This window comes from Neobacillus sp. 19 (assembly GCF_049463095.1).
Taxonomy (GTDB): Bacteria; Bacillota; Bacilli; order Bacillales; family Cytobacillaceae; genus Neobacillus.
In genome coordinates, this window is record NZ_JBMPZU010000064.1 from 1 (window position 1) to 40,382 (window position 40,382).

Genomic DNA, 40,382 nt, shown 5'->3' on the forward strand with positions numbered 1-40,382 from the left:
CTCAAACTTGAATGGTGCCTGGCACTTTTGTTATTTTGTCGTAATGAGATGCTCAACAAAATCATCTTCATTTGTTCCCAAAAGCAATGGAATGAATAATCGGCTAAACCTTTCTTTTAGAAAATATGTAGTGGATTTCACACGAAGGGCACACCAGCTCGCGGATCCGGCCAACCAGAATAGCAGCGGCATAAACCATAAATTTGCTACGATAATAAACCAGCTTAACCCCCAGTTCAAAACTTCACTTTTAACATAAAAAGGATCCCAATAGTCAAAAACCCTTGCAGAGTGGAACGGAAATAATAGAAAGATTCCAATATTTCTAAGCCAATCAATATCATATCTTCTTATCTGCCTATTTTGAGCCATTCAATTTCCCCCTTGACATTTGCTTCTTCATCAAATTTTACAGGTGAAAAGGCATATAGAATAGTGGGTTTTGGTGATTTTATTGAAAATAATGACATTAATGTCAGGGTGATACAGGACTTTCCCGAAACATACACTCTTCTAAGGAACGTATTTCAATTTAGACATTAGGGAGAGGGAAATATGAACTTCGAGATGCAAAAAGCCAATATGCTGGCAGAAGAGATAAATGGTTTTATTCAATATGTCCAAAGATGTTATAAAGTGGAGAACAGCCTTAATCCAAACAAAGATAAAATATATCAAATTAAACTTTGGATGGATGATTTTAAGTTTCACATATTAGCCGATGAACTCCACAGAATAAATCAGTATTCCTGGGACGAAAAGTACACTTTCTATCTAGTTGACCAATTTCAACAAGGGATTAACATTATTGATGAATACGTAACCAATAACTACAATGACTTATTTCTCTTTACCGCTAGACTATACACGCTTAAGAACCTCATTCAACTATTACAAAAGTAAGGAACAGATTATTGAATCCGCATGCTACATAGCAATTAATCAATAGACGAATCAACCAAGGATGGAAATTAGTGTTTTGATTGGTTAACTCCTACCACTATATTAGTTTATATAGTAAAATAAGATGAATGTATAGCAATAGCAATGATAAATTTAGATAATGTGGAGGATCTAAGGTGACCTATCAATTAAATAACAGATTTAAAATGTTTACATTGAATTCAAATCAAACACTTGCAGCTGAGATGGCTGAGCTTTTAGGCTGTGAGCTGGGCAAATGCTCTGTTACGAAATTTAGTGATGGTGAAATTCAAATTCATATTGAAGAAAGCGTTCGCGGAAGTGAGGTATTTATTGTTCAATCTACTTCCTCTCCAGTTAATGAAAATGTGATGGAGCTTCTTATCATGATTGACTCCTTGAAACGGGCATCTGCTAAAGCGATTAATGTTGTTATTCCATACTATGGGTATGGACGCCAAGACCGAAAAGCTCGTTCACGAGAACCAATTACGGCTAAACTTGTCGCAAACCTTTTGGAAGCTGCCGGAGCAACAAGAGTGCTGACAATGGACCTTCATACACCTCAGCTTCAAGGTTTTTTTGATATACCGGTTGAACATCTGTTTGGTGTTCCAATCCTTACACAGTATTATGAAAATAAAGGATTAGACAATATTGTCGTTGTTGCTCCGCATAATGGCAGTATCGGAAGAGCAAGAAAAATGGCTAAGCTATTACATTCTCCACTTGCCCTGATTGATAAAAGAAAACTAGAAGAAAATGAGATTGAAACCTTTTTTGTCATTGGTAATGTTGAAGGGAAAAATGCCATTATTATTGATGATCTAATTGATACTGCTGAAACCATCACCTCAGCGGCTCAGGCGCTGGCAGAAAATGGTGCAACATCCATCTATGCCGGATGTACACATCCTGTATTCACAGCACAGGCGATTGAAAAAATAGAGCAATCACCAATTAAAGAATTAGTGGTAACAAACACGATTGTGTTACCAGAAGAGAAAAAAATTGAAAAAATAAAAACAATATCTGTCGCTCCATTGCTTGTAGAGGCAATTGACCGGATTCATAACGAGAAAGCGGTAAGTCCTTTATTTGAATAAGATTTTTCTATGCATCCAGTAGCCAACGCTAAGTAAAGAAGATAAAAAATACAATGCCGATCTCCTAGCAAGTGTAAGGAGGTTGGCATTTTCTTATACCGCTGTTTGTTGTATATAAATGATTTTGGAGTTGAAAAGATGAGCAGTATTTTTGCAAAATGGTATGACATTTTTATGAAGCCTTTGGAAAAGAAGAAATTTAAACAAATTCGAAAGAAACTTTTGGCCAACGCTACGGGAAGCGTCCTTGAATTGGGTTCAGGCACTGGAGTGAATTTTCCCTATTATACTTCTGCTGAAAAAGTTACAGCGGTAGAACCAAGCTTACATATGATTGAGCAATCCATTTCCAAACAAAAACAATCGGTTATTCCAATTGAAGTGGTTCAGGCAGTTGCAGAGGATTTACCATTTAAGGCAGATATGTTTGATACAGTTGTAGCCACGCTCGTATTTTGTACGATTCCAAATCCGGAAAAAGCAATCTTGGAAATGAAACGAGTATGTAAACCTAATGGAAAAATCCTCCTATTTGAACATGTGAAAATGGAAAATCGCATACTTGGGACCATTCAGGAGCTGTTAACACCTGTTTGGAAAAAAATTTGTGATGGATGCTGTTTAAATAGAAATACCATTAAGCTATTAAACGGACATGATATTATGATGACGAGGGTGCAAAAATACTCCAAGGATTTATTTGTTTTGGTAGAGTCTGTAAATAAGAAGTAAAGAATAAGATGAGGAAGATGGTTTTCATTAGAAAGGCGGACCGAGTGATGTCTTATCATGCTGACGATGCAAAGGCTATAGAAATTCGACCAGATTGGCTCCAAAGTTATATAGATTCCCCTGAAAAACAAAGACAGTTATATAAACGGACATTGATTATTGTTGTTCTCTCACAAATCTTTGGTGGTGCTGGGCTTGCTGCGGGCATTACTGTTGGTGCCCTGATTGCTCAAGATATGCTCGGCACTGATCAATTTGCGGGTGTTCCAACTGCTTTGTTCACGTTGGGCTCCGCTGCTGCTGCGTATATTGTGGGGCGGCTATCTCAACGGTTTGGACGCCGCTCAGGGCTAGCCGCCGGATTTTTGACAGGCGGAATTGGCGCTATCGGTGTTGTGATTGCTGCAATAACCAATAATTTTCTATTACTATTTGCCTCTCTATTAATCTGTGGCGCCGGATCAGCAACCAATCTGCAAGCACGCTATGCGGGTACCGACATGGCTAGTTCAAAACAGCGGGCAACAGCCATCAGTACTGCTATGGTTTCCACCACGTTTGGAGCCGTTGCTGGCCCCAACATGGTGGAGGTAATGGGGGAATTTGCCACGTCAATTGGGATTCCCGCATTAGCGGGCCCCTTCATTCTGGCTGCCACAGCTTTTATTCTAGCGGGTTTGGTGCTTTTAGTATTCCTGCGTCCCGACCCTCTTGTAGTAGCTAATGTCATTGCGCGAGTGAAAAGCAAAGAAGAGGTAAATCTATCAATAGAGACCCCTAGGGACACTCAAGAAATAAATAATCACGGAGTTGTTTTGGGAACTGTCCTAATGATTGTAACTCAGCTGGTTATGGTAGGCATTATGACCATGACTCCAGTCCACATGAGGCACCACGGTCATGGATTGAGTGACGTGGGAATGGTCATTGGTATTCATGTAGCTTTCATGTTCCTGCCGTCCTTTTTTACCGGTATTCTCGTTGATAAAATTGGTCGTTCGGCAATGGCAATTGCCGCTGGTATTACTTTGCTTGCTGCCGGAGTGATTGCAGCTTTTTCAACTGCAGATTCCATGGCAGGCATCATCACCGCTCTCGCATTGCTAGGGCTAGGCTGGAACTTTGGCTTGATTTGCGGCACAGCGCTTGTTGTAGACTCAACTCTTCCCACCACGCGTGCTAAGACCCAAGGAACGGTAGATGTGTTGATTGCATTAGCCGGTGCGACCGGAGGAGTACTTTCGGGTATGGTAGCCGCTCACTCTAGTTATGCTGTACTTTCACTTGCTGGAGGTTTCTTATCATTATTGTTGATTCCGGTAGTTGTTTGGTCTCGTAATAAATAATTCCTGGTTAACGGTACGATAAAATGCTGTTCTATCGCGGAAAAAGGAGCAGGCATTATTTTAGAAAAGGTGGTTACCTAATAATATAATGGTCAAGTAGGGAATAATAGTTTTCGGAAGGAGTTGTTCCAAATGGCACAATCATTAGAAGGTAAAGTTGCAATTGTAACGGGTGCTGGAAGAGGAATTGGTAAGGCGATTGCGATTGCATTAGCAAATGAAGGGGTAAAGGTCGGTTTGCTGGCAAGAACAGAAGCTGCATTAAAGGAAGTCGCAAGCGAAGTGGCTGGTTTGGGAGTGAAAGCAGCATATGCAGCTGTTGATGTTTCATCATTAGAACAGGTAAATCAAGCCATTGAAAAATTGACGAACGAATTAGGGACAGCAGATATTCTGATTAATAATGCCGGAATAGGAAAATTTGCGACACTTTTAGAAATGGACCCAGAAGAATGGAAGAAGATCATTGATGTTAATATTATGGGAACATATCATGTTACCCGTGCAGTTCTTCCACAATTAATTGAAAAAAATGGCGGCGATATTATTAATATTTCATCTACTAATGGGTTGAACGGTGCAGCCACATCTAGTGCATATAGCGCCTCTAAATTTGGTGTAATCGGTTTAACTGAATCATTAGCGCAAGAAGTCCGCAGAAACAATATTCGGGTGACGGCCTTAACTCCTAGCACAGTAGCTACAGAACTGGCTGTCAAAACCAATTTAATTGCTGAAAATAATGAAGACAAGTATATGCAGCCAGAAGATATTGCCGAATTTATTGTTTCCCAATTAAAATTACATCCACGAGTTTATATCAAAGCAGCCAGCCTTTTGGCAACCAATCCATTTTAATCCAAAACGAAGTCAGCTCTACTGACTTCGTTTTTTTATGTTGTTGTCTTCGAGAAAAGTCAGGGAAAATCTTCTTCAAGATTGTTTGTTGTTATTTTCTAAAATGGCTAAGCGGATAAGCTTCACTTTAATATCTTTGCTTAATGAAAGCCATTCATGTTTATTAATTCTCATGATCCATCCCTCCATTTATTTGCAACTATATTTCATCTTCCTAGTATTCGTTTACCCAAATATTTCAAATTTCTAAACCTTTAATCCTTTTTCATTTTCTTTTATTTTTCTACATTTTTTTCATTCTTCCCTTTTAATAGAAAGGTAATTAAATGTATGAAAATGATTAAAACAATCAATGTTGTGGTAAACAAACAAAAAGATAGGAGATGATCGGATGAATGAACAAAAACACAGCTATTATATTAATATCCAATCACAGGAAATTTTCAGAGGTCCTCTCGATGGAGAGTGGGATTTTAAAATCGAAGCAACGGAATCTCAAGTGGCTGTCATTGAACGTCTATTTGACCGTAATGACATAACAGATTGGGAAAGCTATTTTCGATCCCATATTCCTTTTCTAGAGTATCACCACCAGCCTCAAAATATGGAATATGATCGGAGATTGGTGCTGATCTATACCATCCTTTTTTACTTGGGTGACGCAAACAGCCGTGCACATATTAGAGATATGGGAATATTAAATGAGGAAATTGCTAATGATCATTGCAAGAGATTTTAAACTTGCTTGCACATTATTCCTTTTTGTTTATTTCATTTCACAAAGGGGTATTAAATTGAAAATTATAGATTAATAGGAGGAAAATAAGATGAACAATGGAAAACACCCAAGCAAAATACCTGCACAGGAGCAAAACCAGCAGCCGGGAATACAAAAGGATATGACACCAGTCCCGGAAACCATGAATCCCAAATACAAGGGTAGTGACAAGCTGAAAGGGAAGAACGCTATTATTACGGGTGGAGATAGTGGGATAGGGCGAGCAGTATCTATTGCTTTTGCAAAAGAAGGAGCAAATGTTGTAATCATGTATTTAAGTGAAAACCATGATGCGGAAGAAACGAAACAACTTGTCGAGGAACAAGGAGTAAGATGCCTATTACTTTCAGGGGATATCGGTGATGAAACCTTTTGTCAGGAAGCTGTTCAACAAACAGTAGATGAACTAGGCGGACTTGATTTATTAGTGAATAATGCAGGGGAGCAGCATCCTCAGGAAAGCATTGTTGACATTTCCACAGATCAGCTGGAAAAAACGTTTCGAACAAATATTTTCTCCATGTTTCATTTAACAAAAGCGGCATTACCACACCTTAAGGAAGGGAGCGCCATTATTAATACGACATCAATTACAGCCTACAAAGGACATCCAACGCTTGTCGATTATTCCGCTACAAAAGGGGCAATCACGTCTTTCACTCGTTCTCTTGCCATCCAGTTAGCGGAAAAAGGAATCAGGGTGAATGGAGTCGCTCCGGGACCAATTTGGACTCCACTCATTCCATCTACTTTTACGGAAGAAGAAGTAAGTAAATTTGGGCAAGACACATTGATAAAGCGACCAGGGCAGCCGGAAGAACTTGCTCCAGCTTATGTATATCTTGCTTCCAACATCGATTCTTCCTTTGTAACGGGGCAAATTCTCCATGTGAATGGTGGAACTATTGTAAATGGCTAAATGGCAAATTAAAAAACAACGCGGTTAGTTCTATGTGAGGAGGACTGAGCCGCAGTGGTTCGATTTTACAGTTTTGTACGAAGACTTAAAAGTTCAGGGAAAAATGATTGGTCAAGAACCTTTTTTAGATAGGTTACACCGGATGATCCTCCAGTACCTTTCTTATGACCGATAATTCTTTCTACTGTGGACATGTGGTTATAGCGCCAGAGCTGCTGCTGATGACCAATGTCTACTAGCTTTTCTGCAAGCTCATATAAATTCCAATATTGACCGGTGTTGCGATAAACGGTCAGCCATGCCTCTTCAACACTTGGATCGGGTTCATAGCTTTGAGACAAGTCCCGATTAAGAACGTTTTTATTAATTGGTAATCCATGGGCGGAGAGTGCTGTGATGGCTGCATCATAAATACTTGGTTCATGCAGTGACTTCAACATAGTTTCAGATAGCCCTATTTGGTGTTTATAAACCGCCAAGGTGTTAGCATTTTTTTGTCCAAGTGCAAACTCAATTAGGCGGTTTTGATAGGATTGGAATCCGGAGGAATGCCCAAGTTTACCACGAAACTGCATATAATCTGCAGGGGTCAGAGTTGTAAGAACGTTCCATGATTGGATGAGCTGTTGCTGAATTCTAGATACGCGCGACAGCATTTTAAATGATGGCTCCAGATCGTTCTGAAGAATACACTGAATCGCAGCATTCAATTCATGGAGAATAAGCTTCATCCATAATTCGCTTGTTTGATGTATGATTATAAACAGCATTTCATCGTGGTGATTCGATAGGCGCTGCTGGCTTGAAAGAATAGTTTCAAGGTGAAGGTAATCGCCATAAGACATATTTTTTTGAAAATCAGTTTGAATTTCATTTTCTAGTTCTGAAGTCTTTTTTTCCTCTCCATTTTCTTGGTTCCTCATTAAACTCATCCCCCTTAATATTAGTTACTATAATATGTGAGTTTTAAATTATATAGTAATAAATTTAATGATTAGCTTTGTGATGATGATGGTATTATATGTTGCTTTGGCTAGTGTTTTCGTATCACAATGGAATAAACGAAATATTGTAGGTGGAAAATCAACATAATTGACAGCAAAAACCTCCATTGATATATTGGTTTTATGAAAACAATAAAAACGATTGAGCGTCCTGTGTTAAGAGATCAAGTATATGAATCTTTAAAAAAAGCAATTATTACATTGGAATTAGAACCTGGACAACGAATATTAGATAAAGAATTGGCGATTGAATTTGGAGTCAGCAGAACACCTGTTAGGGAAGCGCTGAAAAGACTAGAGGATGAAGGGCTTGTTGAATCGCTGCCAGGTTCCCAGACTAGAATTACCAAAGTTAATTTGGAAGAGGCTAGAAACGCATTTACAGTTGTTGCCACCTTAAATAGTCTTGCTGCACGTCTTGCTGTTCCACTAATGACAAACGAAGATATACATTTAATGGAACTTTGCAATAGTCAGTTACATGATGCATTAACTAGAAAGGATGTTGTTTGTGCTGTAGAGGCAGATGATCAATTTCATCTAGTTCTATTAAAGGCTTCAAGGAACTCGGAAATTGAATTAGCCCTAGAACGAATCATGCCTAAGATTCGAAGATTAGAGTTCTCTAAATTCAGTTCATTTGACGGTCAAACTTCCCTCAAGCAGCATCAGGAAATCATTTTAGCTTGTAAAGGGAAAAATCATAACCTGGCTTCCACTCTTGTAGAGGAGAATTGGTTAAGTTTGGGCAGGGTATTAGTTGGAGATCAGGAAATCGAAGAACAATGAGTTATGCGTAGAGTACATATTCAGGTGTACTCTTTTTTATTTCCATATAAATTGACGAAATTATCAAAAAATGGATTGACCACCAAAGTGATATGCGATATATTGGTTTTAAGTAATGGGCCAATTCACTTTACATACCGTTCTTATTGAAAAAAGATGTGTGTCAACCGCTCATGAGGCAAGCGAATTGGTTATAGTCTATGTCCCTTCTCAAAAAGTCTGAGGTTTTTAGAGGTAATCTTGTAAAATAACAAATTGGGAGGAATCACAATGAGTTCAATCACAACTAAAACGGATACTTTTGAAGTACATGATGAAAAGGTATTAAATTGGGCAAAGGAAATCATTGAAAATAGCTCTTCTCCAAGATTGATTCAGAAGGAAATTATTGATGCGGTTGATAGAAATTCCATTTGGAGGGGGCAGGAGTGCCTCAATTTATTAGCCCCGGAAGCCCCAACAAGTCCAACCGTTCGCCAATTGTTAGCATCCGAAGTAGGTACGAGAGCTGCAGAAGGGCATATTGGACCTACACAAAGGTGGTTTTCCGGTACCAAATATATCGATGAAATTGAATCATTATGTGTGGAGCTATTAAAAAAGGTTTTTAATTGTAATTACGCAGATCACCGTCTTGTAGCAAGCATGATCGGAAACATGACCGTTTATGCTGCCATGACAAAACCAGGAGACAATATTTTGACGATTGCTCAGCCTTTAGGGGGACATTCTAGCAATCGTTATGACGGACCTGCTGGGATTCGAGGATTAAATATTTATGATGTTCCGATGGATCCGGTTGATTTGGTGGTTGATCTCGATGAATTTGCAAAAATAGCAAGACAGGTGAAACCTCGCTTGGTAACGCTTGGTGCCTCTATGACTCTTTTCCCATTCCCGTTAAAAGAAATGTCAGAGATTGTCAGTGAGTGGGGAGGCAAGATTTTCTTTGATGGTGCTCACCAGCTTGGCCTTATTGGGGGCGGACAATTCCAGGATCCATTAAACGAGGGAGCATGCATTATGACAGGTTCAGCTGGCAAAACCTTCAGTGGTCCGCAAAGCGGTATCATTGTTTGGAATGATCCGGAGCTTACACAACCAGTTTGTGACACGATTTTCCCAGCATTAGCGGCCACACACCAAGTAAACCGTGTTGCTGCATTGGCTGCTTCAGCGGCTGAATTCCTTGCATTTGGAAAAGAGTATATGGCACAAATTGTCGCCAATTCCAAAGCACTAGCAAAAGCGCTGCACAATCGAGGAATCAATGTACTTGGTGCGCATAAAGGTTTCACAGAAACACATCAAGTGATTCTTGACGTTAAACGTTTTGGCGGAGGCTTAGAAGTTGCCCATAAGTTAGCTAAGGCAAATATTATTACCAATAAAAATCTAATTCCAAGTGATAAACCAGAAGATTGGGATTTTCCAAGTGGACTACGGATTGGAACCATCGAAATTACACGTTTAGGAATGAAAGAAGCAGAGATGGACATTATTGCAGACAATATTGTCCGTGTGCTGGAGGATCAAGAACCAGTCGAAACGATTCGCAAGCGTATCATTGAAATGCGGTCTGGTTATCAGAAGATTCATTACTGTTTCGATTAATAGGAGAGACGGTCAGAACATGGTAAAATAAAGTTGGAACAGATATTATTGAGATCATTTTAGGAGTTTTCAAATGGACACACGAACCAAATGGAATATGAAACATCAAGATCGCTTGAATGTTAGTAAGAAACCTATTCCCAATCCTAGATTAAAGAAACTGTCCCCATTTCTAAAGGGAGGGACTGCACTTGATCTGGCTTGCGGTCTTGGTGGAAACAGTTTGTTTCTGGCAAGGATGAATTATCAAGTTCAGGCAATGGATGTTTCGGATGTTGCCATTAACTATATTCAAGAGCAGGCTGCAAGCCATAAGCTTACCATCGCTCCAAGGGTATGTGACCTTACGGAATGGAAATATGGAGGTTGGGAGAACATTTCCTATGATCTAGTAGTTATAACGTATTACCTCGATCGCTCGCTTTTCAATATTGTGAAAAAAATCATAAATAAAAATGGTTATTTTTTCATGGAAACCTACTATCAATCACCGCAAACCGAAAATCAGGGAGTATCGAATCAGTACAAATTAAAGCCGAAAGAGTTATTAAATGAATTTGAGGATTGGACGATCCTTTTTTTTGAAGAAAATGAAACGGAGTGCAGGCAAACCATTTTTTGTCAGAAACGATGAAAGGGCATGGCATTTTTAGCAATAACCGCGCAGTTGATAATTACAATGACAGGGAACCACACGGATTAATTCATAATAAAAAAATAGTAAAATAAAAAATGCTGCAGTCATAACCAGGCTGCAGCATTTTCTTTTTTATAAATACGGACTTTCATGTTTAGCTTTGAGACGGTTCCAACGGCGTTCTACTTCATCATCAAACATTTGCAGCATCACATTGCTTTCTTCTTTTAGTAAATGCTTCGTTTTCCCCATCAGCTTCAACCACTCCGATACAGCTAAGCGTTTCTTTTTAGCTTCTGGATCATAAGTAATGGTTGTGATTCCTCGTTCGACCTCATAAAGAGGGAAGAAGCAGGAGTTAACAGCAGCCTCTATGATTGTTTGGCCTAATTCATCCTTTGATTTCCAATTTAGTGGGCAGGTAATTAAAATTTTTCCGTAAACCAAGCCTTCATTTTTCGCATACCATTGTGCCTTCGCTGCCTTCTTTAACAGGTCGCGGTCAAACGCCTCCGTTCCGGTAAAAACATATGGAATATGAGTGGCCGCCATGATCTGCGCTGTATCCTTATGATGGAACGGCTTCCCATTCTGGAAGGAACCAACATTTGATGTGCTCGTCATATGTCCCATCGGTGTCGAATAGGAGAGTTGGCTGCCGGTATTCATGTAACCTTCGTTATCATATTCAAGGATAATCATTTTATGGTTACGCAATGCCGTTCCGATGGCAGGACCCATGCCAATATCCATGCCGCCATCGCCTGTCACCATCACAAAGGTAAAATCATCGCTCAGACCTAAATCTGCTAATTCACCGCGGCGTTTTCTTTCATGGAACATTTCCACAAGACCCGATAACGTAGCGGAGCCATTTTGGAATAGATTATGGATGTAAGTCGCTTTATGGGCGCTGTACGGGAACCCGGTCGTCACAACCATTGCACAGCCGGTATGGAAAAGTGCGACAATATCTCCTTCAATTCCTTTAAAAAACAACTCCAGTCCCGAGAAAATACCACATCCTGGACAAGCGCCGTGTCCGGAAGCTAACCGTTTGGGCTTTTTCGTCAAGCTCCGCATCGGAGGGATTTTAACCTTAAGCTCACCCGTATTTTCATCAGGCGTGACGGTGATGAGACCTGTGTTTAAATCTTCTTTTTTCATTGGATTTAAGACGCGTTTAGGTGCATATTCCGATCTGCCAGGATTATGTCCGAAGTAGTCAAACGACTTTTCCGTTATACCAGTATCAGCGGCTTCTTTTGCTAATTGGAAAAAGTGCTCGGCATCATCGGCGTAGAAATCTTTGCCACCTAAACCGTAAATCCGATTTATGACCTTTGTACTTACATTTCCTGCTGTTTGGAGCGCTGCCTTTACCTCAAGTGCCATATTTCCGCCGTGAGCTCCATAGGAGTCTGCACGATCACCAATCGTAACCGCTTTCACATTTTTTAACACTTCCGCTATTTGTTTTTGGGGGAAGGGGCGTATCATATTGGGTGAGATGACCCCGGCTTTTATTCCTTGTGAGCGAAGGCGGTCCACCACATCTTTACAAACCTCAGCAGCAGAATTCAGCATGAAGACAGCCACTTCTGCGTCATCCATCCGGTATAGATCAAGAACTGGATACTCGCGTCCTGTCAATTCCGCATATTCCTTTGAAATTCGCTCAAACACAGCCTCAGCTCTATACATAGCCTCAGATTGTTGATAACAGTTGTTGATATAATCGGGTTCATTCATATAAGGTCCGATCGTTACCGGATTCTCACGATCTAAGGCATGAGTAAAGCTTGTTGGTAATTCGCCAATAAACTTTTGAACATCTTCTCTCTTTTTTATAACATTTACACGTCTTTTTTGATGGGAGGTGAAATATCCGTCGTATGATACAATGACGGGCAGCCGGACTTCACTATCTTCTGCTAGTTTAATCGCGATGATGTTCATATCATAGACGATTTGCGGATCACGCGCCATTAAGATGGGCCATCCGGTGTTTAACGCGAAATATAAATCAGAATGATCTCCATGAATATTTAATGGTCCTGATACAGAGCGATTAACTAAATTCAACACCATCGGAAAGCGGGTTCCTGATTGAACGGGGAGCTGCTCAAGCATGTAAAGAAACCCATTTGCACTTGTTGCGTTAAATACACGACCTCCACCAGTTGATGCCCCATAGCAGATACCAGCTGATCCATGTTCGCCATCTGCAGGAATCAATACAATGTCATGTTCACCTTTGGCTTTCATCCCATCAAGGAACTGGGCAACTTCAGTGGAAGGAGAGATGGGAAAGTAGCCCATAACATGATAATTTATTTGATGGGCGGCATAAGCAGCCATTTCATTGCCGGATTCAAAAACAACACTTTGTTCAACTGACCCTTTGTGCATGGATAACTTTTCTTGATCTAAATTAATGGACATGAAGATCAGTCCTTTCCTTAATTTTGTGTTGCTAAATCAAATAGGTGCGGTACACGATTACTGTCTGCGTAGCCGTCATTGTATTCTCTTTCTCCTGATAATGCCTCGACAGGACAAGCGGTAACGCATTTCAAACAGCCTTTACAATATTGATAGTCAATTCCTTTAAGGAACATTTGTGGCCGGCCTCGTTTGTCTGCTTTTTCTTCCCATACAAAGCAAAAGTCTGGACAGGCGGTATCGCAGGCCGCACAATTAATACATTTATCTTCATGGAAATGCGGCAGCATCCCTGCACGAGAAATGCTTAAATCCTTTAAAATGCTGTTTCCAGGATTTGTGATTGTGCCGCCAATCGCTTGCGTTTGATAGCCAAGAAGCGGTTCTGCACGTGTAAATGGTTTAGGTTCGAACGCCTCATCGACCGAGAATATTTTGAATTCCACTTCATTGTACCCGCGCTCAAACGTACGGATATTGGGCTCCACAAAATACGGATACTTTTTCTCAAAGGTACGGCGAATCGTTTGTTTCATCGACTCAGGGTCTAAGAAGTCCAAAATCCGATAAAGCGCTCCCAACATGGCGGTATTGGCTTTTGTTTGTTCTTCCAAGGCAATTCCAGTTGCATCAATGATGGCTATTGTTCCACCGGGAATTTTCATAAGTTTCTTCAGTTCGTCAGGGGATTTTTGTGAATTCACTAAGATGGTACTGTCGGGATAAATTCCGCTTGTGCAATCAATGGTTTTAAATAGGGCATCATGGAAAATGCCGACAACGTGAGGGCGTTCAATGGGTGTAGTGTCTCTGATGTTTGTTTCCGGGTCGCAAAAGCGAATATGCGCTTTAACGGGAGAGCCTTTCTTTTCTGATCCATAGGATGAAAAGCCGACACCGTTTAGTCCATTTCCAACTACTCCATCCTCGGAAAGCATTTTTCCGGCTAAATTCGCTCCTAACCCGCCAATAGATTCCAGGCGAATCTCAAAAAAACCTAAGTCATTCATTTTTGGCAGTTTTGACAATCGTATTCCTCCTAACTATTAATTGTTTTTAATATTATAAATTTTCTATAAATTATTTCATTTTCATTGTAACAGGACTGAAAATGAAATACAACAGATTATTAAGTAAAAAAAATTTCACTTCAAAACCCTTGTTATTAAGCGGTTTTTGGATTGATATCATATATTGGTTTATTACAAAAAGAGTTTTGATATAGTACAGATTTTAAATGTTGTATAACAGTATTGATTGTTTTACGATAAATTAATTATGTTAACCAGTAATACATGCAACAAGACCAAACAGGAGACAAATCACTAATTACGGTCCCGTAGAACTTCTTTATGGTAAAATTAGTATAAAATGGCGGTTGCAAACCTCGGATTGCCCGCGGGTGGAAATAGGGAGGCAGAAGGAAGCATGAAAATTGTTATTGCTGGTGGTTCTGGATTTATTGGGAAAAAATTGACCGACCTCCTACTTAAAGAGGGACATACTATCGTTATCTTAACTAGGAAGAATCAGCAGACTTCGAGGGATGTATCGTATGTAAAGTGGCTGGAAGAAAGCACTGCTCCCGAAAATGAAATAAAAAATGCGGATGTATTTATAAACTTAGCGGGAGTTTCCATCAACGACGGCAGATGGAATGCAAACCATCAAAAACAAATATATGATAGTCGGATGCAAGCAACTGATGAGTTAATTAGAATAATTGCTTCCTTGAATGAAAAACCTTCCTTACTAGTCAATGCGAGTGCAATTGGCATTTATCCCTCTTCAGAAAATGCAGTATATACAGAAGAGTCCCTAAAAAGGGCAAATGATTTTCTTGGACAGACAGTAACGGACTGGGAGAACAAAGCAAAAGTAGTAGAGTCACAAAACATTCGAACCGTTTTCATGCGGTTCGGTGTGGTACTCGGTAAGGAAGGCGGAGCACTTCCGCTCATGGCACTGCCCTATAAATTGTACGCCGGAGGTACAGTTGGCTCGGGTGAACAGTGGGTGTCCTGGGTCCATGTGGAGGATGTAGTTCGAGCCATTTCATTTGCTATTGAAAATGATCATCTGAGAGGTCCTGTAAATGTCACTTCTCCATCCCCAACCAAGATGAAGGAGTTTGGAAAAACAATTGGTACTGTATTACATCGTCCACATTGGCTTCCTGTCCCATCATTTGCCATGAAAATGGCACTTGGACAAAAGAGTTCACTTGTTCTAGAAGGACAGTATGTTATCCCAAAAATCTTAATAAATGAAGGCTTTGAATTCAAGTTTCCTTCACTCCAATCTGCTTTGGAGGATTTGCTTACAAATTAGTCCGGATTGGCGTCTCCGTAACTTGGATTATCAAGAGTATTCATTGCTACCATTATCATTTGTACAGCGATCGAAGCCTTACAAGATTTTAAGAAAGCTAGGTTTCCCAATCGTGACATGTAACATCAAAAAGAGGTAGAATAGGGTGTTAAGCACATAGGGAAGAAACAACTGTATGGGGGAAGGGTTTATGGTTGGAGTAAAAACAGTAAAAATAGATGGTGAATGTATCTATATTTTTAACAGTGCTATCTATCTTTTTGAATCAAGCACGGGATTTACGTTGGAATTGGATATCATAGTAAGTGAAGTTACTGTAAAAAAGTATAAAAAAGAGGAAACCCTTATTATTGAGATTGAATTGGAGGATGGCCGTAATATTCATTCGATTATGCATGTAAAAATCCTTTCAGGCGGTTTGCCGCAGCTTAATTTATTTTGTGAGCTCGCTGACATTCAAGAGTTTGATGGATTACATAATGTAACCGAAAATGATGCTTGGTTTCCGAACATAGAAGAAGGCATTACATTAGAAGAAATAAGAAAAGTGGAAATGCCAATTGAAGAGGTCAGTTTAAAATTAAAACTGCCAATCGACCAGGTTGAATGGTTAAAGAGTCAAAAAAAACGACAATTAAATGAAATGTTCCAAGAATTCATATATGATAATTGGAAAAAAAATAATAGCTAATCCAATTAGATTTACATTTTTAAAGGGGGACTATCTTGGGTAAGCAGGGAATAATCTCATTAGGAGAAGCATTTGTAGACTATATTTCAATAGATAGAACGAATAATGAATATCAGCAGCTGCTAGGAGGCGCTACCGTAAATGTAGCAGTGGGTTCACGGAGACTTGGGATTCCAACCTATTATTTGTGTAAATTTGGTACGGATGAGATCAGTGAATTTGTAGAAAATGAATTAAGAAAAGACCGGATTGATACTGACTTTTCTATCCACTCTCCGAAGAAAAAAATCTGTGGTGTATATGTTCATATAAATGAAAACGGAGAACGATATTTCCATTCTTATTCGAACCCGACACCGGATGAAGTTCTATCGGCAGATGAATTAACGAGAGAGGTTTTTGAACAAGCTAAAATCTTTTATTTTGGTTCTGGAACACTTTTTCTGAATAAAGCAAAACAGACAACAGAAGCTGCAATCAAATATGCGAAAGAATCCCAAAATATGATTGCCTTTGATGCAAACATTCGTCCTAAGAGGTGGGAGAGCGAGGAACATTGCCGTAAAACAATTGCAGCATTTCTCAAACAGGCAGATATCGTTAAGCTTGCGGAAGATGAGTTGAATTTTTTAACAGAAACAGACTCATTAGAAGAAGGTATAGAAAAATTATCAACCTATCAAATTCCTTTTCTCTTCATAACGATGGGAAGGAAAGGGGCTTGTGCTGTAATCAATGGAAACAATATTTTTGTTTCTGCCCCGACGGTCAATGCCATCGATACAACCGGAGCAGGTGATGCCTTTATGTCAGCACTTTTATATTGTTTTCACGAACAAGGAAAGCCAGCCACTCAATCCCAATTAACAAATTATCTTCAGTTTTCAAATCATGTTGGTGCTGCTGCGACAACGGAAATCGGATCATTGTCCGCTAATTTTGATTTAACCGTTTGGAAAAAGCAATTCCTTTTTAAAACAAGATAATCTTGTCAAGACTGTAAAGGAAGACTTTAGCAGAGGATGGAGTTGCGCGAATGAAAACCCCTTTTGATTACCCGGAAATTTTCTATAACGAAGCCATTTTCTATTTAGAGGCTAAATGGGGACGCCGCTTAAGTGACCATGAGCGACATGTACTAATTGAAGGTTATCGTTTTGGCAGAATGGTCGAGGCAGAAAGTGAAATCAAGATTTTGTTTGCGAATTAATTCAGGAAGGAAGGGGGTGTTCCAAATCGGAACACCCCTTTTTCTGAAATCGACAAGTTAGTGCTCCTGTTGATTTCGTAACGATTGTTCAGCATAGGCGATTAGGCGTTTGGTCATTTCACCGCCGACTGAACCGTTTGCTCGTGCGGTCGTATCAGCACCCAGCTCCACTCCAAACTCGTTGGCGATTTCTTCTTTCATCTGATCCAAAACATTGCCTGCACCAGGAACCAATAGTTTGTTTCTAGCCATGATACATCACTCCCGACGAAGTTTTTTGAGCAATTTAGAATATTGCTCGACTATATTTTATCCTAATAATGAATTCAAATTCAGATAAGACCGTTACAAGACTTGGAAAACCCGCAATTTCAAGCAAACAAGCAGGAAAGAATAGACTTCCTTTATCCACAATATTTGTAAGGGTCCTGCGACTTTTGTCGTATTTTTGGGTTTAAAAGCGCCAAAATACAATTTTGGATGTATAATAAGGACTTGCATAAATTAAAGGAGGAATTACTTTGATGGAATGGACATTAGCCGGATTATTTTTACTATCCGCTATCTTACTAATTATATCACTAGTAAAATCTAATCGGTCAGCTAAGGCAGAACATGAACAAATTGATCTGATTCATATATCCACAATGAAAGAAATTAATGCCCTTCAAGATTCCATTCGAAATCTTGAGCTTGATCTGGAAGTGGTTACGAATGAGGCAGGGATTTCACTTTCTACTGAGGAAAAACAATTAAAGCGTGAGGTATTAGATTTATTTAGAAGAAATTACTCTGTTGCAAGCATTGCAGAAATGAAACAGATTACTGAAAATGAAATCGAACAGATTATTGCTCCTTATCAGCAGCAGGTAAGTGATGAAGGGAGTGCCGCTGCCAATGAGAATTAATTTACTGAGCAGCTTTGCAGGCGGAATATTGATTAGCACATTGATTTGCGGTGCTATTTACTTTGTTGACAAGAGTGACGGAAAGGCACCTGCCACCACAGCCAAATCAAGCACAACGGTAAAAATATCAGAAAATGAAATGAAAAAAGAGCTTGAAACGAAAGGATATGTCGTTCAATCCAAAACTGAATATGACAAGAATTTGAAGGATGCCAAGGCAGCAGTAGAAAAGAAAAACCCTTCTGAAAATAACGAACCTGCCAAAACAGTCACAAAAGTGATTGTGAATGTATCAGAAGGTATGACGAGCATTGACGTCGGCAAGGCACTAGTACAAGGAAACTTGGTGCAGGATGCATTTGCTTTTTCTCAGGATATCGAGCAAAAGGGGATAGAAAATCGTTTGCGTCCAGGGGTATATGTCGTGGACAGTGAAATGACTTACGATCAAGTGGTTGCGGCGATATATAAATAACCTCCGTTACCAAATAAGAAGCGAACAGTTTACAAACTGTTCGCTTTCCTTTTATCATTTATTAATTGAACCTCGAGCCATTTTCGTACATTATTGATAAACCAGATTCTCGTACTTTTTTGCAGGTCAGTAATGGTTATTGTTTTTTCGCCAATTTCACCATTATTTAGCAACTGCTCACGAAAAGTTCCTGCTAGTAAGCCGCTTTTTAATGGGGGTGTCCATAATAACCCATCTATTTCCAAGACAACGTTCCCATTTGTAAATTCAGTCAACTCCCCCTCATTGTTCCAAAGGAGCACATCGAACATATCGGCGGGTTTCCGTACCTGAAATTGTGAATAAATATCCCTGTTCGTCGTTTTATGGTAGAGGAAGATATTGTTCTTATCTACGGGTATATCAGCAAGCAGCACCTTCAAATCTGCCCCTGGATGTGTAATTATATTTCCTTCGATGGCGATGTCCCCATTTTTAGACATAAGGAGTCGTACCTTTAGCTCACCATTGCGATTTTTCATTGAAAATTTATCCAATGCCCTTTTTACATCCGCTAGATTGCACTGAAATCCGAAGTAGTTGGCTGAATTTTTCAAACGATTGAGATGTTCTACTAATAAGAAATAGGTTCCATTATTTAATAACAAACTTTCCAACAATTCAAATTCAGGTCTGTTCTCTTTAAGTAAACTTGCTTTGGCCAGGATTTCTTGATATTCCCCCTCAGTAGTGGAATCCCAAGTGATTCCTCCGCCAACACCATAGGTAGCTTGGCCAGATTGGTGTTCAATCATTACGGTTCTAATCGGCACATTAAAGATAGCCTCCTTTTCCGGTGTGATAAATCCAATCGCCCCGCAATATACCTCACGCGGCTCCTGCTCTAAGTCTGCAATAATGTTCATCGTGCTAATTTTTGGCGCACCTGTAATGGATCCGCATGGAAAAAGAGCTTTAAAGATTTCAACGAGTAGGGTATTGCTTGACACACGTGCATTGATCGTTGAAGTCATTTGATGAACGGTAGGGTATTGTTCAATTTCAAATAACTTTGTTACAGACACTGTTCCTGGTTCGGCGATTATGCCTAAGTCGTTTCGCAGCAAGTCGACAATCATCACATTTTCAGCACGATTTTTTTCTGAATGAAAAAGCCAATTGGCGTTTGCTTGATCCTCAGCTGCCGATTTTCCTCTTTTCGTTGTACCTTTCATCGGCCGGGTGGTAATTTTGTCATCTTTTAAGTGAAAAAACAATTCAGGTGAGGCGGATAAAATACTATGTTCACCGGTGTTGATGTATGCACTGTAATTGGAAGATTGTGCCCTTTTAAGATTTTCAAAAAAAGCGATATCGTCCCCTTGGAAATGAGATTTAAGACGTATCGTATAGTTTGTCTGATAAGTATCACCACGTTCTATCGATTCCTTTATAGATAGAATCGCTTGATCGTATTCCGCCATACTAATTGATGGTATCCATTCCGTGAGACTGTAGGTGGCGTTGCTGCTAAGCGATTGCGGCAATGGATTTTGAAAAATGCCAAACCATAAGAGAGGCATTTTACCTCCGCTTCTAACGCTATAAGCAGTATCGAAGGCAGCTGCACTCTCATAGGAAAGAAACCCTGCAGCATAATAACCGTTCTCAACAGCATCCTCAACTAGTTTAAGGCTTGGCAATACCTCATCGATTGTATACGCTGTAATCACCTTAAATGGATTTTGAAAAGTCAGCGGTTTTATTATACCGTTTGAATCTGCAAATTCAAAAGATAAGAGAGGCTTTTGTATATTCATTTTTACATTCCTTTTTAAAAAAATTCTCTAACATCTGTAAGCCGTTTTTCGTCAAGATAGACTCGGGGTGGAATTGAACGCCTTCCACTTTATATTGATTATGACGGATTGCCATTATTTCTCCATCCTCACTTCTTGCACTGATTTCTAGACAAGTTGGAAGGGTGGACTCATCGATGATTAATGAATGATATCTTGTTACCTGGAATGGAGATGGTAAATCACGAAAAATCCCATTTTGATCATGTGTAAGAGATGAGATTTTTCCATGCATCGGTTTTAAAGCTTTAATAATGATTCCACCAAACGCTTGCGCAATAATTTGATGCCCTAAACAAACCCCTAATATGGGGATTTCTCGATAAAATCTTTTCACAATATCTAAACATAGACCGGCTGAATCGGGATTACCTGGCCCTGGAGAAAGTAGAAGATAATCAGGCTTCATTTCTTCTATCATTTTTAGCGACAATTGATCATTCCGGATCACAACAACATCTTCGCCAATTGTTTGGATATATTGGACTAAATTGAACGTAAATGAGTCATAGTTGTCAATTACTAAAATCACTGGTTACTCTGGCTCCATTTCTATATTGTTTTTTTACGCTAAGCACAATCTCCATTTGAAGATTGGTATCAACCCTTTTCATGTTAAAGTGAAAATAGTCAGATGTAAATATTAATAGGGACTTTTTATTTTAATTTATCGTACCTCATGAATATTTATTATAGTAGAAAAATAATAAAGATGAAATCGCTTTCTTGATTTTACGTACTTGTTATTGTTGATATGACGATTGTCCTATATTTATCAATAATTACTAAGTTTTCAAAGTTTGTTCAATATTTCACAATGTATTATATAAAATTCATGTTATGATAAATACATAAAGAACAAGGAGTGATGATAGATGATGATTTGTGAATGGAAAACCTTCTCAACCGATTCTGAAACCTATACTCAAGAATTATTTGAAGAAACAGTGGGTGATGAATTCGAAGCCATGTTATTTAAAGAAAACGAAGAAATTCCTGCTTTTATTTGGACGGTAAATTACGTTATCATCGTCAAAAAATATTCAAAAGTCCTAACTGACATTTTATTTGAAAAAATTCCAAGAAATCCTGTTTGCGAGTAAAAAAGCTGCTGATATTTTTTTGATTACACATGTGAAATATTTCACAATTGGAGATTTGTGAATGATCAAAATATGTACTTTTAAACAATTGGAGGGAACAAACATGGCAGTGGTAGAAAAATCGCTAAAAGAAAAACAATCGGTGACCAACATGATTGATGCTTTGGTGGAAAACGGTCTAAAAGCATTAGAGGAATTTCGCAGCTTTGATCAAAAAATGATTAACCAAATTGTCAAGCAAATGGCCTTGGCGGGTCTTGATCAGCATATGCCCCTTGCAAAATTGGCTGTTGAAGAAACCGGAAGAGGGGTATATGAAGATAAAATCATTAAAAATATGTTTGCAACTGAATATGTCTACCATAATATCAAATACGATAAAACCGTTGGAATCATCAATGAAAACGAGCATGAGGGTATGATTGAAATCGCTGAACCTGTAGGTGTGGTTGCAGGGGTTACACCTGTCACAAACCCAACCTCAACTACGATGTTTAAATCACTTATTTCGATCAAGACGAGGAACCCTATTATTTTTGCCTTTCATCCATCTGCACAAAAATGCAGTAGTGAAGCAGCTCGTATCCTGAGAGATGCTGCAATCAAAGCGGGAGCACCGGAAAATTGCATTCAATGGATTGAAATCCCATCCCTTGAGGCTACACAAGCGTTGATGAACCACAATAAAATATCGATGATTCTGGCAACCGGCGGGGCTGGCATGGTCAAATCCGCATACAGTTCAGGAAAACCAGCCCTTGGGGTTGGACCTGGAAATGTCCCTTGCTATATTGAAAAAACGGCTCATCTTCATCAGGCGGTCAATGACTTAATATTATCCAAAACGTTTGATAACGGAATGATTTGTGCTTCTGAACAAGCAGTTATTATCGATAAAGAAATTTACTCTGAAGTGAAAGAGGAAATGATTGCGAACAATTGCTATTTCTTAAATAAGGGAAGAAAAAGAAAAGGTTGAAAAATTAGTCATCAATGAACAATCCTGTGCGGTAAATCCAAACATTGTTGGGATGGCTGCGTCCAAAATTGCCGCCCTAGCAGGTGTGAAGGTTCCAGAACACACGAAAATTCTCGTCGCGGAAATAAAAGGGGTCGGTCCCAAATTTCCACTATCAAGAGAAAAATTAAGTCCTGTCTTAGCCTGCTACAAGGTCAGCAGTCATGATGAAGGCTATAGAAGGGCAGAAGAGATGCTGGAGTTTGGCGGTCTAGGGCATTCCGCTGTGATTCATACCAATGATCAAACGGTCATCAAAGAGTATGGATTAAGGATGAAAGCAGGGAGGATTATCGTAAACGCTCCATCCTCCCAAGGGGCAATTGGTGATATTTATAATGGATATATTCCTTCCTTGACTCTTGGCTGCGGTTCATATGGCGGAAATTCAGTGTCCACTAACGTTGGGGCGATACATTTAATCAATATAAAAAAAGTAGCGAAAAGGAATGTCAATATGCAGTGGTTTAAAGTGCCGTCCAAAATATACTTTGAGAAAAACTCTACTCAGTATCTAGCAAAGATGCCGAAAATCTCAAAAGCATTTATTGTCACTGACCCCGGCATGGTGAAACTGGGCTATGTTGATAAGGTGCTTTACTATTTACGGAAGCGGCCAGATTATGTCCACTGTGAGATTTTTTCTGAGGTGGAACCAGATCCATCCATTGAAACAGTGATGAAAGGCGCAGAAAGGATGGCGAAATTCCAGCCGGATGTCATAATTGCTCTTGGCGGTGGTTCAGCAATGGATGCTGCTAAAGGAATGTGGTTGTTTTATGAATTTCCTGATACCGAATTCTTTGGCTTAAAACAAAAATTCCTGGATATTCGCAAACGAATCGTAAAATATCCACGTCTTGGAGAAAGGGCGCAATTCGTTGCCATTCCTACGACTTCCGGTACAGGATCAGAAGTAACCTCATTCTCCGTGATTACCGATAAGGAATCAAATACGAAATACCCGCTCGCTGATTATGAATTGACACCAGATGTGGCGATTATTGATCCCCAGTTCGTCATGACGGTACCAAAACACATTACAGCCGATACAGGTTTGGATGTATTAACACATGCGATAGAAGCGTATGTATCCTGTATGGCCAATGACTTTACAGATGGCCTGGCGATGAAAGCAATCCAATTGGTCTTTGAATACCTGCCAAGAGCCTACAAAAATGGCAGTGATGAAGAAGCACGTGAAAAGGTTCATAATGCTTCAACAATTGCGGGTATGGCATTTGCAAATGCCTTTTTAGGAATAAACCATAGTCTAGCTCATAAACTAGGAGCTGAATTCCATATTGCGCATGGACGTGCGAATGCGGTACTTTTGCCGCATGTTATTCGCTACAATGCCACAAAACCGAAGAAATTTACCGCATTTCCAAAGTATAACCACTTCAAAGCAGATAAACGTTATGCAGAAATTGCTAGAACTTTAGGTTTCCCTGCAAACACAACTGAGGAAGGTGTTGAGAGTCTCGTTCAGGCTATCATTCAATTAGCCAAAGAACTAGAAGTCCCAATGAGTTTAGAGGCAAACAATATCGATCAAGCCGACTTCGAAAGCAAAGTTGATTTCTTAGCAGATCGTGCGTTTGAAGATCAATGTACAACTGCCAATCCAAAGCTTCCGTTAGTTACAGAATTAGCGGAGATTTACCGATTAGCGTATAAAGGAATGTAAACCATTTTTGGGTTCAGACCACTGGTGCAGCAATGTTTTAAACGCCGGGGGTCTAGCCCATTTTTAAATAAAAAAATAGCAATGGCATAACTAACGATGTATACTAATTATTGTATTTTTACAATTCGAAAATATCCAAGCAGGTGGAATGATGGGAAAAACAATAGTAGAAAAACTAAATCTACAGAAATATAAAAAAATAGCCGTACTACATTTACCCTATGGTGCTGATTATTTGGCAGAACTCACTGGTTATGATAATGAACTGCGCGAACATTCATATGATCTTATTTTTGCCTTTGTATTAGATATGGCATCTTTACAGGAACTTGTAAAAAAGGTCATTGATAAAAATTATCTAAATAAAAACGGCTATATGTATGTGGCTTATCCAAAAAAGGGAAATAAAATCTATCCAACCTTCATTCATCGTGATGATTTGTTAAGCGGGATAGGTGCAGATCAAGATGGCTATATTGGGACAAGCACGATCAAATTTTCTCGTATGGTCGGGTTAGATGAGGTTTTTACGGTGGTTGGTCTGAAAGAAGATTCAAAATCCAAAAATCAAACATCTCCGAAAGCGAGTCAATGTGTGGATGATTATATTTCCTATATTCCAGTGGTAGAAAAGGATTTACAGGATACACCGGACTTACTTGCCTTCTATCAATCACTTACCCCTGGGTACCGTAAAGATTGGGCTCGATATGTATACAGTGCAAAACAAGAGGTAACAAAAGCAAAACGACGCGAGGAAATGAAAATGATTCTCGGAAAAGGTTACAAGAGCCGCGAGTTATATCGAAGCGGAAATTAAAAGTCCGCTGACATATTACCTGTTTAAAATTATGTCTCATAATTTAAGATACAAAGACATTAACTTAAACAGGGGGTGTTTGCGATGAATGAGCACGAGGGCAGAAGGGGACAGCAGCAAAATACCCAATTTCCCTTGAAAGTCTCTTATTCACGAACAAACAAAATCGTTTTGGGTGCTGTCTTCACTGCTCTGGCAGCAATCTTTCAGTCAGCTGGTGTTTTTGCTGGCATTGGTTATGCATTAAGTATTTTAACCACCTTGCCAATTGTCCTTTCATGTTTGATTTCTTTAAGGATTGGAATTATGTCATATTTTAATACTATATTATTATTAATGATTTTCCTGCCTAGCGAGCTGTTTGTATTTCCTTTTACAACTGGATTATTAGGGATTAGCTTAGGGACAGCATTTAAGTTTTGGAAGAATTGGCTGTCAATCACCGTGTTTGGTGGCAGTTCACTAACAGCAGGGATCATGGCTTTATTATATGTTTTTCGTTTTCCTGTCTTAGGCCCAACCGTTTCTCATACCTTTAATAGTAAGGTAGTCCTATTAATCTTTCTGTTTTCATTAGTTTATAGTTGGATTTGGATGGTCCTAGGCAAGAAGGCAGCAAGGTTATTGATGAAATCTACGATTGTGAAAAAATAAGGCTGCCTAGCCCTTTGGGGGAATTGGCAGCCTTGTTACGTTTATTATTTATCGAGCATGTTAACCGGTAAAATCCCTTTTAGTGCTGACTCTTCGTCATTCGTTAACGGAATTAACGGCAGGCGGACACCGCCAACATTGACTCCAGTTAGATTCAAGGCCGCTTTAACCGGTGTTGGGTTTGGTGCAGCAAATAGGGCTTTCATGAGCGGGAGAAGATGCCGATGTGCTGATGCTGCCTCCTTCAAATGCCCATTTTTAAAATTAGTCACCATTTCCTGCATTTCATTACCAATGACATGGGAAGCAACAGATATAATTCCTGTACCGCCAATCGCTAAAATGGGCAATGTTAGTCCATCATCGCCACTGTAAAGCGTAAAATCTTCAGAAGTTTGACTTATAATTTCTGCGATCGCATCTAGATTGCCGCTTGCTTCTTTGATGGAGACAATATTGTTAATGTTTGAAAGCCGGACAATAGTGTCCACATCCATGTTGATGCCAGTTCGGCCCGGGATATTATAAAGCATTACCGGCAAAGAAGTTGATTCGGCGATGGCTTTAAAGTGTTGGAATAACCCTTCTTGGGATGGCTTGTTATAGTAGGGAACAACAAGCATAATCCCGTCAACGCCAGTCTCCTCCGCAAGTTTTGTAAGGCTAATTGAAGCCCTTGTGTCATTTGATCCCGTACCTGCAATGACCGGAACTCTTCCATTTACAATTTCAACCACAAATTTAAATAAAGCGACTTTTTCCTCGGTTGTTAAGGTAGGGGACTCACCTGTTGTCCCAGCAACAACCAATCCATCGGTTCCATTTGCAAGTAAATGATTCACTAAATTCCGTGTTGCGTCAAAATCAATTTCACCATTTTGATCAAATGGAGTCACCATTGCAGTTAATACTTGGCCAAAATTCATCATTCTCACCCTTTTTCATTTTTTTAGAAATTAGAGGGGCAGAGGCCACTTTTTTATCAACGCAAAAAAGCAGCAACGAGGGTACGCTGCTGCAGTAGAAACATAATATAAAACAAAGTTCCTATGCGTGAGATAGCCCTCCATATAGTTTCCTATATGACAATTCTGTGCTTATTCAACAACAGAACCAGCTTCAAGATGAATGAGTTCTTGGAAGCTTCGGCAAATTCCCCTTTCCACCATTCTCAGTGGATCTCATCATCCTCAAAAAGTGTACTAATGGTCTTTGCGCCTCTATCCTCACTTCAAAAGGTATTGAAGTAAGAAAGTATTTAATTGATTTCTAATCTAACAGATAATTCATTATTATTCAAGTGATTTGTCCAATTGAAACGCTTTAATGAACAGCAAATTTATAATATTTCAATTTTTTGTTATCATTATATGGGGTATCATTCGTCATAAAATGTGAATGAACTAGTAAAGTACAGATTGGACAACTAAAATGAGCTTAAGAAAACTAAATGAAAAGGTGTTATATGGAAAAGGTAATTGTGATAGGAGCAGGGATTCTCGGTGCCTCCACCGCTTATCACCTTGCTAATTTAGGGGTAAAAGTTACTTTAATTGACCGCCACGACCGTGGACAGGCAACAGATGCGGCTGCAGGGATTGTTTGTCCTTGGCTTTCGCAGCGACGGAATAAAGCCTGGTATAGCCCGGCAAAAGGGGGAGCGCGCTATTATCCTGAATTAATTGCTCAATTGGAAGCAGAGGGCGAAAATGATACAGGGTACAAAAGGGTTGGAGCCATTAGTCTTCATACAGACAGTAATAAGCTGGAGCAGATGGCGGAGCGCGCCGAAAAACGCCGGGAGGATGCCCCGGAAATTGGTGAAATATCCATTTTGTCACCTACGGAAACGAAAAGTCTATTTCCACCGGTCTCAGAGGTGTTTGGTTCCGTTCATATAAGTGGTGGAGCACGAGTAAATGGCAGAGCTTTACGGGATTCGCTGGTCCATACTTCAATAAAGAATGGAGTGACTATCCTGAGAGGGAATGCTGCGATTATTTATGAAGGAAATCGAGTTATTGGGATTAGGCACGAAGGAACTCTTTTGTTGGCGGATCAAGTAATTGTTACGGCAGGGGCGTGGTCAAAAGAACTTTTGCAGCCACTGGGCGTGGAATTCTTAGTCAAACCACAAAAGGCACAGATTGTTCATCTGGAATTGCCTGAAACGGATACAAATTCATGGCCGGTTGTCCTGCCACTCCATAACCAGTACATCCTTACCTTTGAAAATGGCCGGGTAATCGTGGGTTCCACACATGAAAATGAAGCTGGATTTGACATTCGAGTAACGGCCGGTGGTATTCATGAGATCTTAAACCAAGCCTTAGAGGTGGCACCAGGTCTATCGAACGGTACTTTACTTGAAACAAGGGTGGGGTTTCGACCTTTCACCCCGGGTTTTTTACCAGTGGCAGGGCCATTACCACATTTCGAAGGAATTTATGTTGCCAATGGACTTGGCGCCTCAGGGCTAACTAGCGGACCATATCTTGGTGCAGAGATAGCTAAGCATGTGATGGGTAAACAGACAGAGATTGATTTTGGTTCCTATGCCGTATCGGGAGCTCTTTAAAGACAGTATTTATTATTTTAAAAAATAAAAAGAGGAGCCGCCAAGATAAATTGGCGCTCCCACCTAAAAGCCCTATTACTCGACCGTAACCGATAATGATTTAACTAAGACCGACGGAGAACCAACTGGTGTAAGCGGGAAGATTAGATCCTCACCAATTTCTTCGACATCCTTTAATAATTGATAGAAATTACCGGCGATGGTCATTAAATTTACCGGATATTGAATCTTCCCATCAGCAACATAGAATCCATTTGCAGCGACGGAAAAGTCACCAGAAACCGTATTTGCCCCGGAATGCAAGCCCGATAGACTAGTTATGAATATCCCTTCATTCATTCTGCCGAGCAAATCTTCAAACGATACTGCGGAAGGCTTCAGGAAAAGATTAGAAGGACCGACCTTAACTGCACTTTTATAAGAATCCTTATGTGCATGACCGGTAGTCTCAGTTTGTTCCTTTTTCGCTGTTTTTTGATTGTGAAGCAAGGATTGTAATACTCCTGATTCTACTAATGTCAGTTTCTTCGACGCAACGCCCTCACTGTCAAAGGTTCTACTGGCAAGACCATCCTCTAGAAATGGGTCATCGAGAATCGTAATCTTTTGCCCGGCAATTTTCTTACCTAGCTTATCCTTTAAGGATGAAATACCTGCTTGTGTGTTCTCAGCAGAAAAATTAGACGAGAATGTCGCTAACAGACTTGCAGCTGCATCATTTCGTAATAGAACGGGGTATTCCTTGCTGGCAATATTTCTGGACCCTAATTGTGAAAGTGCTTCCTCTGCGGCTTTTCTTGCCATTTCCTTGGCATCCAACTGATAGAAGTCTTTTGTCACTTTAAATTCAAAGGAAGTTTTCGTTTCCTCACCGTCTTTTACGATGGCTTCCGTAATTACATACATATAATTCATTTGGTCGGTTAAAGACAAACCTTTACTATTGGACAGATTCCGAGAAACTGTTTCTGTCCGTATCATGCAATAATCGGTCGCCACAATTCGAGTATCTATTGCAAGTAATTCACGTTCAACATCTTTAATAAATTTTATTTTTTCGGGAATGGATACTTCATTTAAGGATGTTGAGAAGAAGTTTCCTTGTTCATACTGACTGCTTCCGGCAAAAATTTCTTCAATATCTTCATCATGCATGATCTGTGTATTTTCTTTTGCGTTTTCCAGCAAGAAAGGGATGGAAGCCTCTTCAACTTTTTCGGAATAGGCATAACCCATTTTCCCATCAATGATACCGCGGAAGGAAACCCCGCCGTCTTCAGCAATTTCATATTGATCAATTTCGCCATTGTATACTTGACAGCCAAAGACTTCTTTCCTTTCATAATACATTTCTACATCCGTGTATCCGCGGTTTTGTGCCTCATTAAATAATTTCGCTTGAAATTCTTGAATGTTCACGGCTTATTCCCCCTTCGTCCCGCCGACAGTAATTTCGCTGACACGGATCATTGGCTGACCCACATTCACTGGAATACTTCCACTCAATGAACCGCACATTCCGGCGCCATGACCCAAATTATTGCCGACCATATCAACCAACTGTAATGTTTTTGGACCATTACCGATTAATGTAGCACCCTTCAAAGGTTTTCCGAGCTTGCCGTTTTTCACCTCGTACGCTTCCATGACTGCAAAGTTGTAATCACCTGTAGCCGGATTAACTTGGCCGCCGCCCATATATTTAGTGTAAATTCCTTGTTCGGTATTGGTGATAATTTCTTCTGGTGTTGATTTTCCAGGAGCAATATACGTATTTGTCATTCTTGAGGTTGGGGCAAAACGGAATGATTGTCTTCTGCCGGATCCAGTTGATTCCATACCCATTCTGCGAGAATTAAATTTATCAATTAAATAGCCTTTAAGAATCCCATTTTCGATAAGTACAATTTTTCGCGCCTTTTCGCCTTCATCATCGATATGGATGGAACCCCACTCATTTTGAATTGTCCCGTCATCAATATATGTAACAATGGAAGGAGCAACCCGTTCACCAATACGATTCGCGAACACTGAGTTGTTTTTCGCAACGGCAGTAGCTTCTAAACCGTGTCCACAAGCTTCATGAAAAATAACCCCGCCAAATTCATTGTCGATAATCACAGGGAATTTCCCGCTTGGACATGGACTGGCATCGAGCATTGTCACAGCAATACGGGCTGCTTCATTCGCATAATGGTCTAAATTTAAATTTTCAAAAAACTCAAAGCCTTGATGGGCACCCGGACCATAAAAACCCGTTTCCATTTGATTATCTCTTACGGCTACTGCCTGAATGGCAAGTCTTGAGCGAACACGTTTATCTTCAATAAATTTTCCTTCGGAATTGGCAATTAGTACATTTTGTTCCTCATCCATGTAACGGACTGTGACTTGAGAGATACTAGAATGATAGTTCTTAGCAGTGGTATAAGCATTTTTCATGATGGCTGCCTTTCGGTTTTTATCTACTTCTTGTGGCAGCAGCCGAACGGGATGAATGGTTTCAAATGACTCTTGTATAAATGGGGATAGTTGATGGATCGTATTTCCACTTATTGCTTGTGCAGCGTTTTTGGCCGCTTTTAGCAGACCTTCTTTGCTGTGATCCGTTGTATAGGCATAGACGCTTTGCAACCCTCTAAACACACGGATACCTATTCCAAAATCACGACCGGATAGACAGGTTTCAATTTTCCCGCTTTGCAGTGTGAAATTATTTGTAAAACGATCTTCAACGAAAATCTCCGAAAAATCTCCACCTGTTGATAAAGCCTCTGTCAGTACGTCTTCAATTATAGATTTGCTTAGCATAAAGACCTCCTATATTCTTTTCTATAAGACTAGAAAGAATTGAAACTTCGGTTAGAATCTTCCTAAATTGGTACCTTTTAATCATACAACATTTTTATTGTTAATGGTTAATTTTACCTTATTGGAGATGCAAATTGTTTAATGAAAGGGAAAAGTGCTTTAGGAAGAGAAGGTAAATCCAAGTGAAAAATTGAATATAAAAGGTAATATGTAAAAAGGTGGGTAATCAATGACTACAATACCTAGACCTGCATCAACTGTTGTTTTATTGGATCAATCCTCAAGGGTCTATATGACCAAAAGGCCCGAAACAATGAAATTTTTTGGCGGATATTATGTTTTTCCTGGAGGAGCGGTTGACCAGGCTGACGACATTCATGACTGTAACGGTTTAATATATGGACAACGCAATGAAACATTTGAACTTTCACACTATGTAGCTGCTGCAAGAGAATTATTCGAAGAAGTGGGGGTGCTGGTTTGTAAGAGGGAAGACGGATCTCCTGTTCTGTTTGATGTGGAAACAGAAGTGGCATACCGTCATCTCCTAATAAACGGTGAAATCTCTTTTGTACAACTGCTTCAAAAGGAAGGACTTCAATTTCGGCTTGATGACTTTTCCTATATCGGTCAAATCATTACTCCGAAGAGAAACCCGATCCGCTTTGATACACGATTTTTTCTAACTAGGCTGCCAGAAAGGCAAATCCCAAAACCTGATAATAAGGAAATTAGCGAAACCATTTGGCTTTCTCCAGCCGATGCATTAAATGCCTGTCAAAATGGGGAAATTTTAATGGCACCGCCAACGATTCATACATTAAAGACAATTATTCAACATCTAGATGGAGGTCCATTAAAGATGCCCGCATTTAACCTAAGCGATTATTTGGATGAAATGAAAGGGTAATTGGAAACTTGATTCAAATTCGGCTATTGTCCAAGCTTTTTCAAAATCACTGCTTCCAGAACCCTCCATGGCAATAGGCTTTTTAGAAACAGAGTTTGCTTGATCCCCTTCCCAATGGGATAGCGAAGATTCGGTGATTTCTTTTGTGAAGCAATTTGCGCTACAAGCCTTGCTACTTCACTCGGGTTACCATGATTCGACTTTCCGCCCTCAATTTCGCCAAGCAAACTCTTCATATAGGAAGAGTAAGGGGATTCAGAGTTAATTTCCATTCGATCCACGCTAGTCCAAATATTGGTTTGATACGAACCAGGCTCAATTAATGTGACATCTATGCCAAACGGTTTAAGTTCCAACCTTAAACTCTCGCTATAACCCTCAAGTGCATGCTTGGAAGCAGCATATGCAGATAGGCCAGGGAAACCTAATCTTCCGCTGATGCTGCTCATGTTAATAATCCTACCTTGCTTTTTTGTCCTCATAAAAGGGAGAACAGCATTTGTCACTGAAATGACCCCAAAAAAATTAGTTTCAAATTGCTGCCGGTATTCCTCAATTGAGAGATCCTCGCTAAAGCCACCAAGGGCAAACCCCGCATTGTTTACTAACACATCTATAGATGGATAATCTACAAGTAAGGTTTTAAACTCATGTATAGAGCCAGACGAACTAACGTCAAGCTGATTGATATGAATTTTATTTTCTATACCTTTTTCTTTTGCAAGTTCAACCATTGGTGTCGATTTTTTTACATCTCTCATTGTCGCTATGACAGTATAGCCCTTCAAAGCTAGTTCAATTACACATAATAATCCAAAGCCACTAGATGATCCTGTAACAACTGCTGTTTTACTGTTCATACATTCTCCTTTTAAAATCCTTCACCAACACGATAAATTTTCCGCGGTCGTCCCTTAGAGGTTGGAGCTTCTTCCCCAATAATTTCCGCAATACCCTCATCCACAAGACCTGTCAAAATCCTCCTGGCATTTCGTGGTGTCATTTTTAGCCATTCTGCAATCTGGCTGGCGGTAATCGAGCCATTCCCCATTCTTTTTTGTACTGATAAAATTTTATTAAAGGTTGTTATGGATATACCGCTTTTTTTCAGCTTGCCACTAATTTCTTTATTCTCTGTCCGATATTGAAAGGAGATGGCTTCTTGTTCTTTCAATGGACCTTCAATCGTCCCGTCATTATCAACGAGAAAGGCGCAAAAGGAATCATAATTTTGCGCATGATTTAAGGCTAGACGGGCATTTTCTTCAGCAGTTAGGGCGGTATCGCCATAACCAATGCCGATATTCGCTGGTAAGTCAGTAATTATTGCTAATGTTTCTAATAACGACCCAATGGGCTTATCGGTCTCCTGAATAGAACCTCTTGTTGAAAAAATAACAAATACACCAGTCCCAATCGTAACGAAGGAACCTGAGATTGATTCTGCAAACTGTAAAATTGCTGCTTGAATCTCTAAATTTAAGCGATGTAAATCGTAAGATACCATATTATGATCTTCTTTTTTCTCCATCCCTTGCACTTTCACTAAAATCGCGGCAATTTGTGATTGCTTAAAATGCATCGTTTCCCATTTTTGAACCGCTGTCGATAAGGTTTCGCGGATATTGCTTCTTGTGGGAGTTACCCTATATGTGGGAATGTTTTGCAAACGCAGTTGATCATATATGGATCGCAAACAAGTGACACAAATCTCGACTTTCTTATCTTGAAAAAGTTTTTGATGAAAGGAGAGAAGATCTTCAAGCTGAGTTTCTTTTGTAAACTCTTGAGTATAAATCTGTTTGCTTGGAATCCCAAGATCGCGGTAGGTTTCCAAAATGTCACGTTCTGCCAGCATATCAATACTTATATTTTCAAGACTTTTCTTATCATTGTAGCCAATATCCACTAAGGTCTTTGTTAAACTAGAACCGTCTAATTTCAGTATAAAAAATGGTTGTTTGACGCCGCTCTTTTGAAATGATTTATAAATTGCCGGTCCTGCAAGGATCCATTGATCAACTAAATGTTGGTTTTTATGTACAATATCAGCTGCTTCTTCAGGTTTTTGATAAATAAAAGGAATAATCTGAAGCCGATCTTTATATTCGGCTGCAATTTCAGATATTAGTCGGACTGAATCATTTGGCCCAATAATTCCAGTTCTTGGTTTCAAAAGAGTTTCCCCCCATGGTAATGATGTTATTTAATTATAGCAATGTCCGATAATTTTAGGTATATATTTCCTCCATACTTAAATTTATCTCATGTATATATAATATTATCAACATAATTATAGTGAATTTTTTGAAAATTCAGTTGACATTGACTTTTTTCCTCTGTATAGTTTCATTTAAGGAACATATTAAGAATAATTCCGTATATTTAAAAGAAAGGACTGTTAGTGAATGAAAGTATCAAAGGAGAATAAAGAGCTGGAACCATTGGTTGAACAAGATCAATTCAAACATGTAATCGGTCATTTTTCCAGTGGGGTTTCGATTATTACGGTGAGAAATAATGGGGTGGATTTTGGAATTACTGCTAGTGCAGTCAGTTCCGTGTCTGTTGATCCGCCAATGCTGTTAGTATGCGTGAACAAAAGTACAGGAACCTGTCATGCAATTTCGGCCGCTGAATCTTTTACGGTAAACATCATGAATGAATCACAGAAGGATCTAGCGTTAAGATTTGCCAGGGCCAATACAGATAAATTTAGTGGTGTTGCTTTCTCATATGGTGTGTTAGGAAATCCTGTGTTAGAAGATACGCTGGCACATCTTGAATGCCGGGTGGTAGAGGAAGTGACAGGAGGGACACATTCTGTCTTTCTTGCAGAAGTACAAAAAGCTCATGCGGCGAATGGGGAGCCCTTAGTGTACTATCGTGGTAAATTTGGTCAATTTAAGGAAGCGTAAGTTTAGATAGAATCTTAGAGTAATTGTTATAAAAGGGGGAAATGATATGACGTTGATGACAGGTAAGCAATATCGTGAATCACTGAATGATGGAAGAGAAGTGTATATTGATGGGGAAAAGGTTCAGAATCTGACTGACCACCCATCATTTAAGCCAATCATTGATGTAAAAGCAAGAATGTATGATATGGCATACGAAGCAAAATATGCTGACACATTAACAACAACCTTACCGGACGGTGAAGTGGTATCTCGTGCATATAAAGCGCCTGAAACGAAGGAAGATTTACGTGCAATTCGCAAGCATGTGGAAACGGTTCTGGATGATCTTGGCGGCGTGGTTTATCGAGTTGGCGATGAAACGATTGGAGAAATGTGGTCGTTATTTGATGCTCAAGATAAATTAAATGAAATTGATCCGACATATGCCAAAAATATTAAATACCATATCGACCGGGTTGCAAGGGAAGATCTGTTTCATGTTTCGGCGAACACCGATCCTAAAGGGGACAGAAGCAAATTATTCAGTGGAAAAGACGGCGGAACCTTGCTCCATGTAGTCGAAGAAAATGACCAAGGCATCATCGTAAAGGGAGCTAAATTTGAAACGGCTGCTGCCTACGCACACCAAGCCTTTGTCAAGCCGACAATTTTAGATTGGAATGCCGGTTCTGAAAAAATGGCGCCTTTTGCCTGCGGCTTCATTTGCGATATGGGCTCACCGGGCCTAAAGCATATTTGCCGTACATCCCTTGGTATAGACCGAAATCCGCAAGATTATCCAATTGCCACAAAATTTGAAGAAATTGATACCTTACTAATTTTTGATCACGTTTTAATTCCATGGGAAAATGTCCTTTTCCATCGCTCCTTAGAATCAGCTGCCTATATCCGTTCCACACTTCATCGTTATTCTGCCTTTAATTACACTCTTAGAATGCTGCGCCGGGCCGACTATTTAATTGGGGCCGCTTTATTAAATGTCGAACAAACGGGTTTAACCCATCTTCAAGCAGTAAAGGAAAAAATTTCTCAGTTGATTAATTACCGTGAAGGCATCAATGCCCATCTAACAGCCGCTGTGGCTGAAGCGGAAAGAAGCCCAGGCGGATTAATGATGCCGAACCAATCACTATTGTATACCGGCCGCGTATTTGCACTGGAAAAATTCCCGGCAATGGCCCATTTAACGAGAGAACTAGTCGGCGGCCAATTAGCAGTAACACCGGATTCCGCGACTATGGCAGATCCGGAAATCAAGCAATATTTCGATCAATATTACTCCGTTGGTGAGTGGACGCCTGAGGTCCGTGGAAAATTATTATACTTCGCTAGAGATTTGGTCAATTCCTCTTATGCGGGTCACCGGACAACGTTTGAACTGTTTGCTCAAAGTCCGCCTTTCGCGCAGCAGATGGCTGTGTTTAATAATTTTGATATGGAGCCGCAGCGAAAATTAGTGCTTCATGCTGCGGGATTGAAACAATCTGTACCGGTGACTAGTTAAACAGTTGAAATTTGAAAGGAGTTTTTTCATTGGACATTTACACTCCAGGAACATTAAAGCTCCCTAAATCCGCTTTATCCATTGGTGCTCTTGACGGTGTACACCGGGGTCATCAGGCATTATTGTTAAAAACAAAAGAGCGGGCCGAGAAGCTTGGGGTTCCTTTTGTCGTCTATACTTTTGATCCGCCACCGAAGGTTTTCTTTAAAAAATGCCAAATGCTTACTACTCTGGAGGAAAAACTTAATCGCCTTGAAATGCTTGGCGCAGAATATGTTATTGTGGCGAAATTTAACGAAGCCTATACGAAACAAAGCGTTTCTGCTTTTATTCAAGAGATTCAGGCAATCAATCCTGTTGAAATCTGGGAAGGTCCAAACTTTCAATTTGGTAAAGATCGCAGGGGAAGTATTGACGATTTGCAATCCTATTTTAATGTTGGTGTGTTAAGCCCACTTAAATGTGAACAAAATGAATTAATCTCCTCGACACGTATTCGTCATCTATTACAACAAGGAAACTATTTGTCAGCCAATAATTTACTTGGAGACATCCGATGTGTCACAGAAAAAAACTATGCATTGTAAAAAACTGATTACTATTTTGTAAAAATAAAGGTTTGACCAGGAGCAACGATGGGAGTCTTCCTTATTGGTGCTCCCTATTTTTCATGATTGCCTTAATTTAATAAGTTTGAAAGAGAGGCCTGTAATTTGAAAATAAATCTCAAGCGATTACTCCTAGATCTAGAAAAATACGCCGAGTATGGCAAAAATGAACTTGGAGGTGTCACCAGGCCGAGTTTTTCCAAAGCTGACCATCAAGTACGGCAACTGTTTATTGAAGAATTAGAAGAATTGGGCCTGGAAGTAACGGTAGATGGTGCAGCAAATATCTGGGGAAAGCGGATGGGCAATGGGAAACAGAAAGGCAGTATCGTGATTGGTTCCCATTTGGACTCGGTTCCAAATGGAGGTAAATATGATGGCCCGCTGGGTGTACTTATGGCTAAGGAAATTATAAAAACGTTCATTGAAGAAAAAGTTACACTTAATCATGATCTTGAAATCGTGTCATTCACGGCAGAAGAATCCAATGATTTTAATTTATCAACATTCGGCAGCCGCGCTTTTGTCGGTCGTTTAACCACGGATATGCTAAAGGAAGCACGAAATTCAACAGGTGTTTTGCTAGATGATGAATTGAAAAAGGTTGGCGGCGGACTTGATCGTTTCATGATGATGAAAAATATGCAAAGTGGAAAAAAAGCTTTTATTGAGCTTCATATCGAACAAGGCCAAAGGTTAGAAAGTGCGAATATCTCGATGGGGGTTGTCAACAATGTGGTTGGCACGTATCGCAGTCTAGTAAAGGTAAGTGGTGAACCGAACCATTCTGGGACAACGATGATGGTAAATAGAAAAGATGCTCTTGCCGCCGCAGCGGAAATGGTTCTAGAAGTAGAAAGGTATTGCAAGAACAAAGGCGATGTTGTTGGTACAGTAGGCAAATTAAATGTTAGTCCAAATGCCGCTAATATTATTCCGGGACAGGTTGAGTTTGTTTTTGAAGTAAGAGCGGAAACTGAAGAGAAAATCCAAAATACGATAGATGCCATCAACAGTGCTTGGCAGGAGCTTGCAATCAGAAGACAAGTGAACATCCAGCAAGAAATGTTTCTTGATCAAAAACCAGCAGCTTTAGATTATGAGATTATATCGATTCTTAAAAACACTGCTAAGGAAATGGATGAGCCATGTTTGATCCTGCCTAGTATGGCGGTACATGACGCTGCCCATATGGCAAGTATTACTAAATCAGCCATGGTATTTGTGAAAAGTATTGATGGAAAAAGTCATTGCCCTGAAGAGTATAGCCATCCCGACGATATTGAAAAGGCGGGAAATTTAATTTTACAAGGAATTATTCATTTAGACCATGCGCTTTTTCGAACCGGATATTGTGTCCAAGGCGATAAATGAAGGAATTCCGAGTTTGATTCGAGTCCAATAGTTTCTACTCCTAGTAGAGATTATAAGGCTGCTGCTATTCATTTAGCCAGCCTTTTTCAGTTATTATTCTACTAAAATAAAGACGATTCATATCAAAATTAGGTCTATCATTTGGATAATTTAGTAGTTCAAACTCGAGTAGAAAAAATGTTATAGTATTTAAAAAATGATAAATTTATAAAATAAAGAATTTTTAGAAAATTTAATTGACATAAACACAGTGGATTTGTTATTTTTAATTAAAAGAATATTTAAAGAAAAAATCCGTAAATAAATCGTAACTAGATTGTTTGAACGTCAAGGCAACAAAGAGCTAAAATACTCTATTTTTAGGAGGTATCGTATGGCATTAATGACAGGTAAACAATACCGTGAGTCTCTTAATGACGGAAGGGAGGTTTTTATCGACGGGGAAAAGGTTAAGAATATTGCCGAGCACCCATCCTTTAAGCCGATTATTGATGTAAAGGCGAGAATGTATGACATGGCATTTGAAGAGAAACATTCCGAAACGTTGACCACCAGACTGGAAGATGGCGAAATTGTTTCCCGCGCATACAAAATGCCTGAAACAAAAGATGACTTGTCTGCTATTCGCAAGCATGTGGAAACGGTTCTGGATGATCTTGGCGGCGTGGTTTATCGAGTTGGCGATGAAACGATTGGAGAAATGTGGTCGTTATTTGATGCTCAAGATAAATTAAATGAAATTGATCCGACATATGCCAAAAATATTAAATACCATATCGACCGGGTCGCAAGGGAAGATCTGTTTCATGTTTCGGCGAACACCGATCCTAAAGGGGACAGAAGCAAATTATTCAGTGGAAAAGACGGCGGAACCTTGCTCCATGTAGTCGAAGAAAATGACCAAGGCATCATCGTAAAGGGAGCTAAATTTGAAACGGCTGCTGCCTACGCACACCAAGCCTTTGTCAAGCCGACAATTTTAGATTGGAATGCCGGTTCTGAAAAAATGGCGCCTTTTGCCTGCGGCTTCATTTGCGATATGGGCTCACCGGGCCTAAAGCATATTTGCCGTACATCCCTTGGTATAGACCGAAATCCGCAAGATTATCCAATTGCCACAAAATTTGAAGAAATTGATACCTTACTAATTTTTGATCACGTTTTAATTCCATGGGAAAATGTCCTTTTCCATCGCTCCTTAGAATCAGCTGCCTATATCCGTTCCACACTTCATCGTTATTCTGCCTTTAATTACACTCTTAGAATGCTGCGCCGGGCCGACTATTTAATTGGGGCCGCTTTATTAAATGTCGAACAAACGGGTTTAACCCATCTTCAAGCAGTAAAGGAAAAAATTTCTCAGTTGATTAATTACCGTGAAGGCATCAATGCCCATCTAACAGCCGCTGTGGCTGAAGCGGAAAGAAGCCCAGCGGATTAATGATGCCGAACCAATCACTATTGTATACCGGCCGCGTATTTGCACTGGAAAAATTCCCGGCAATGGCCCATTTAACGAGAGAACTAGTCGGCGGCCAATTAGCAGTAACACCGGATTCCGCGACTATGGCAGATCCGGAAATCAAGCAATATTTCGATCAATATTACTCCGTTGGTGAGTGGACGCCTGAGGACCGTGGAAAATTATTATACTTCGCTAGAGATTTGGTCAATTCCTCTTATGCGGGTCACCGGACAACGTTTGAACTGTTTGCTCAAAGTCCGCCTTTCGCGCAACAGATGGCTGTGTTTAATAATTTTGATATGGAGCCGCAGCGAAAATTAG

The 40,382-nt window shown here is 39.7% G+C and carries 37 protein-coding genes, 2 pseudogenes and 1 riboswitch; of the genes and pseudogenes, 27 read left to right on the plus strand and 12 right to left on the minus strand.

All coding sequences use genetic code 11. The annotated features are described in order from the left end of the window. Positions 1–30: 30 nt before the first annotated feature. A complete protein-coding gene (locus tag ACO1D1_RS21200; RefSeq protein ID WP_423337011.1) occupies positions 31–372 on the minus strand; it encodes an acyltransferase family protein in 342 nt (113 codons plus the stop codon). A gap of 183 nt (positions 373–555) precedes the next feature. On the opposite strand from ACO1D1_RS21200, the gene ACO1D1_RS21205 reads away from it, so the two are divergent. The 7 genes from ACO1D1_RS21205 to ACO1D1_RS21235 all read left to right on the plus strand — a co-directional run bounded on the left by ACO1D1_RS21205 (position 556) and on the right by ACO1D1_RS21235 (position 6,663). Further along, the gene (locus ACO1D1_RS21205; protein ID WP_423337012.1) at positions 556–903 is read left to right on the plus strand and encodes a hypothetical protein; all 348 of its coding nucleotides are present in this window, start codon (positions 556–558) and stop codon (positions 901–903) included. 176 nt (positions 904–1,079) lie between these two features. Then, on the plus strand, positions 1,080–2,030 hold the full coding sequence (locus ACO1D1_RS21210) for a ribose-phosphate diphosphokinase (RefSeq protein ID WP_263315190.1): 951 nt from the start codon (positions 1,080–1,082) through the stop codon (positions 2,028–2,030). 138 nt (positions 2,031–2,168) lie between these two features. Further along, positions 2,169–2,762: a class I SAM-dependent methyltransferase gene (locus tag ACO1D1_RS21215; RefSeq protein ID WP_423337013.1), complete on the plus strand. Its 594-nt coding sequence runs from the start codon at positions 2,169–2,171 to the stop codon at positions 2,760–2,762. A gap of 47 nt (positions 2,763–2,809) precedes the next feature. Next, positions 2,810–4,108: an MFS transporter gene (locus tag ACO1D1_RS21220; protein WP_423337014.1), complete on the plus strand. Its 1,299-nt coding sequence runs from the start codon at positions 2,810–2,812 to the stop codon at positions 4,106–4,108. A gap of 132 nt (positions 4,109–4,240) precedes the next feature. Further along, positions 4,241–4,966, plus strand: a complete 726-nt coding sequence (locus tag ACO1D1_RS21225; RefSeq protein ID WP_149870398.1) for a 3-ketoacyl-ACP reductase — start codon at positions 4,241–4,243, stop codon at positions 4,964–4,966. A 391-nt stretch (positions 4,967–5,357) separates the two neighbouring features. Beyond that, positions 5,358–5,705, plus strand: coding sequence for a hydrolase (locus ACO1D1_RS21230; protein ID WP_149870397.1), 348 nt, complete (start codon positions 5,358–5,360; stop codon positions 5,703–5,705). Between the two features lie 88 nt (positions 5,706–5,793). Beyond that, positions 5,794–6,663 (plus strand): SDR family oxidoreductase, encoded by an 870-nt coding sequence (locus ACO1D1_RS21235; protein ID WP_423337015.1) that lies wholly within the window; start codon positions 5,794–5,796, stop codon positions 6,661–6,663. Positions 6,664–6,728: 65 nt separating this feature from the next. Here ACO1D1_RS21235 and kynA read toward each other — a convergent pair whose 3' ends face one another. Then, on the minus strand, positions 6,729–7,586 hold the full coding sequence (kynA, locus tag ACO1D1_RS21240) for a tryptophan 2,3-dioxygenase (protein WP_423337016.1): 858 nt from the start codon (positions 7,584–7,586) through the stop codon (positions 6,729–6,731). 204 nt (positions 7,587–7,790) lie between these two features. Between kynA and ACO1D1_RS21245 the strand changes: the two genes are divergently transcribed. The 3 genes from ACO1D1_RS21245 (at position 7,791) to ACO1D1_RS21255 (ending at position 10,704) form a co-directional block, all read left to right on the plus strand. Next, the gene (locus ACO1D1_RS21245) at positions 7,791–8,456 is read left to right on the plus strand and encodes a GntR family transcriptional regulator (RefSeq protein WP_423337017.1); all 666 of its coding nucleotides are present in this window, start codon (positions 7,791–7,793) and stop codon (positions 8,454–8,456) included. 270 nt (positions 8,457–8,726) lie between these two features. Next, positions 8,727–10,070, plus strand: coding sequence for a serine hydroxymethyltransferase (gene glyA, locus ACO1D1_RS21250; RefSeq protein WP_423337018.1), 1,344 nt, complete (start codon positions 8,727–8,729; stop codon positions 10,068–10,070). A gap of 73 nt (positions 10,071–10,143) precedes the next feature. Next, positions 10,144–10,704, plus strand: a complete 561-nt coding sequence (locus tag ACO1D1_RS21255; RefSeq protein WP_423337019.1) for a class I SAM-dependent methyltransferase — start codon at positions 10,144–10,146, stop codon at positions 10,702–10,704. Between the two features lie 135 nt (positions 10,705–10,839). Here the strand turns inward: ACO1D1_RS21255 and ACO1D1_RS21260 are convergent, their stop codons facing one another. Both ACO1D1_RS21260 and ACO1D1_RS21265 read right to left on the minus strand, forming a co-directional pair. Next, a complete protein-coding gene (locus tag ACO1D1_RS21260) occupies positions 10,840–13,152 on the minus strand; it encodes a thiamine pyrophosphate-dependent enzyme (protein WP_423337020.1) in 2,313 nt (770 codons plus the stop codon). Between the two features lie 17 nt (positions 13,153–13,169). Continuing rightward, positions 13,170–14,180 carry a 2-oxoacid:acceptor oxidoreductase family protein gene (locus ACO1D1_RS21265; protein WP_423337021.1) on the minus strand — a complete coding sequence of 337 codons (1,011 nt, stop codon included), beginning with the start codon at positions 14,178–14,180 and terminating at the stop codon, positions 13,170–13,172. A 400-nt stretch (positions 14,181–14,580) separates the two neighbouring features. On the opposite strand from ACO1D1_RS21265, the gene ACO1D1_RS21270 reads away from it, so the two are divergent. The 4 genes from ACO1D1_RS21270 to ACO1D1_RS21285 all read left to right on the plus strand — a co-directional run bounded on the left by ACO1D1_RS21270 (position 14,581) and on the right by ACO1D1_RS21285 (position 17,384). After that, positions 14,581–15,483, plus strand: a complete 903-nt coding sequence (locus ACO1D1_RS21270; protein ID WP_423337022.1) for a TIGR01777 family oxidoreductase — start codon at positions 14,581–14,583, stop codon at positions 15,481–15,483. A gap of 190 nt (positions 15,484–15,673) precedes the next feature. After that, positions 15,674–16,174, plus strand: a complete 501-nt coding sequence (locus ACO1D1_RS21275; protein WP_423337023.1) for a hypothetical protein — start codon at positions 15,674–15,676, stop codon at positions 16,172–16,174. A gap of 35 nt (positions 16,175–16,209) precedes the next feature. Beyond that, a complete protein-coding gene (locus ACO1D1_RS21280; RefSeq protein WP_423337024.1) occupies positions 16,210–17,160 on the plus strand; it encodes a carbohydrate kinase family protein in 951 nt (316 codons plus the stop codon). 50 nt (positions 17,161–17,210) lie between these two features. Then, entirely contained in the window at positions 17,211–17,384 is a 174-nt protein-coding gene (locus ACO1D1_RS21285; RefSeq protein WP_190284643.1) for a hypothetical protein, read from the plus strand. Between the two features lie 57 nt (positions 17,385–17,441). Here ACO1D1_RS21285 and ACO1D1_RS21290 read toward each other — a convergent pair whose 3' ends face one another. After that, a complete protein-coding gene (locus tag ACO1D1_RS21290) occupies positions 17,442–17,636 on the minus strand; it encodes an alpha/beta-type small acid-soluble spore protein (protein WP_149870386.1) in 195 nt (64 codons plus the stop codon). Positions 17,637–17,908: 272 nt separating this feature from the next. Here ACO1D1_RS21290 and ACO1D1_RS21295 point away from each other — a divergent pair, with 272 nt between their 5' ends. Together ACO1D1_RS21295 and ACO1D1_RS21300 are read left to right on the plus strand one after the other, a co-directional pair. Further along, positions 17,909–18,292 (plus strand): hypothetical protein, encoded by a 384-nt coding sequence (locus tag ACO1D1_RS21295; protein ID WP_149870385.1) that lies wholly within the window; start codon positions 17,909–17,911, stop codon positions 18,290–18,292. Continuing rightward, complete coding sequence (locus tag ACO1D1_RS21300; protein WP_423337025.1) at positions 18,282–18,767, plus strand: aminodeoxychorismate lyase; 486 nt, start codon at positions 18,282–18,284, stop codon at positions 18,765–18,767. The genes ACO1D1_RS21295 and ACO1D1_RS21300 overlap by 11 nt, the downstream gene beginning before the upstream one ends. Positions 18,768–18,796: 29 nt before the next feature. Here ACO1D1_RS21300 and pabB read toward each other — a convergent pair whose 3' ends face one another. Both pabB and ACO1D1_RS21310 read right to left on the minus strand, forming a co-directional pair. Further along, positions 18,797–20,566: an aminodeoxychorismate synthase component I gene (pabB, locus tag ACO1D1_RS21305; RefSeq protein WP_423337026.1), complete on the minus strand. Its 1,770-nt coding sequence runs from the start codon at positions 20,564–20,566 to the stop codon at positions 18,797–18,799. After that, positions 20,535–21,137: an anthranilate synthase component II gene (locus tag ACO1D1_RS21310; protein ID WP_423337027.1), complete on the minus strand. Its 603-nt coding sequence runs from the start codon at positions 21,135–21,137 to the stop codon at positions 20,535–20,537. The genes pabB and ACO1D1_RS21310 overlap by 32 nt, the downstream gene beginning before the upstream one ends. A gap of 343 nt (positions 21,138–21,480) precedes the next feature. On the opposite strand from ACO1D1_RS21310, the gene ACO1D1_RS21315 reads away from it, so the two are divergent. The 4 genes and pseudogenes from ACO1D1_RS21315 to ACO1D1_RS21330 all read left to right on the plus strand — a co-directional run bounded on the left by ACO1D1_RS21315 (position 21,481) and on the right by ACO1D1_RS21330 (position 25,890). Beyond that, positions 21,481–21,708 carry a hypothetical protein gene (locus ACO1D1_RS21315; protein WP_149870382.1) on the plus strand — a complete coding sequence of 76 codons (228 nt, stop codon included), beginning with the start codon at positions 21,481–21,483 and terminating at the stop codon, positions 21,706–21,708. Positions 21,709–21,811: 103 nt separating this feature from the next. After that, a pseudogene (gene adhE, locus ACO1D1_RS21320) lies at positions 21,812–24,416 on the plus strand (bifunctional acetaldehyde-CoA/alcohol dehydrogenase). A gap of 148 nt (positions 24,417–24,564) precedes the next feature. Then, positions 24,565–25,236, plus strand: a complete 672-nt coding sequence (locus ACO1D1_RS21325; RefSeq protein ID WP_423337028.1) for a YdeI/OmpD-associated family protein — start codon at positions 24,565–24,567, stop codon at positions 25,234–25,236. Between the two features lie 84 nt (positions 25,237–25,320). Beyond that, on the plus strand, positions 25,321–25,890 hold the full coding sequence (locus tag ACO1D1_RS21330; protein ID WP_423337029.1) for a hypothetical protein: 570 nt from the start codon (positions 25,321–25,323) through the stop codon (positions 25,888–25,890). A 44-nt stretch (positions 25,891–25,934) separates the two neighbouring features. Here the strand turns inward: ACO1D1_RS21330 and dapA are convergent, their stop codons facing one another. Then, positions 25,935–26,816 (minus strand): 4-hydroxy-tetrahydrodipicolinate synthase, encoded by an 882-nt coding sequence (dapA, locus tag ACO1D1_RS21335; protein WP_423337036.1) that lies wholly within the window; start codon positions 26,814–26,816, stop codon positions 25,935–25,937. 125 nt (positions 26,817–26,941) lie between these two features. After that, a riboswitch (Lysine riboswitch) is annotated at positions 26,942–27,121 on the minus strand. A gap of 234 nt (positions 27,122–27,355) precedes the next feature. Here dapA and ACO1D1_RS21340 point away from each other — a divergent pair. Continuing rightward, positions 27,356–28,468: an NAD(P)/FAD-dependent oxidoreductase gene (locus ACO1D1_RS21340; RefSeq protein WP_423337030.1), complete on the plus strand. Its 1,113-nt coding sequence runs from the start codon at positions 27,356–27,358 to the stop codon at positions 28,466–28,468. A gap of 75 nt (positions 28,469–28,543) precedes the next feature. Here the strand turns inward: ACO1D1_RS21340 and ACO1D1_RS21345 are convergent, their stop codons facing one another. Continuing rightward, positions 28,544–29,887 (minus strand): TldD/PmbA family protein, encoded by a 1,344-nt coding sequence (locus ACO1D1_RS21345; protein ID WP_423337031.1) that lies wholly within the window; start codon positions 29,885–29,887, stop codon positions 28,544–28,546. 3 nt (positions 29,888–29,890) lie between these two features. Next, positions 29,891–31,279: a TldD/PmbA family protein gene (locus tag ACO1D1_RS21350; protein WP_423337032.1), complete on the minus strand. Its 1,389-nt coding sequence runs from the start codon at positions 31,277–31,279 to the stop codon at positions 29,891–29,893. A 229-nt stretch (positions 31,280–31,508) separates the two neighbouring features. Here ACO1D1_RS21350 and ACO1D1_RS21355 point away from each other — a divergent pair, with 229 nt between their 5' ends. Next, on the plus strand, positions 31,509–32,189 hold the full coding sequence (locus tag ACO1D1_RS21355; protein ID WP_149870374.1) for an NUDIX hydrolase: 681 nt from the start codon (positions 31,509–31,511) through the stop codon (positions 32,187–32,189). A 23-nt stretch (positions 32,190–32,212) separates the two neighbouring features. On the opposite strand, the gene ACO1D1_RS21360 is transcribed toward ACO1D1_RS21355, so the two are convergent. Further along, positions 32,213–33,049 (minus strand): SDR family oxidoreductase, encoded by an 837-nt coding sequence (locus tag ACO1D1_RS21360; RefSeq protein ID WP_423337033.1) that lies wholly within the window; start codon positions 33,047–33,049, stop codon positions 32,213–32,215. A gap of 11 nt (positions 33,050–33,060) precedes the next feature. Then, complete coding sequence (locus tag ACO1D1_RS21365; RefSeq protein WP_423337034.1) at positions 33,061–34,365, minus strand: hypothetical protein; 1,305 nt, start codon at positions 34,363–34,365, stop codon at positions 33,061–33,063. Between the two features lie 232 nt (positions 34,366–34,597). On the opposite strand from ACO1D1_RS21365, the gene ACO1D1_RS21370 reads away from it, so the two are divergent. From ACO1D1_RS21370 to ACO1D1_RS21390, 5 genes and pseudogenes are all read left to right on the plus strand, one after another. Beyond that, positions 34,598–35,107 (plus strand): flavin reductase family protein, encoded by a 510-nt coding sequence (locus tag ACO1D1_RS21370; RefSeq protein ID WP_149870371.1) that lies wholly within the window; start codon positions 34,598–34,600, stop codon positions 35,105–35,107. A 46-nt stretch (positions 35,108–35,153) separates the two neighbouring features. Further along, positions 35,154–36,614: a 4-hydroxyphenylacetate 3-hydroxylase family protein gene (locus ACO1D1_RS21375; protein WP_423337035.1), complete on the plus strand. Its 1,461-nt coding sequence runs from the start codon at positions 35,154–35,156 to the stop codon at positions 36,612–36,614. Positions 36,615–36,643: 29 nt separating this feature from the next. Continuing rightward, entirely contained in the window at positions 36,644–37,201 is a 558-nt protein-coding gene (locus tag ACO1D1_RS21380; RefSeq protein ID WP_149870369.1) for an FAD synthetase, read from the plus strand. Between the two features lie 126 nt (positions 37,202–37,327). Further along, on the plus strand, positions 37,328–38,596 hold the full coding sequence (locus ACO1D1_RS21385) for an allantoate amidohydrolase (protein WP_149870368.1): 1,269 nt from the start codon (positions 37,328–37,330) through the stop codon (positions 38,594–38,596). Between the two features lie 382 nt (positions 38,597–38,978). After that, positions 38,979–40,382: pseudogene (locus ACO1D1_RS21390) on the plus strand (4-hydroxyphenylacetate 3-hydroxylase family protein); the annotation flags it as partial.

Excerpts from the sequence above, each read along its gene's own strand:
- ACO1D1_RS21200 (WP_423337011.1), bottom strand. The coding sequence starts at position 372 with ATGGCTCAAAATAGGCAGATAAGAAGATATGATATTGATTGGCTTAGA.
- ACO1D1_RS21205 (WP_423337012.1), top strand. The coding sequence starts at position 556 with ATGAACTTCGAGATGCAAAAAGCCAATATGCTGGCAGAAGAGATAAAT.
- ACO1D1_RS21215 (WP_423337013.1), top strand. The coding sequence starts at position 2,169 with ATGAGCAGTATTTTTGCAAAATGGTATGACATTTTTATGAAGCCTTTG.
- ACO1D1_RS21220 (WP_423337014.1), top strand. The coding sequence starts at position 2,810 with ATGTCTTATCATGCTGACGATGCAAAGGCTATAGAAATTCGACCAGAT.
- ACO1D1_RS21225 (WP_149870398.1), top strand. The coding sequence starts at position 4,241 with ATGGCACAATCATTAGAAGGTAAAGTTGCAATTGTAACGGGTGCTGGA.
- ACO1D1_RS21230 (WP_149870397.1), top strand. The coding sequence starts at position 5,358 with ATGAATGAACAAAAACACAGCTATTATATTAATATCCAATCACAGGAA.
- ACO1D1_RS21235 (WP_423337015.1), top strand. The coding sequence starts at position 5,794 with ATGAACAATGGAAAACACCCAAGCAAAATACCTGCACAGGAGCAAAAC.
- kynA (WP_423337016.1), bottom strand. The coding sequence starts at position 7,586 with ATGAGGAACCAAGAAAATGGAGAGGAAAAAAAGACTTCAGAACTAGAA.
- ACO1D1_RS21245 (WP_423337017.1), top strand. The coding sequence starts at position 7,791 with ATGAAAACAATAAAAACGATTGAGCGTCCTGTGTTAAGAGATCAAGTA.
- glyA (WP_423337018.1), top strand. The coding sequence starts at position 8,727 with ATGAGTTCAATCACAACTAAAACGGATACTTTTGAAGTACATGATGAA.
- ACO1D1_RS21255 (WP_423337019.1), top strand. The coding sequence starts at position 10,144 with ATGGACACACGAACCAAATGGAATATGAAACATCAAGATCGCTTGAAT.
- ACO1D1_RS21260 (WP_423337020.1), bottom strand. The coding sequence starts at position 13,152 with ATGTCCATTAATTTAGATCAAGAAAAGTTATCCATGCACAAAGGGTCA.
- ACO1D1_RS21270 (WP_423337022.1), top strand. The coding sequence starts at position 14,581 with ATGAAAATTGTTATTGCTGGTGGTTCTGGATTTATTGGGAAAAAATTG.
- ACO1D1_RS21275 (WP_423337023.1), top strand. The coding sequence starts at position 15,674 with ATGGTTGGAGTAAAAACAGTAAAAATAGATGGTGAATGTATCTATATT.
- ACO1D1_RS21285 (WP_190284643.1), top strand. The coding sequence starts at position 17,211 with ATGAAAACCCCTTTTGATTACCCGGAAATTTTCTATAACGAAGCCATT.
- ACO1D1_RS21290 (WP_149870386.1), bottom strand. The coding sequence starts at position 17,636 with ATGGCTAGAAACAAACTATTGGTTCCTGGTGCAGGCAATGTTTTGGAT.
- ACO1D1_RS21295 (WP_149870385.1), top strand. The coding sequence starts at position 17,909 with ATGGAATGGACATTAGCCGGATTATTTTTACTATCCGCTATCTTACTA.
- ACO1D1_RS21300 (WP_423337025.1), top strand. The coding sequence starts at position 18,282 with ATGAGAATTAATTTACTGAGCAGCTTTGCAGGCGGAATATTGATTAGC.
- pabB (WP_423337026.1), bottom strand. The coding sequence starts at position 20,566 with ATGAATATACAAAAGCCTCTCTTATCTTTTGAATTTGCAGATTCAAAC.
- ACO1D1_RS21315 (WP_149870382.1), top strand. The coding sequence starts at position 21,481 with ATGATGATTTGTGAATGGAAAACCTTCTCAACCGATTCTGAAACCTAT.
- ACO1D1_RS21325 (WP_423337028.1), top strand. The coding sequence starts at position 24,565 with ATGATGGGAAAAACAATAGTAGAAAAACTAAATCTACAGAAATATAAA.
- ACO1D1_RS21330 (WP_423337029.1), top strand. The coding sequence starts at position 25,321 with ATGAATGAGCACGAGGGCAGAAGGGGACAGCAGCAAAATACCCAATTT.
- dapA (WP_423337036.1), bottom strand. The coding sequence starts at position 26,816 with ATGAATTTTGGCCAAGTATTAACTGCAATGGTGACTCCATTTGATCAA.
- ACO1D1_RS21340 (WP_423337030.1), top strand. The coding sequence starts at position 27,356 with ATGGAAAAGGTAATTGTGATAGGAGCAGGGATTCTCGGTGCCTCCACC.
- ACO1D1_RS21350 (WP_423337032.1), bottom strand. The coding sequence starts at position 31,279 with ATGCTAAGCAAATCTATAATTGAAGACGTACTGACAGAGGCTTTATCA.
- ACO1D1_RS21355 (WP_149870374.1), top strand. The coding sequence starts at position 31,509 with ATGACTACAATACCTAGACCTGCATCAACTGTTGTTTTATTGGATCAA.
- ACO1D1_RS21360 (WP_423337033.1), bottom strand. The coding sequence starts at position 33,049 with ATGAACAGTAAAACAGCAGTTGTTACAGGATCATCTAGTGGCTTTGGA.
- ACO1D1_RS21370 (WP_149870371.1), top strand. The coding sequence starts at position 34,598 with ATGAAAGTATCAAAGGAGAATAAAGAGCTGGAACCATTGGTTGAACAA.
- ACO1D1_RS21375 (WP_423337035.1), top strand. The coding sequence starts at position 35,154 with ATGACGTTGATGACAGGTAAGCAATATCGTGAATCACTGAATGATGGA.